This window comes from Ruoffia tabacinasalis, from assembly GCF_042652985.1.
In the GTDB taxonomy this organism is placed as follows: domain Bacteria; phylum Bacillota; class Bacilli; order Lactobacillales; family Aerococcaceae; genus Ruoffia; species Ruoffia tabacinasalis.
This window is the reverse complement of sequence record NZ_JBHSHQ010000004.1, coordinates 57672-115342: the sequence shown is the minus strand read 5'-3', so window position 1 is coordinate 115342 and position 57671 is coordinate 57672. Positions and strand designations below refer to the sequence as shown.

Genomic DNA, 57671 nt, shown 5'->3' with positions numbered 1-57671 from the left:
AGTGATAATTATCAACACCTCCAAGTGATGCTTGGAGGTGTTCTTTGTATTGGCTAATCAGTGGTTAAGTAGAAGAATTATTATTTATTCTTCCGGTTAAACCGATTAAATGGAAGAATATTTTATTATTGTTCTGGTTAAAGTGATTAAATGGAACAATTCTCGCCTATTCTTCCAGTTACCACCCGAATCTTTAAAAATCTGCAAAGAAAAAACACACAGCGGACTGTGTGTTTTTATTGTTAATGAAAACGGTCTGTTGCTATGTGGTTCTAGAATTGAACGACACCTAAGAGTGTTGCAGCTATTAATGTAATGATACTTGCTGCCCACATAATTGGTAAGTTTGCTTTAATATGCTCACCAATGGTTGTACCAGCCAATGATACCCCAACGTAGTTGGCAGCAACTGTTGGACTGATGTAAGTACCATAAGTACCTGTAATTAAGAATGTTGCAGCAACTGTCTCTGCTGAAATTCCGAATGGCTCTACAATTCCGATTACAATTGGAAGTAATGCGAAGTAGAACGCATCTGTACCAAGAACCATCATTAATGGTACTGAGAATAATGCTAAGAACCAGTGAGTATGTGGTGCGATAAATTCTGGTAATGCGTTAATAATTGTTGTAGCCATTGCTTCAACCATTCCAGAACCTTCGATAACACCAATAAAGATACCTACGGCGAATAATGTCATCGTCATAACGATAGCGTTATTACCATATTCTTGGATTTTCTTACCTTGTTCTTTAACTGATCTAAAGTTGCCTAAGATTGCGAATGCGTATGCAACCATGAAGATAAAGTGCATTGGTAAACCAGTATCAATGAATAATAAAGCTAACATAATTAATGTTACAACTAAGTTATAGATGTAAAGACCTTTGCTTGTTTTTGGTTCTGCTTCAGCATTATCTGCTAAATCAGCAATATTAATGTTTCCATCAACACCTGAACCTTCACGTTTACGACGTGAGTTAACAACAGCATTCACGATTGCTAATAAGAACATTACAACAACAGCTGGGAAGATAAATGAATACAGATCCGAAACCTCTACCCCTGCAACTGAAGCCGCTCGAATCGTTGGCCCACCCCACGGGATAATATTCATCGCTGACATTAGCCCAACAACTGTTCCTAAAAATACTACTGGACGAACGCCTAACTTATCCATAATTGGTTTGAATGCTGGAATTACAATTAAGTAAGTTGAAGCACCACTACCATCTAAGTGAGATACAACAGCAACTAGTAAAACCGCGATAAAGATTGCAGTGATTTTGTTACCAACTTTACTAATTACAAAATCCACTAACGGGTCGAATAACCCCTGTTCGGACATTAATGTAAAGAATGAGATCGAGAATAAGAACAGAACTGCAGTGTTTAAGATAGACGCCAATCCATCGTTAACGTATAAACTTATATCCGCAATACTTGCTCCAGAAATTACTGCTGCGATCAGTGGTAAAATGATGAAAGCCATCGGTGGAGACATTTTCTCTCCGATTAAGACAAACATCAATATGATTATGAGTATAAAACCTATTATTGCTAAATACATATTTTCCTCCTACATACATATATTATTTTGTGAAACATCCCCCAAACAACTATAAAGAAATCGTTTACAGTTATATTTTAATATAGTTATCCTATTAAAACAACATTTAAACTGTCTTTTAACTGTTCTTTGAATGTTCAACTGTTCACATAAAACCCAATAGAAAATCGCTTATCCTAAAAGGATATTCGCGATTGCTTCTTGTGATTCTTCAATTGAATGTTTACGAGAACGAGCACATTCTTTAGCTGGACGGTCGCAAATATAACATTGACGCTTTCCTATTCCAACCTCTTCACGCTTCAAACTGCTTAATTTTCCGTCTTCTAATTTAACGACATCTAAATCAAAGACACGGCCTTTTGAATGCATTTCTTCAAGTGCTACCATTCTTTTTTTCAATTCAATGCTATCAATATCCACAAAGAAATATGCTTCTGGCCCAGTTGGCAAGTTCAAATCTTCTGAAAACTGAATCGTCACATCGTCTAACTTTGCTTTTATTTCTGTCAGCATTTCTTCAAAGACACCTACTAGATAAAGTGATGTTTTAATATCACCAGGTATATTCAAAGTAACAGATAATAATGAACCCGGAGAATGTTGATTAATAATCTGGGTCTGTCTGAATGCACGTTTTTCACGCGCATCCAGCATCTCCATTAAACTCACTTCCGGGCCATTGAATACTTCATCCTTATACATTGCGAACAACGTCGATCATCGTACCATCACGGTATTGAATTAAAGCAACGTCTTTCTCTCCATATTCAATTGGTTGAGGTGTTCCTACTATTGCGTAAGCTTTCTCTTTTAATTCTTCAATTGTAAATTGTGGAACATCAACGTTCTTGAAGTGTTCTACTAAGTCTTGGCGTTCTGGGTTAATTGCGATACCGATTTCAGTAACAACCACGTCTACACTTGAACCTGGTGTAATTACAGTGTTTACTTGTTCAACCACTGTAGGTATTCTTCCTCGAACTAATGGTGAGATAACTAATGACATCTTACTTGATGATGCTGTATCAGGGTGACCACCGATTGCTCCACGGATCACGCCATCCGATCCAGTAACAACGTTAACGTTGAAGTCTGTATCGATTTCAAGTGCTGATAAGATACATACGTCAAGCTGGTTAATGGCAGCACCTTTAAATAATGGTGAAGCGTAGAAAATCGCGTCGATTTCAGTATGCTCAGGGTTACGTCCTAATGACTCTCCTGATGGTGCATCGAAGTCTTGAACGTCAATTAATTTATCTACTAAACCTTCTTCATGTAGCTCAACCATTGCGTTTGTAATACCACCTAAAGCAAAGCTAGCAGTGATATTTTCTTTAATCATATCTTCACGTAAGTAACGAGATACAGCTAATGATGCCCCACCTGTACCAGTTTGGAATGAAAATTTATCTTTAAAGTATGGTGAGTTTGTAATCACTTGGTTAGCGTATCTTGCGATAACTAATTCTTTAGGGTTTTGTGTGAAACGAGTTGCCCCTTTAGCAATCCCAGTAGGATCTCCAATCGCATCGACCTCAACAACGTAATCAACATCTGTTTGAGGAATGCTGATTGGTGTGTTTGGATAAGGCATTAATGAGTCTGTAATTGCTACTACTTGGTCTGCATATCTTGCATCGACTTTAGCGTAACCTAATGAACCACAGATTGCTTTACCTTTAGTACCATTTATATTTCCATACGCATCTGAACTTGGCGCACCTATGAAGGCAACGTCAATTTTGATTTCGCCTGATGCAATTGCTTGTGCACGTCCACCATGAGAACGTAGTACAACTGGGTTTTTCATAATTCCGTCAGAAACTGCTGCTCCGACTTTATCACGTAAACCACTTGATGTAATGTTTGTAACTACACCATTTTTAATGTGTTCGATTAAGGGCTCATGGACGTTAGCAATTGAACTTGGTGCAATCGTTAAATCTTTAATTCCCATTGCTGCAATCTCATCCATGACCATGTTTAGTACATAGTCACCTTCACGGAAGTGGTGGTGGAAAGAAATTGTCATACCGTCTTTAAGTCCTGTTTTTTCAATCGCTTCACGTAAGCTACCTACTAATTTGTCATCACCTAGTTTAATAGGGTTGATTTTACGGATAGTCTCTTCATATTGTGTGCTGTATTTAGATTCTTCTCCATAAGCACCGTATTGATCAACAATATGTTGTGGAATATCGCGACCGACTGTATTCTTAACCATAATTATAGTTCCTCCTCTGTAATGATATTCGCTGCTTTAGCTAAAGCAATAACACGCTCAGCACGTTCAACGATTGGCTTATCAACCATTTTTCCGTTAACAGAGATAACCCCTGAACCTTTTTCTTCAGCTTCTTGAATTGCCCAAATAATTTCTTTTGCATTGTCAATTTCTTTTTGAGTTGGTGCGTATTCATCATGAACAATTGGAATTTGACGAGGGTTGATAATTGATTTTCCATCGAAACCTAATTGTTTAATACGTTGTACTTCATTTCTGAAGCCTTCTTCGTTATCTACGTCTGAATAAACAGTATCTAAAGCTGCAATACCTGCATCTCTCGCTGCATGTAGAATGAAGCTACGTGCGAAGAATAATTCTTCTCCAGTGGCACTTCTTTCAGTCTTCATGTTTGTCACGTAGTCTTCTGCTCCTAGAGCGATACCGATTAAGCGGTCTGACGCGTGAGCAATCTCACGTACATTTAAAATACCTGTAGCTGATTCGATCGCAGCCATAATATTTGTTGTACCCACTTCGATGCCGTTTTCTCTCTCAACTCGTTCGATAACAGCTTCGACGTCTTTGATTTCTTGTGCATTTTCAGTTTTTGGTAAACGAATCACGTTCACGCCACCTAATACTGATGCTTCGATATCCTGATCTCCACCAGCTTTTAAATCGTTAATACGAACAACCGTTTCAACGTTACTATAGTCAATATTTTTTAATGCATTATGTACTAACATACGTGCAGTATCTTTCTCGTTCAATGATACAGCATCTTCTAAATCAAACATTACTGCATCTGAGCCGTATAAAGGTGCATCTCTAAGCATTGCTGCGTTCGCACCAGGCACAAACATCATCGTTCTTCTTAAACGCTCCATGTTGCAATCTCCTTCCAGTTAAATGTAGTTTCATCTGCAGCACGGTAAACAGCTGCAATTGTTCTTGCTTGAACTGTACAATCTAATGCACCTTGGTCAACAGCAGTTACTTTTGCGTTTTCCACTCCAAGTTTTTCTAAAGTTTCTTTGATAACTTTACGGATTTGTGCTCCGAATTGTTTCTCTACACTACTTTCTAGTTCAATCTCGATACCATTATCTGATTGAGCCACAGTGACCATAATGTCAGAAGACTCAACTGTCCCTGCGACACCATTTTGTTTAATTTCCATCTTTTTCACCTCAAATTTATTTTTTGTTTTGAATATAGTCGTACGTTGTACTTGGAACTAAATTCTTAATGCTTTCTGGATGACCTTCCGATAGTGCTTTACGTACTTTCGTTGCACTAATCACTTCACCTTCAATCTCTAATCGTGGAATAATTTCTAATTCCAGATCATCTTGAAAAACTTCACTCATACTTTCATTATAAATCTCTGTGACGCGTGAATAAGGCTCTTTACCGACGAAGCGGTGGTTGATATTAAGAATCGGAGCCACTCTTTCTTTAAATAAAGTCGCATCGACTTTCGCTTGAATTCGTGCGACACTTTCTTGAGCACGATCTCGCAAGAAGTATGATGGGAATGTTGCCGAAGAGACCATGTAATCATTTGTTGGTAAGACAATGACATTTGACATGTCAACGGTTGCACGTTTTACCAACATCATTCGCTCCTCATCATTAAATTCAGAACGATCTTCAGACAGAACGAATACATACACGTAATCACTTTGTTTGGCTGTTTCTTCAATTAAGTGAAGGTGTCCATTAGTAATCGGGTTGGCGTTCATAACGACTGCGCCATTGTTTCCTTCTTTTTTATGATTACTTAACATAGATAAGTAATCTTCAAAATTAGGATGACCAAATTCCATGAAGGTAACATTCGACGTCTCTACAATCTTATTAAAGCCTAGTGATTTAAAGTAAACACTATTCTTTGGACATGTATAGACGAAATAATGATTTGAGCCATTACTTCTTAGTTGATCCATTAGATGGACAACAATATCCGTCAGAAAGTTTTCTGATTGATAGTCTGAATGAACGGCTACACATTTAATAACGTTGCCAGCATATGAACCAGTAGCAACGAGATCATCACCTTTATAAATCCCGACTGTATAATCGGTCTGTTCCTGAGTGCTTAAGTTGGAAGCTTCTAATAAGTTTTCCCAATCTTTGCGTGCACTTTGGCTTCGATGAATCCATAAACGTTTCGTTGTATACACTATCATCATCCTTTTTTATTGACTAAAAGTTCTATTACTTGCCCCAAACCAATATTGTATGAAGAAAATCATTTATTTCTTCATTCCACTATTCATTATATATTAATTATATTAATCGTGTTGTTTTTCCCCTGTATTTTATAATTCTAATCCTTATTCTGTCTAACATGTTAACGTTATCAGGCGATTAGAATGTTATTCTGATGTAAATATTATGACAGAACAAACCTGTAAAACAGCTGCATTGAATTTACTTCTTCTATAATGAAGCCGTTTTAATTAGGCATTTATATAAGGTTTTTTAGAGGTATATTTAGTCTTGTTTTTATTTTATGCAAAAATTTATACGCAAAAAAACACCATTAGAACAGTATTTTCCCAAAAAAGAATTTCATTCTGAGGTGTTTTCGCTTACAATAAAGATAAATATAACTTATGAGAAAGGTTGATATATATATGGTTGAAGTACGTATTAATGAAACCGTCTTGAGAGATGCGCATCAAAGTTTGATGGCAACTCGCATGTCGACAGAAGATATGCTTCCAATTATTGAGAAAATGGACTCGGCGGGATATTACGCACTTGAATGTTGGGGGGGTGCAACTTATGACTCAGCGATTCGTTTTTTAGATGAAGATCCATGGGAACGACTACGCGAAATTCGTAAACGTACGCCGAATACGAAATTGATGATGTTACTTAGAGGTCAAAACTTAATCGGTTACCGTCACTATGCTGATGATGTTGTTGATAAGTTTATTCAAAAGGCTGTTGAGAACGGCATTGATATCTTCCGAATCTTCGATGCGTTAAACGATTCACGTAATGTTCGCGCTTCACTTGAAGCAGTTAAGAAATACGGTGCACATGCACAATTAGCAATTGCATATACAACAAGTGATGTTCATACCGTTGAGTATTACACAAAACTAGCAAAAGAATACAACGATATGGGTGCTGACTCAATCTGTATTAAAGACATGGCTGGTATCTTAACTCCGGCTGTTACTCGTGAATTAATTCCAGCGATTAAAGCTGTGATTGATGTTCCATTAAACTTACACACGCACGCAACAAGTGGTGTGTCACAAATGACTTACTTAGCTGCTGTTGAGAATGGCGTTGATATTATTGATACAGCGATTTCTCCATTAGCTGAAGGAACAAGTCAACCACCTACTGAATCAATGGCATTAACATTAGAAGAATTAAATATTAATACACACTTAAACATTGATACTTTAGAAGAAATTGCGGACTACTTTAAAGGCATTCGTGATAAATATTTAGCAGACGGAACATTAGACAGTAAAATGATGTTCGCTGATCCTAAAGCTTTAATTTACCAAGTTCCTGGTGGTATGTTATCGAACTTAAACTCACAACTCCGCCAAGCAGGTGCTTTAGATAAATACGATGCTGTACTTAACGAAGTTCCTTCTGTTCGTGAGGACATGGGCTTCCCACCACTTGTAACACCCTTGAGTCAAATGGTTGGAACACAAGCGGTATTCAACGTCTTAGCTGGAGAACGCTACAAGATGGTGCCTAACGAAATTAAGGACTACTTAAAAGGCTTATATGGTAAATCTCCTGCACCAGTGGATGAGGAATTCCGTCGCTCAATTATCGGTGACGCAGAAGTCATCGAAACGCGTCCAGCAGATCGTTTAGATCCAGAGTTCGAAAAACTTAAAGCTGAATTAGGCGACCTAGGTAAAAATGATGAAGACGTATTAACTTATGCTTTATTCCCACAAGTGGGTCAACAATACCTAGAAAGAAAATATCAACCTAAACCAGTAGCTGGAGAAACAATTAAGATTCAAGCACGCTACGGTCAATAAAGAGTCGATGAACGAAGGAGGAATTTAATTAGATGGAATCAATCAGTATTATGGACGGTTTGATGTTAACTATCGTTTCCATGCTTACAGTATTTTCAGTACTACTAGTTCTTTGGGGACTAACAGAAATGATTGCAAAGTTTGTTAACGGAAGTGATAAAGCCGAACCTGCACCTGCAGCAGCTAAACCTGCACCTGCAGTAAACACAAACAACTTAGCACCGAACAAAAAGCATCAACAAGTTGCTGAATTAGTCGCTTTAGCATTAGCGTCTGAAGATGAGCCAAACAAAAAGTTAGAAATCCAAGAATCAAAACGAATTAAATAATCGGAGGATATAAATCATGAAAAAATACGAAATCGAAATTAATAATGAAGTATACCGCGTATCGGTAAAAGAATTACCTGCTGATGCAGATATGTCAACGGGTCAAACAGCTGCTCCTGCTGCTCAAGAAACACAAAGTGCTCCAGCACCTGCTGCAGCATCAGGCGGAACAGAAATTAACGCACCAATGTCTGGAACTATCTTAAAAGTTGCTGTCACACCAGGTCAAACAGTTGCTCAAGGGGATACATTAATCGTCTTAGAAGCTATGAAGATGGAGAACGAAATTGTTGCACCAGCTGACGGTGTTGTTGGTGAAATTAGTGTCAGTCAAGGTGACAGTGTACAATCTGATCAATTACTACTGACTATATAGGAGGTATTCGTTTACATGTTAGACACAATTAATGAACTTATACAAACTTCCGGGTTTTTGAGTTTAACTATACAAGAAATCATCGTCATTATGTTGGCTTTGGTTTTAATCTTTTTAGCCGTTTCTAAAAACTATGAGCCTTATTTATTAATTCCAATTGGATTCGGTATGTTACTTGCTAACTTACCTCTGACGGGATTAATGGATCCTGCTACTGCAACAGAGAATGGTGGATTGCTTCATTACTTATATCAAGGGGTCGGGCTCGGAATATTCCCACCACTGATCTTCCTCTGTTTAGGAGCATCTACTGACTTTGGTCCGCTTATTGCGAATCCAAAAACATTATTATTAGGTGGAGCTGCTCAATTCGGTATCTTCGCTGCATTCTTCGGTGCTTTAGCCTTAGGTATGACGCCAAGTGAATCTGCTGCGATTGGTATTATTGGGGGAGCAGATGGCCCAACAGCTATCTATATTTCTTCTCAATTAGCTGAGCATATCTTACCAACAATTGCGATTGCTGCTTACTCATATATGGCGCTTGTTCCAATTATTCAACCGCCAATTATGCGCGCGTTAACAACTGAAAAAGAAAGAACAACTGTTATGAAGCAAGCACGTCCAGTATCACAAAAAGAAAAAATCATTTTCCCAATCGTTGTTACTTTATTCGTAAGCTTACTAATTCCTTCAGCTGCATCATTAGTTGGGATGTTAATGTTAGGAAACTTAATTCGTGAAAGTAAAGTTGTACCTTTAATCACAACAACTTTAGAGAACTCAATGATGTACATCATTACAATTCTTTTAGGTATTTCAGTAGGTGCTTCAGCAGATGCCGCTACATTACTATCATTTGATACAATCAAAATTATTTTCTTAGGTCTATTCGCCTTTGTTATTGGTACGACAAGTGGTGTCCTTATGGGTAAACTTATGTACAAACTAACAAATGGTAAAGTGAATCCCTTAATTGGTTCTGCAGGTGTTTCTGCTGTACCGATGGCTGCACGTGTTGCACAGTCTGAAGGGATTAAAGCAAACCCTAATAACTACTTATTAATGCACGCAATGGGACCAAACGTAGCTGGAGTTATCGGATCAGCTGTTGCAGCTGGTATCTTACTAAGCTTCTTTGGATAATCAATGTAACAAGTTAGTTAATAACGAAGGTATACTTTTAACGAAGTGTACCTTCGTTTTTTTGTTAGTCAATTGTATATATCTATGTTGAATTGAAGCTATTACCATAGCTTATTGAATTTCATCTCAAATAAGTATACAATTCAAGTGCATTGTTTAATGACACATTTTGTTCTTTAACAAGAATAATTAATTATTTAGGAGGTATACAATGGATTCTACAGTTGAAGCCGTAAAGGCAAATTTAGATATTAATTCCAATCAAACGTTAAAAGTTTCTGTCTATCACGCATTTAAGCGTACCATTATCTTAGGTGAAATTCCCGCAGGTGAGCGTATTAATGAATCCGTTTTCTCAGAAGAAATGAACATTAGTCGAACTCCTATTCGCTATGCGCTCGAACAACTCTTAAAAGAAGAACTGGTTGAACATGTTCCGGGTATCGGGATGATTGTTAGAGGGATTAGTATTAAAGATGCATACGAAATTTATGATATTCGTAAAGCACTCGACACACTTGCCTTTACGAAAGCTATGCACCTGATGACCGAGGAGGATTTCGATGAACTTGAGCGCCATTTACAAAGCGGGGATAGCATTCAAACAAAAGAATCTGATGACCGCATCGATAACCTAATTAATAATTTCTCTGGGTTTAATGCTTATGTTTATGAAAAGTCACAGATGCGTCGTCTACCGAAAATTATTGATGAGCTGCAGGCCTATCTCGTTTACTTTAGAGAATTATCCATTCGTTCAGAAGTTCGCAGTAAAATTGCACTAGAAGAGCACTTCTTAATCTTAAGAGGGATGCGCAATAAAGATGTTGAAACAATGACCATGCTTATTCATGAGCATCTCGATCATTCATTGAAGTTTATTATTGAAGATATGGAGAATCGTAATATTGGATAATGTACACTCAATCCATAATCGCATTCCCCGTATCGCAACGAAAGCGTTGATGTATGAGGTTTCTTTATCACCTAAACCAGGTTTAGTGGATCGTTTCAATAATGGTTCGCATCGAGATATGAACTATTACACGTTTATTGATAGCGTAATGTCTTTTGAACCTTTCTTTAAGCAGTATTATGACTTAGGAAGAAACTTACACCAAACAGAAGATTTAAGTGAATTATTTAACGGCTCAAGACGTATTGGGATTAATGCGGAAATCGCTATGTTTGAAGCAACGCATGGTATTAATACTCATAAAGGTGCTAACTTTTCATTCGCCCTTTTACTTGTAGCTGTAGGTTATATTATTGAGCGTAAGCAGTTATCGACTTGGTCAGCTACTCGCACAACCGAAGCGTTTCAATTGATTCGTTTAATGACCAAAGACATCTTACTGAATGATTTTGATGATGTGCATACAAGAGAAAAACTATCTCATGGCGAGAGATTGTATATTGAACATGGCATTACGGGGATTCGTGGCGAGGCAGTTAGTGGTTACCCTATCTTACAAGATGTGTTGATGCCTTATTTACGTAGTTTAGATGATCCAATACTAGAACATAATTTATTAAAAGCATTGCTACTCATCATGGGACACATTGAAGACGGCAATATTATTCACCGGGGTGGGTTCGAAGCTTGGGAAACCATTAAGATGGAAGCACTTACTTTGTTTAATGATCCTAATGAGCCGAGCGAATTTCTAGAAGCGCTGCACGAATATGACCAAGTGATGATTGAACGACATCTGAGTCCTGGTGGAGCGGCGGATGCTTTAGCTTTAGGTATCTTCTTGTCTCTATTAGAACAAGCGGAGTTTTAATACAGCGCCCTTTTTCTTTAGTGAGCTATATTTTCTAACAAAAATACAGTATAATGAAGATATAATTGGAAACAATTAAATAAAGGATAACAGAGTAAAAAATAAGCGTGAAGTGTTCTTAGATGGGATGTTGCTAAGAAACGAAACTTGGTTCACTGAACTAGGTGCGATTTATTTTTGCATTCGCTGCATATCACTGTGTGGCTCTCTGTGAAAGAGGAGAGTATTCATATGAACAAGAAGGTAGACGTCGAGCAGAACATTAGACCAAGGAAAGTTACAACGTCGCAGTTAACTTTAATGGCGGTTATGATCGCCGCAAGGATTGTCTTAAGTTTCATTCCGTCTTTAAATTTCGGTAACTTAGCTGAAATCGGCCTTGGCTTTGTCGGTACAGCTTTTAGTGGGATTTTATTTGGTCCACTTTTCGCTTTGCTCGTGTCAACAGTTACGGACTTAATCACTTTTTTCATTAGTGGGAGTGGATTCTTTTTCCCTGGCTTCACGTTAAGTGCCGCTTTAGGTGGATGGATTTACGGTTGGGTTCTATGGCGTAAGCCAATCAGTTGGAAACGTGTGTTTGTTGCGGTTTTACTCGTGACATTAATTATCAATTTAGGTTTGAATTCCGTGTGGATTCGCATGATGTATGGCCGAGCATGGGCTGCCTTTATGCCAATGAGAATTGTTAAAAACCTAATCTCATTACCAATTAACACGATTATATTAACGTTCCTATTCAAGTCACCAACCATCGAAAAACTCATTAAAAAATATCAATTTTAAAAACATTCAATAAATACCCTCTGTCTAGCGTGCGAGTCCAGTGATTACTGGCACGTTGGGCAGAGATTTTTTGTTTTTTTTACATAAAATTCCTTTATAATATAAGGAACAAGTAATCAGGAAAGGTGATAACATGGTTAAAAAAATTGCAATTATTGGTGGGGGTATTGTCGGTTCAACGGCGGCTTACTATTTAGCGCGGTCTGGTCACACAGTCACAGTCTTTGACCACGGAATTGGCCAAGCTACGCGCGCTTCTGCAGGTATTATCTGCCCTTGGTTCTCTTTACGTCGGAATAAGCCTTGGTACTTTCTAGTATCTAAAGGGGCTGAGTTTTATCATCAGTTTATGCAAGATTTGAAAGATGATGGTTATAATACAGACGCTATCTATCAAATCGATGGTGCGATCATGATTCGAAATACAGATAAACGCGTTCAAAAAGACCTTGATCAAGCAGAAGCGAAACAAGAAGCTTCACCTTCAATTGGAGAAGTTAAGAAACTTTCAACAGAAGATATCTCGGATTATTTACCTTTAATTGAATCGAATCATCCAGCGACGTGGGTTGAAGGTGGGGGTCGCGTTCATGGTGATGCCCTTATTGATACACTTCACCAAGCAATTCAAGACCTAGGTGGGAAAATCATTCGTGAAAAAGCCCAACTTAAGAAAGAAAGTGGGGATATCTACATTTCTACCCCTTCGGTGGCTAAGCATAATTTTGACCGCTTACTTCTTTCTCCTGGTCCTGGTTTAACAAATCTATTAGAACCACTAGGTTACCAGGTTGATATACGCGCCCAAAAGGGACAACTCTTTGTGCTTAAGAATACCAATTGGGTTGACCAACATTGGCCAGTGATTATGCCTCCAGGACAAAGCGATATAATTCCTTTCAATAATGGCGAAATTATCATTGGCGCGACACATGAAGATGACCAAGGTGAGAACTTAGATGTTGATGAAGCCGTTCTGAATGAATTACGCGATGAAGTTACAAAATGGATGCCAAGTATTGATGACTATGACATCGTTGAATCTAAAGTAGGTACACGAGCGCACACGTCAGATTTCTCTGTCTTAGTTGGTGCAGTGCCAAACTTAGACAATGTCTGGGCAGTTAGTGGCTTAGGATCATCTGGTCTAACAAGTGGCCCATTCTTAGGCTATCAGTGGGCACAACTTGTTGAAACAAATGCCTGGGATATTGATAAAGAAGCCTTTCCGATTGAAAAGTATATTCAAGAAAATGACGCTCAATAGTGAACTAACACTGATAGGATAAGTAAAGTTTATGATCACATTATTGGGATTTTAAATGTGAACATGGTATATTTAATTTATCATTTTATTTTATTATTATCCTTAAGGAGGATGTTTTTATGTGGAAAGAGTTTAAAGGCTTTATTGCGAACGACAGCATTATCACTATGGCAACTGGTATTATTATGGGTTCTGCATTTACTGCAATTGTTAATTCATTAGTTAACGATATTTTCATGCCGATTATTGTGGCAATCACTGGTCAAGCAGATGTATCAGGTGTTGCTATTTCAATTGGTAACACTGAATTAGCTGTTGGGTTATTCTTACAAGCTGTTATTAACTTTATCTTAGTGGCTTTATTCTTATACTTAACACTTAAAGCTTTAGAGAAAGTACAAGATAAAAAAATCGTTGCTCCAGACGAAGAACCTGCTGGACCAACTGAAACTGAATTATTAGAAGAAATTTTAGGCGAATTACGTAAAAAATAATTCTTTAGACATTAAAACTCAGACACCCTGTTAAATTAACAAGGTGCCTGAGTTTTTTGCTTTTATTCATTCTTTTGACTTCTGAAATTCACTACACCAGATAGGGCTGCAAAGATCATAGCTGCAATCGGCCAAATGAACCAACTGCGACCCCAATCCGCTGTGATAAAACTATAACCAAAGAAGATGGCAGTCACTATTGGCCAGTAAATACCGGCTATACGATCAACCACTTCACTTTCTTCATCAACTGGCTGACGGTGATTAAGTAATGTATTCAAACTGCCCCAATAAATTCCTGTAGAAATCAACATATAGATAGCCATAGAAACCACCGCGAGGAAAATCCCTACAACATAACCAATATGGTCTTCTGCAAAGCTAGGAAATAGTAGGTTAATGATAATGATTGGAAGCACACTCACTATAATTAAACCAACGCCAAAGGATAATTGTCGCGTATGCGTCGGGCGATAATTATCTATCTCTTTTTCGACAAATCCGCGAACACCGAACTCCAACTCAAAAGCTTCTTCTAAAAACTCAAACTTTTGCATACGCATATTCGCAAAGATCATCACGCCGATACCTAAGGCTACAAGTAAGAACAGTGCACTAATTCCAATCGCTTCACTGACATTCTCTGGAATTATTCGAAGCATCGATGGTGTTGTTAAAGTCACAATCGGAATGACACTACTTATTAGTAGCACAACCCCTATACCAATTCGATGAGCAAAATCTGACTTCTCTTCTAAATATTCTTTAGCTGTATTCAGTGACACAGACACAAAATCTGCTTTTGGTAATTCTGCTTCTTTTGCAACTTCCTCTTCTGTTTCTGTACTTTCGTCATCATTTAAGAGATAATCGGTTGTAACACCAAAAAGTTTTGAGAGTTTAAGGACTTTGTTTAAATCGGGTGTCGCTTGATTGCCTTCCCACTTTGAGACTGACTGACGACTGACATTCAACTTTTCAGCTAAATCCTCTTGCGTCATATTGTATTTCTTTCGCAAGTGAATTATTTTGTCTGCTAATATCATGAATAACACTCCTTATGTTTTGTATTCATCTCTCTTTTCCTACCTTTATTATCTCTCAAATGATGGTTGCAGACCATGTAGTGCACTGTATAATTGCGCAACTAGCGGTTGCAAATGGCTTTATATTAACATTTATCTTCTATTATCAATATATACTTAATTTAGTCTGTTTGATAATTTTAACGAAAGTCACAAGCTAAATCGTGGTCATTGATAATGCCAATCGCTTGAAGGTATGAGTAAATCGTGACACTTCCAATAAATTTAAACCCACGTTTCTTCATATCTTTTGTCACTGCATCACTTAAAGGGCTTTGCGTAGGACGTTCCTCATCTGATTGGCTCACAACTTGCTCGCCTGAAACAAAGCTCCAAATGTAAGCATCAAATGTGCCAAACTCTTCTTGGACTTTCATAAAGGCTTGAGCGTTCGTAATTGCGGCTTTTATCTTCCCTTTATGACGAATAATCCCTTCATCGTTCGCTAGGCGTTCAATGTCTTCCTCGCCGTATTCAGCCATTTTTTCATAGTCAAAGTGATCGAAGGCATTTAAAAAGTTATCTTTTTTAGATAAGACGAGTTGCCAAGACAAGCCGACATGAAAGCTTTCTAATATTAACCATTGAAATAACAATTGATCGTCATGTTCCGGCACTCCCCAGATGTGGTCATGGTATTCCACATAATAATCTGGTTTGCCAGCAATCCATTCACAGCGTTTGATTTCGGTCACTTTATCCACTCCTCTTAATATAAAATATCGAACAAACCAATCGCAATTAATAAGATGATAAAAGCGTAATTCAACTCTCTTGTAAGTAAAATATAGGCCACATATTCACGAATAATTGAAAACGGCCATAAATACGATGGTGTTCCTGCGCCTTGATAGTAAGCTTTAAAACGACTTTGGCGCGCAATATAGGTCGAACGCATCAAGTGAAAACGACTCGTAATAACTGCCACTTTCCCGGACAAGCGATGTTCTTTAATCAGCTCATTGGCAAATTTAAAGTTTTCATCCGTGTTTTTTGCTCGCGGTTCTAACAGAATATCTTCTGCCGGAATCCCTTTTTGAATTAAATAATTCTCCATCCCTTCAGCTTCTGAGTACGTTGATTGATGCTGAGGACCTCCGGTAACAATAATGGTAATCTTTGAATGAGTTCGACTCTTTTGTCTGTAATATACTTGAATTGCTTTATCTAATCGTCGTCTCAGGACATTCGTCACATTATCTATGTCATCTAACTGGCTTCCTAAGACAAGGAGAATCGTTGCTTGCTTTCCTCTCGACCACAAACTAATTGCAAAATTTAACGTGATATAGCAAAGAAACGTCCCAACAAAGTAAATCGATAAGTAAATATATATACCAATAATTTCTTGGATTTGAATATCATTCAGGCGCAACATCGCCCAAATCGTTGCTCCTACAAAGACTAACAAGGTAAAAGCTAAGACGAGATTGAAGATCGTCTTTGAAATCTTAGGCGAGGGTTGCCGGACGGTCTGATTAATTGCTAAGACCGCAATCAGTAATAAGACAAAGGGCACTGCCGCAATGAAAAAGCCACTAATTATATATAAAAAATATCGAAACATAAAGACAGGTGTCCAATTACTTTGTAAAACCAAGCCCATTAAGAAGCTATTTAAACCATACAAAGCGAAGGCAGACGGTTGGAGCCAAGAATAATTCGTCAAAAAAGAGAGGAGAAATAGCACCAAAAATACAATGGCAATTCCATACAATAGCACTTCTTTTCCCCCCTCTGAATATTTTAAGTTAAGTTATGATAATCATTATAAACAATTTGCTTTTTAACTTCACGAATTTTGGCTACTTCTTTAATCGCATCTTTCGCTTGAATTCCTTTTGTGGCCATCATTAATTCCACATGTTCTTTGTAAGGTAAACTCGATACCGCTTCGTCTGTCGCCAATTTGACAGATCCTCCTTCGATTAAAAGTACGCATTCCCCTTTAAGTTCACGGTCTTTAAGATGTTCACTCACTTCCGCTGCACTCGCGCGAATGTATTCTTCATAACGTTTTGTTAGTTCACGCGCGATGACAACCTGCGTGTCTTCACCTAAATGCGTCACAATTTGCGATACAGCTTGTTTAATCCGGTAGGGTGATTCATAAAAAATCGCCGTCTCATCTCTTTGCCCGACAATTTCTAAAGCCGCTTTTTGATCTGCTTTACCTCGTGGGAAAAAGCCGTAATAAGTAAACTGTTCACTTGGTAAACCTGAAGCAACTAGGGCAGTTAAAGCCGCATTCGCTCCTGGTAAAGCCACCACTGGCAAATCCTCTTCCAAACAAGCTTGAACTAGAGGTTGCCCAGGATCATTAATTAAAGGCATTCCGGCATCACTGACTAAGGCAATGGTCTTACCTTCATGTAATTCATTAACCCAAGCTGTGACTTCATGACTGCGTGAATGTTCATGAAAACTACGTAAATTCGCTTGAATATCAAAATGATTCAATAACTTAATCGTATTTCGTGTATCTTCAGCTAGGACAATATCAGCCTCTTTTAAGATATTGACGGCTCTAAACGTCATATCTTCCAAATTACCAATCGGTGTTGGCACTAAATATAATATTCCTGCTTCTTGTTGTTGGAAACTATGTTGTTGCACACTGATCCTACTCCTCTATTGGCTCTTCGTCTTTATTATCGGTAAATTTATTTACAAAGACAAGTTGTTGGCTTCTAACATCTGCTTGTCCATGCTCTTTTAAGTATTTTTCCTTTTGGGGGCGGGTTAATCGTTTAAATTTTGCTTCCGCACTCATTGCTAACGACTTGCTCTCCCAACGTTCCGCGTAGATCATGCGAACCGGAAGTCGTTTGCGAACTCGAGTATATTTCGCTCCCTTACCCGCATTATGCGTAGCCAAGCGGTTAGCTAAGTCAACGGTATAACCACCGTATAGCGTGCCGTCTTGACAGAATAAGACGTAGAAATAATATGATCGTTTATTCGCCATTATACATCGCCATCAATGTCGGTGTGTATTCATTGTTATCTTCATGAACCACAATCGCCGGTTCAATCTTCACACCGCGACGTCCTCCGCGATATATCGCTTCAATTAAGACACCATTCGCATTCATGTCTTTCTTCGGATGAATAAACTGAATACGGTGAATACTGAAATGGTGATTTAGCAATGTTTCGATTAAATCATCCAAACGGCTCGGACGGTGAACGATAAATAACTTACCTTTTTCTCGCATAATTTGACTTGCCTTTTTGACCCATTGTTCCATCGTCAGCATCAATTCATGACGCGCTAAAGCATGACTTGTCAGACGGTGGGTTGCATTACTACTTTCTGCTAGAAAGTACGGTGGATTACAACTAATAATGTCATATAATTGCCCTTGTGTATGTTTAAGATCATTAATATCTCCTTGAACAAAGGTAATTTGGTCCTCTTTACCATTCCACTTCGCACTGCGTCTTGCCATATCTACTAAAGGTTCCTGCAGTTCAATACCGTTTAATGGTGCCTCTGTTCGATGGGACAGAAGTAGCGGGATGACCCCATTGCCACTACAAAAATCCAAGTATTTAAATTTATTTCCTTTAGGTAATTTAATGAAGTTAGCTAGCAACAAAGCATCCACTGATAACGTAAAATACTCTGTACTTTGGATTATACCTAACTTTCCACCTAAAAATGAATCAACTCGTTCAGTTGAATGAACGAGTTGAGATTTATTTTGAACATCCATGAACAAGCCTCCTCAAAATGTATGTTATTAATGATTTTCTAAGCGTTCTAGAATTTCCTGGCAGAACAGACATTGCTCATTAGAAGATCGACGTGATCCAAAGAACTCATGACACACATGAATTCCTTCGTTATAAAAGCCTAGAAGACTCTCGCGCCCACTACTTGTCTGACTATCCTCTTCCCCTTCAGTCACTTCTTCTTGAGCGTCTGTTTGGAATTTAATTAACAGACTTTTCAAATCATTGTTACTCATACGTAGTTTATTATTTTCCTCAACTAAGTTGTCAATGACTTCTCTCAGCTGTGCCACTGTATCACTTAACTGAAGCAAATGTGTCTCTGCTTCATCAAACATTTCTAAGTAATTATTTTTGTCTCTCATTGTTTGGCACACCCTCTCTTCTTCGTATATATTATTGACTTGCTAAGATAGCAAGTCGTTCCGTAGCTAACTGAGGCGCAACATTTGCCTGTAATCGTTGTTTCGTCTCAAGAATCAAATCATTTAATTCTAAAATATGTGCTAGCGACGGTTGTTTCGTTTTAATCACTTCATTAATAAAATAAGCTTGGGTTAAATTCTCTATTTCAGTATTTGACAATATTCTTAACATGCTATGATTTAAGATTAATAAATAATCCATACCGTCTAAAGCCTGTTGAACACTCAAGGAGTTTTTTAGTTGGGTTTGAACTAAGATCACAGAATGAAGGTTCCCATGAGCCAGTGTTGAATAAAAATAATTCAACGATTTAAACCAATTCGTTACGTCTGCTTCTTCATAATCGCTCACAAGTCTTTGGGCAGTTTCCGAAGACATCTTTGCGAAAATACGGGCATGCGCCTCGGATACCCCAGTTTCAATATAGTAAGCTACTCGCTCACTTACATTCGCTCTTGGAAAGTGAACACCTTGAACTCGAGATTGAATTGTTGGTAGTAGGTTACTTTTATCCTGAGTATAAAGGACTAAGTAAACTCCTTCAACGGGCTCTTCTAAAAAGGTCAATAACGCATTCGCACTCGAAGGATTCATTGTTTCAGCACTTTCAATGATTGCTAACTTGAAGTTACTTTCAATCGGGCTCGTCGATAGCCATTCTTTCAGTTCACGAATCTGATTCACTCGAATGGATTGTCCATCCGGTTGAATTGAAACTACGTCAGCTAATTGATGATTTTGTGCCTTTTGGCAATGTTCACACACACCACAAGGTTGACCTTCCTCATCCTTATTCAAACAACCTAACGCTTTAATCAGTTCCGTTGAGACATGCTCCTTACCTTCATAATCATCACCTGTGAAGACATAACCATGAACGAGACGTTTTTGGTGAATTAATTCATAAAAATAATGACTTAATTGCCCCATATAGTCACCTCTAGACTAGAATCGGTAGAAGCTATCAATTGGTAATACGAATACAATCGCTCCACCTACTTCAACTTTCATCGGGAATGATGTTGCGACATCTAAGTTCATATCTAAGTTCGCCGGGTAAGCAACGACTTGATCTCTTTGTTCTGAACAATCGCGAATAATGTCTAAGACATTATCAACATTATCTTCTTCCACTCCAACTAAAAAGGTCGTATTTCCGTGTTTTAAAAATCCACCTGTACTACTTAACTTCGTAGCAGAAATATTGGCCTCACGAAACGCATTTCCTAATACAGCTTCATCTTGATCTTGTACAATTGCAATGACTAATTTCATGATGATCCTCCTCTTATTCTGTAAGTTCCTTGTCTTTTAATACTGTAATACATTCTTGTGCAACCTTTTCGACACTTTGGTTGCCGTTCACTAAAATAATTCGTTCGTTTTCTTTTTCAAAATTTAAGAAAGCTTCGCGCACCATTTGGTGGAAATCAATGCTCTCTTGATCTAAGCGGTCAAATTGGCGTTGCCCTCGGGCTTTATAAATACGCTCCAAACCAACTTCTGCTGGAACATCGATGAGCAATGTTAAATCAGGCATGTGGTCTTCAATTCCGAATTTGTTAATCGCCCAAATATCTTCCACTGGAATGCCTCGCGCAATTCCTTGATACGCAATTGAACTATCTACAAACCGGTCTGTAATGACGATTTGACCTTTTTCTAAGGCAGGTAAAATCGTCTCAATTAAATGTTGACGACGACTCGCAGCGAATAGTAAAGCTTCTGTTCTTGCGTCCATGGCGGTATTATCCACATCTAGAATAACTTCCCGGATGCGTTCTGCAATTGGGCTCCCACCAGGTTCTCTGGTCGTTAACACATCATATCCAGATGCCTCTAACATTTCTTTTAGTGCTCGTACTACACTTGTCTTCCCTGAGCCATCAGGTCCTTCAAGTGAAATAAATTTTCCTTTAGTCATCTCTACACTCCAACTCATTTATAACTCGCGTCTACCTTCAATGGCTCTAAATAAAGTCATTTCATCTGCGTATTCAATATCACTACCTACAGATAAGCCGTGAGCAAGGCGCGTTACTTTAATCCCGGCAGGTTTGATTAAGCGTGATAAGTACATAGCAGTTGCTTCACCTTCAGCGGTAGCATTTGTTGCTATAATCACTTCTTTAATTGTCTCATCCTCAAGTCGTTTAATTAAACTTGGGATATTTAAATCCTCTGGTCCTGTTCCTTCCATTGGTGACAAAACGCCACCTAATACGTGATACAGACCGCGGAATTCTTGCATTCGTTCCATTGACATGACATCTCTAGTATCTTCTACAACAAGTACTTGGCTACGGTCACGACTTTCATCCGTACATACAATACATGGATCAGAGTCTGTAATATTTCCACAAATACTGCAATGCGTTAAGTCACGCTTTGCGTTAATTAAATTTTGTGCAAATTCCAAAACATCTGCTTCGTTCATATCAAGCACATAGAAAGCATGTCTTGCGGCTGACTTTGCTCCAATCCCTGGTAATTTCGTAAAGGAATTAATCAGTTTCGCAATCGGCGCTGGATATTGCATACAGTCTCCTACTTTCTACTAAAACGGTAAGTTTAATCCTTGAGTGAATTTCCCTAAACGTTGTTCAGTTGCTTTATCAACTTGTGCTAAAGCATCGTTCACAGTCACAATGACTAAGTCTTGTAACATATCGATATCTTCTGGATCCACTAAATCTTCTTTGATTTCTAATTCAACGATACGTTTTGCTCCAGTTACTTTAACTGTTACTAAGTTATTTTTATCAGATGCTTCAAAAATTGACGTTTCAATCGCTTTTTGTTCTTTCTCCATATCTTTTTGCATCTTTTGCATTTTTTGCATCATACCTTGCATGTTTCCCATTTTCATAAATATATCTCCTTTTTGTGCTTTCTGGGCGAGCAATATTTTACTTAAATATTCGCTCACTCAGCCTCTCACTTTTAATTTTGTTCATTATATATACTAATATAATGTTTATCTCACTTATGTTAGTGCGGTAGAGCCAATGATTTCATCTGCTCGTCAAACGATTCATCTTATCTTTCTTTTTATGCATCATTCTGTCATTTTTGCACAAACAAAATAAGCTTAAATGCTTAGCTCTATTATAACATAATCTGATATTTTTCGGACTACCAACGGCATTTTTCATATAATAATCTATAAAGGCTTCCCTTATTCCTAGATTAACAATATTATTGCTATAATTTTCAAAATACCATACTAAAAAAACCATTTAGCTTATTTCTTGTCCGATATTGACAAGGCCTAAACTAAACGGGTTTTATTTAAAGGATTTTATTTAAAACGGTCAAAGACCGGCTTTATTGGCCAATATAGTAACGGGACTAGAATAGCTGTGACAACGCCAGTAAATAAAGAAGCTGGCAGTGCTGAAATCGCGCTAGCCACTGCGCCACCAAGGACTGAACCTAACATCAATTGTTGGATGATATATTTGAAAAATATCACCACAATCTTAGTTGCAGCTCCGACAATACCTAGTGCGATAATGTTTCGCATTCGGTTATCGTAATGAAACACGTAACGAAAGACGCATTCAACCACTAATAGAACGATAAAGTTCTCAAGTAAGGTTAAAAGTACGACCGGTAAATAGCCGGACGTAATATCAAAAATCGCTAAGCCAAGTAAAGCGGCAATGGTTCCCTTTTTAAAGCCCATAAATAATATAGCTAATATCACTAAGGCATTCCCTGGGTGAACAAACGTATTACTAATCGCTGATGGCATTGGTATTCGAATCATATAAATAGCCAAGACAATTAAGGCAGCATACGTAGCCATCTGAGTTAAATCTCGTGTATTAATCTTTTCATTATTCATATTCAATACCTGCTCTCATATCTTTAACGATCATAATAAATATTTACATTCTCTTCACCGAACAATTCGATGGCTTTGGCAACAATCTCAGGGGGACCTTCCTCTTCTTCAGGTTCATTATTATCTAATTCCATCACTCGGTGACTGGGCGAGCCTTCTTGCGAGAAGATGTCATCAATACTTCTCGTCGAATTCGGCAAAGACGCTTCAAGCGAATCCATCGAATGGTTTGGCTCTTGAGGTTCTTCTGCTGGCGCTTCCTGAGTTTCTTCTCTAACAGGCGCTTCTTGTGTCTTTTCAGACACTTCTTGAGCAGAAGATGCTTGCTCGTCAATAACTTCCTCTGTATCAGTTTGGTTATCTGACACTTCAGTTCCAGCTTTTGTCTCCACTTCAACTGTTTCTTCTACGTCGTCAGTTTCATCTTCTTCAATTGGAATCGGTGCACCGTTATTCTTTTTACGTAACATCGCATAGTTCTTACGAACATCCGCCCATTCACTTGCTAAGATGATAATGATTTTCATTGAAGTGCCCGTTTTTTGCTCGACAGTTTCTTCAATGAACTTCATTAGTTCATGGTCGTGTTGAACGTCTCCGGCATAGGCTGGATTTGGAAAGCTAATTAAGGCACTACCTTCACCGGCTGCTAAAGGTTCTGTTTCAAAGAATTTTGCCCGTTGCTGAGGTGACAGTTCACCTAAGACCGCTGGCCAATGCTCTTTCATCAAACGAATATGTTGATGCGTCGCATTATTCAGAACACGATAAACGTGATTCAATCTTAATTCATAGCGCGCTTGTTGGCGAACTGGACGCTTACGTGGAACTTTTGGCGCTTCTTCTGCCACTGGCTTCGCATCATCAGTTACTTCCCCGTTACCTTCTTGGTTAATCGGTTGGACACCTTGAGTTGTCGGCGGATTCTCTTGGAAAGCACGAATTAATTTATCCTGGCTTTGCACTTGTTGGGACAAGGCCGCAAGTTTTTCTTCCAACTGACGCACTGTATCCATTAAAGCGCCATTAACTGCTTCATTGGGTGCGCTAGCAGTATTAGCTTGTTGCCTACCGCTCACCAATTGTTTTTTATCCGTTTGGGCTAATTGAATCGTCATGACTTCAATATATAAGTTTGGTGAGGTACTAAAACGCATTTTTCCTTGTGTTTCATTCAATGTATCAATGAGTATATAATAGAAATTTGCGGGAACTTCTTCACGTAAAGGTTGAATTTCTTGCTCGCTAAGGAGTGTTTGGTTTTGCTTAATATGTAAAGTTAGCAACATATCACGACTGAATAAGATTAATTCATCAATAAAGCGTGCCGCTTGTTTCCCTTTTTGTAGTTGGTCATTAACGATTTCTAAGGCTTCTTCAATATTTTGACGGTAAACCGTTTGGATATAGTTTAATAAAGCCATTTGGTTTAAGCTTCCTGACACTTCAAGAGCAGTTTCAACAGTCACTTCTTCCGTATTAAAAGAAATCGCTTGGTCAAGTAAACTTACGGTGTCACGCATTCCACCATTAGCTGAACGCGCAATGATTGCTAAAGCTTCTTCGTCATAATCGATGTTGTCATGGTTAAGAATCTCTTCCATTCTTCCAATTAACTCTTGATCTGTATAAAGTTGGAAGTCAAATCGTTGCGTACGCGACAGGATTGTAGCTGGAATCTTATGGGCTTCGGTCGTCGCTAGGATAAATACCACTTGCTCAGGCGGTTCTTCCAATGTCTTCAACAGAGCATTAAAGGCTGCTGTCGTAAGCATATGAACCTCATCAATAATATATACTTTATAACGAGCTTGGCTAGCTGCATAGCGAACGTTCTCACGTAATTCACGGATTTCATCTACCCCATTATTTGACGCGGCATCAATTTCAACAACATCACCTAACTGACCTTCGGTAATTAAGCGACACATGTCACAGTTATTACATGGGTTTCCATCCGTTTGGTTCGGACAGTTAATCGCTTTTGCTAGAATCTTAGCAGCACTGGTCTTACCTGTTCCACGCGGTCCAGTGAATAAATAAGCGTGACTAATATGATTCGATTTGATGGCATTTTTTAGTGTTTCTTTAATAATGGGTTGTCCAACCATCTCGTCAAATGTTTGCGGGCGCCAAACCCGGTAAAGTGCTTGATAACTCATTTATTTTCCCCTTCCACATGTTCATAGTCTACTCATTATAAACAAAAATCCCCTTCATGACTATGAAATAAAATATATTTCACAGTCATAAGGGAAGTCATCTCTTACTAATATAATCTTACCATATTACAACGCGGTCTTCTGGTGCAAAATACATTTTGTCGCCTTCTTTAACATCAAATGTTTCATAAAACTCATCCATATTACGCACTTGGATGTTCGCACGTAATTCTGCTGGCGAGTGAACATCAATCGAAAGAAGTAGTTGTTGGTACTCAGGACGGGCTTTCAAGCTCCAAATACGCGCCCAGTTCATAAAGAATTCTGCTAAGTTCGCATCATCTTCTTGTTTTGTTGCTTCTAGCGCTGCAGTTAAGCCACCGCCATCGGCGATATTTTCGGAGACAGTCAATTTACCGTTTACTTTTCCACCCGCAAATTCAATGCCATCCCATTGCTTAATCATCGCTTGCGCTCTTTGATTAAAGGCTTCCAGATCTGCCTCTGTCCACCAATTATTCATATTTCCTTGTGCGTCAAATTTTGCTCCATTATTATCAAAGGCATGCGACACCTCATGAGCAATCACTGCCCCAATTCCTCCGTAATTTTCACTACGAGATTGATTCACACTATAGAACGGCGCTTGTAAAATCGCAGCTGGGAAGCAAATTAAATTATGGTTTGGATGGAAGTAAGCATTCACAGTTGCGGCACTCATCCCCCACTCACTGCGGTCAACATCTTTGTTCCAACGCGCAAAATCACGTTCATTAAACTGACGCGTAAATTCTGCTGTATTTGAGTAGAAGCTCACATCATCATTCACTTTTAATTGCGTAAAAATTTCTGGATACGTATCTGGGTATCCAACAAAAATATCTAACGCATCGAGTTTTTCAATCGCTAACTCAATCGTCTCTGGTGTTAACCACGTATTGGCTTTCAGACGGTTTTGGTAAACGTCAATCATTGCTTCGACCATCTCACGTACGTCTTGACGAGCTTTCTCTCCAAAGTATTTCTTACCGTAATAATCCCCAACTACTTGACTAAACGTATTAATTGCAAAGTAATAAGCATGCTTTTCGGGACTTTGTGTCTTAGGACTTCCCGACAAAGCCAATTGATATAAACTTCCCGCTTGGCGAATCTCTTCAGATAACATTGTAGTTTGGCTGTTGGCTAAATTCACAATCATCCACGCTCTTAGTAGTTCAATATTCTCATCATTTACAACTTTTTGAAAGGCTTCAAAAAATTTAGGCTGTGTGACAATGGCTTTATCAATCTCTTCGCCTAACAACTCTTTAAATAATGCCAAAAAATTAAATTCATTCGAATAAGCTTGAATTTCTTCCGGTGTACGTGGATTATACGTAATTGTATAGTCCGCTAACTCCTCGGAACTCTTCATATGTGGAATGAATAACGCATCGAATTCAATGGCTTGATTTACTAACTTTGTCGCCTCCGCCGCATCAAAATCCATTAACTCAAGTACTTTTTGGCTCATATCTTTGTAAACAGTTAACAAGCGCTCGCCCGCTTCATTTCCTTCTTGGTAATACGTCGTATCCGGTAATATTTTACCTGGAACAGATAAACCTAAGATATACGTCGTCGTATCTTTCATATCTGGTGCAATCCCTAAAGAGAAAGGTAATGGTAAATCATATAATGCCCACTCTGGTGCAATCGCTTGCAATTCTTTGATAGATTGTAATCCATTTAACTTTTCAAACAAGGGTTGTACAGGTTGCGCTCCTAAAGAGTCTCGCTCTTTGAAATTCATCGCTTGTTGGTAATACTTAATCATCTCAGCTTGTTCAGCATTGGTTAAATCAATCTTACCATCAACCATCGCATTGATATCTTCCATTAATAATTCCTCTACCCCATCACGTAGATTCATAAACCCACCCGTTGATGGTTTATCATCTGGAATAACCGCCTTCTCAAGCCACTCACCGTTTACTGCATGGTATAAATCATCTTTTATCAGTTGTTCGTTCACTGTCATAAGCCACACTCCTATTAATATATTAAATTCATTATAACACGGTTATATTAAGTGGAAATGAAGAAGAACCTACTCGCTATCCCAAATCTCCGGCAAATTATAAATCTCTCTAAGTAATTCATAATTACTTTGCACTTTATAACTATGCGATTTATTTCCTAAACTTAAACATAAATCATGGAGCCTAACAATTTTATCGATGTTGACATCCGTTGGAGCCTCAATGACATCTAATAACATCTTTGCCAACGCATAATAGAACTTATGAATCGTTAACCCCACCACAACCAAATAAGGTTGCATCATCTCTAATGTTGCGGTTGCTAGAACAACTTCTCCACGCTCAAGAAAAGCCATAAATGCTGTAAATAAAATCGCAATAATATGCGTGTTTCGCTCCGCAACCATATAATCTTGATTTTTTTTTGTGAAATTTTCTATCATCATCATAATCATTTGAGAATCGAAACTCTCTACTAAAATATCAAATAATAATGTCTCTTTATGCGACCACGTTTCTACGCTCGTCAAATGATTTTTCACGAGCTGATAAATGTCTGAATCAATTGGACGATTTTCATGCTTAGCTAATTGGACCTCAATCGAAATCGCTAGATTATTATATGTATCAAAGCGAAACTTTGATAAATGAGCGACCATCTTACCTAATCGTTTAAGCCCAACAAAATCCTCTTCCTTTAACAGTTCTAAATACTGTGCTTTGTATTTATCTACTACACGGGGATTGTGATCAAACTCTGAGATTTCATAAAAATCAGCTTCCAAATTCTTTAATACATCAATAAAAACGTCCGCTGCCACCATCGTCTTACCTCGTGAAAACCGTGAATAATTTGACTCCGATAATATACCTTGTGACAATTTAGCTACAGGTATTTGACGCTGTTTACGTAATTTCTCTATCTTTCCCCCTAGATCCATCTATATGACCTCCTTCATGCGTCTAAGTTCAGGCAGATCCATATGATGGCTCGCAGCTTCATAGATTGTACAAAACTCATCAATTCTGTAAGTCATATGGAGTAAGTCCCAATAATCAATCGCATCATTAATAAGTTTAATGTCATCAAATTTGTTTAAAAGAATAACATTGGCTAGCCCTTCATAATACATCGCGTATGTCTGTTTCCCAAGATCATATTGACTTATATATAATCGGTTTAAATTCGAGTATATCTCTTTCGCATCCTTATTTAACCCTTCCATTAAACACCTTGAGAATACTCTCCCCAAAACATAGAAGACTTCTTCATGCACTAAGGTACCATCAATGTTATCAATATTTTTTAAAATTTTCTTTGCATACTTAATCGCTGTTTGTGTATCGAATAAATGCATTGACGCTTTAAATGACTTCAAATTATAATCGGTCCAATAATTCAATTCATCATAAACCTTCCTCAGCTCATCTAAGGGAATCGCTGTAGCTAACTCACCATTCAAATCAGCCAAGGTTATCTTTATGGTTTTTATAAATAACTCTTCCGGAATACTTAAGTGTCCAATTTTTAACTCCCACTTCTTTAATAAATTACTCAGACGGTATGTTTGCTTTAATTCCAGGCAATGATTCAATATGGTATAGTCATACTTTAAATCAAAATAATCTGTATGTAACTGCAAGAACATCGCAAAAGTTGTATGCAATTGATTAAGTAAATATAATAAGGTATCTGCACTAACCATTGATTTATTATTAACAAATCGCGAATATGTTGACTTAGAAATTCGCTCTCCTATCAAATCTTTCACAGATATATTCTTCTCAATTCGAAGTTGTTCAACTGCCTCTCCTAGCATCATGATATCACTCCTCTTAGTAAGTTACTGACTGCCTAACATGATAATATCGGCCGTGTTGCATTTTGCTCGGTTGTTCCGAAAATGCACGGTTTTTGAAAGTATGCAACACCTATTATATTTATCTATAACTATATTATAATGATTTCATGAATGTTTTGCACCCATTTTTATCTAAAATGCAAATTCATTTATCTAATTTAAAATACTGTCATATTTTTCATACTCTTTTAGATTTTTAATCCATAAAGAGTCGTCTTTTTTGTCAAATAAATTAAAATAATATGAAAATGAGGTCGATACAATTGAAACTACTTCGTAAAGTTAAAGGACTTTGGATAGCCGTTGCATTAACCGGTGTCGTGAGCACTGCTGCCCTACCCGTGGTTACTTATGCACAAGTGAGTGATTCACAGATTGCTTTTGTTCTGTCGACAGAATTAGGTTCGAACTTTGAAGGTAAAAGTGACTTAATTAATGATAATATTATTAAAGAAGAAGTTAAAAAAGCGTTAGAAAACGCATCATTAATCTGGCAAGAAAATACTGTTGAAGATATTGTTGAAGAAGTAAAGCGTCAAGAAGAAGCTGGTCTGAAAGCTTATGTTGTTCAATGGGGAGATACCCTTTCAAACATTGCGGAAGCGGTTGATAAAGATGTGGACAAGTTAATTGAACTCAACTTGATTGAAAACCCAGACCTAATTCTTACTGGAGACATCTTAGACGGTGTATTGAATGTTGAAAGTGTGACTCAATCTACCTCTAATAATACGCCACCTAGCTATGTCAACAATCCAGTCCAAGAAGCTGAACCTTCTGCACCAATTCCTGGCGACCCAAATGTAGATGAACCACCTGCTTTTGAAGAAGCTCCAGAAGGTGAAACACCGGACGAAGACTTAGAATCTCCTGTGCCTGAAACTCCAGATGAGCCAGGGATTGTTGAACCAGATGTACCGGAAACACCGGAAGAACCAGGAACAGACGAACCTGATGTACCTGAACAGCCAGAAGAACCCGGAACGGACGAACCTGATGTACCTGAACAGCCAGAAGAACCCGGAACGGACGAACCTGATGTACCTGAACAGCCAGAAGTGCCAGAAACACCAGAAGTGCCTGAGCAACCAGAGACACCGGGAGAGGAAATTCCAAGTGAGATTCCAGTAGAAACACCTGAGGTACCGGGGAACGAAGCACCAACGGAAGAGGAAGTACCGGCTGAATCAGAGGGTATTGGTGAAGAGGTCATTGAGGAAGAGGGCGAGAGCTGGCAAGAGGAAGTACCCGGTGAGGGTGGCGGTCTTGTAAATGAGGAGACAAATACAGAGGAACAATTAATTCCAGGCGATCCAACACCGGGTGAAGATATTACACAATCTACGACAACAACAAAACGTTTTTATGTAGAGCCATTCAAGACAATCATTAACTATGATGGGACAGTCCTTTCAGGCGATGATATTGTTGAGCAAGAGGGTATTAACGGAGAGTATGTAGAGATTACAACGGTTATTACTGAAGATGGTGTTGTAGTTAATGAGAGTACAGATACTCAAGTTATTTCTAACATGGTACCGCGCATTATCCGTCGAGGAACAAAAACACAACAAACAGTACGCACAGTTCAAGAGACATATGTGATTAACCATGGTGTTGATTATGTAGAAGACGATGGTGTACCAACGGGTGAGGAAGAGGTAGTCCAAGAGGGTGTTAACGGACAACGAGTGGTAACAATCGAGGAAGTATTAGATGCTAATGGAACGATTGTTAGTCGAACAGTTATTTCTGAGGACGTTACCGAGGCAATTAATAAGGTTATCAAAGTCGGAACACAAGTAACAGAAGTGCGTCATTATGATATTGATGAGTCGATTGACTTTACGACAGATTACGTAGAGGATGATACACTACCAGTAGGTGAAACTGAAGTCGTTCAAACCGGACAAAAAGGTACAGCGGTACGTACATTCGAGGTAACTTATGTTAACGGTGACGAGACAAATCGAGTGGAAACAGGTTATGTAGTAACATCAAACCCAGTTAACGAAGTGATTGCACGTGGAACACAAACAACGGAAGTTAAACAAGTAACTGAGGATAAAACAATTGAGTTCGACACAGAATACCGCAAGAATCCAAACTTACCTAAAGGTGAGGAACGAGAAGTTCAAGCAGGTGTAAACGGAACAGAGCGTACAACATATAATGTAACGTATGTAAATGGCGATGAGGTTGACCGTGAGGTTGCAGGAACTGAAGTTGTTAAAGCACCCGTAAACCGTATTGTTGAGGTCGGATCACAAGTGACTGAAACAAAAACTGAAACTAAAACAGAATCAGTAGAATTTAAAACAGTTTACCGTGAGAATCCTAACTTACCTAAAGGTGAGGAACGAGAAGTTCAAGCGGGTGTAAATGGTGAGGCAACACGTACCTTTGAGGTAACACTTGTTAACGGTGACGAGGCATCGCGTAAAGAGGTTGGTTACGAGGTAACTAAAGATCCGGTTGACCGTATTATTGAGGTCGGAGAACAAGTAACGGAAACGAAGACTGAGACTAAGACAGAATTAGTAGAATTCGACACAGTTTACCGTGGAAATCCAAACTTACCTAAAGGTGAGGAACGAGAAGTTCAAGCGGGTGTAGATGGAACACGTACGATTAAATATGAGGTAACACTTGTTAACGGTGAAGTGACATCACGTAAAGAGGTATCAAGTTCTGTAACAAAAGCACCAGTAAACCGTATTGTTGAGGTCGGAGAACAAGTAACGGAAACGAAGACTGAGACTAAGACAGAATTAGTAGAATTTAAAACAGAATACCGCAAGAATCCTAACTTAGCAAAAGGTGAGGAAAAAGAGGTTCAAAAAGGTGTAAATGGAGAGGCAACACGTACCTTTGAGGTAACACTTGTTAACGGTGACGAGGCATCGCGTAAAGAGGTTGGTTACGAGGTAACTAAAGATCCGGTTAATCGTATTATTGAGGTCGGAGCACCAGTAAACGAAACAAAGACTGAAACTAAAACAGAATCAGTAGGATTTGATACAGAACACCGCCCGAATCCTAACTTAGCACAAGGTGAGGAACGAGAAGTTCAAGCAGGTAAAAACGGAGTACGTACGATTAAATATGAGGTAACGTATGTTAACGGTGAAGAGTCATCACGTAAAGAGGTATCTAGTTCAGTAACGACTCAACCAGTAAACCGTATTGTTGAGGTAGGAACACAAGTAACGGAAACGAAGACTGAGACTAAGACAGAATTAGTAGAATTCGAAACAGTTTACCGCCCAAATCCTAACTTACCTAAAGGTGAGGAAAAACTTGTTCAAGCAGGTGTGGATGGAACACGTACGATTAAATATGAGGTAACGTATGTTAATGATAAAGTGACATCACGTAAAGAGGTATCAAATACTGTAACAAAAGCACCAGTAAACCGTATTGTTGAGGTAGGGACTAAAGAGAACCAAGTGAGTGACGATTTAATTATCGAATACAAAAAAGGTGATAAGATTGGTGAATACACATTAACAAAAGAGGTATCGTTTAATGTAAGTGATATTGTTAACGCGGATGATGCGTATAAACACAAACAAGCACAAACAGGTGGAAACTTACATACGACATCAGGTCAAGATGAAAGTGGACAAAACTGGAGAATTGGGATCCGTATGTCAGAGGAAGTAGTGGATGCCTTTAACGATGGAACAATCTTTAATCATAGTATCTTTAACGATCATATGTTAAAGTTAGTGAATGATTTACGTCAAAGTGTAGGAAAGCATACACTAGAACATGCTGAGGTAGACTTACAAGGCGCGGCAGATATTCGAGCACAAGAGATGGCAGATTATGGCTCATTACGATTTGAGAATCAGCCACATACACGACCAGATGGAACAAAATGGCATACAGTATTACCAGAGGATCGTAACTATGGTGCAGGTGAAAACATTGCCGGACGTTCGCACCATACAAACTTCTATGAGACATTGTCAGAGACAGCTTTAGCGGAGGCATTCTTTAATCAATGGAAAGCTTCAGACGGACACTATGCTAATATGATTGGTACAGGTTATACAGGGTTTGCTACAGCGGTACGTATTGGTACAGGAGTAACACCTGCACAAGGGGATTCCGTATTCAATAACTTGATTGCAGTACAAATCTTAAAAGGTAGATAAACATAAAGTAACGAATCGAGAGGTTTAGGGTAGAGATGCCTTAAATCTCTTTTTTGTATATAAATAGATATGGGTAATAAAGGGATACAATGGGCTAAAGAGTTAAAGTCAGCCTATACAAGGTATCTAAGATTAAGCAGGTATAAAAAAATATCGATTAGACTTACCAGTTTTAGTTGAATGTGACTAAAATCTAGCATCTCGTTCAACCTTCTGAGCACTATTCTGTTAAAAATCTCCACAAAAAAAGGCACATAGCTTTAACGCAAATAAATAATGTAACATCACTCAATATAAGATACTTGTAACAACAACATTTAAGGTAAGTACATAGATAAGCAAATATAATGGGGCATAACTTAACTGCTACCTTTCGTGCTACCTTTTTGAAAATTAACTTACAAAAGATCATACATGTTTTAGTTTAGTTAATTGATAATAAAATAGTGACTGTCTTCAGACAGTCTTTTTTGCTTTACATTACATACACTTCGAAAAAATATATTGATTATCTTCAACTGTAAAAATAAAATAATGATTTTTGAAATCCGTTGATTTGAAAGCTGGCAACTTAAAATAATTGAAACCACTACTAGCCATCGTTCTTTCGATACTACCGATAACGGCATACAATGGTTCTAATCCAGTGTAAAGCTTATCAAAAATATCACTAAACTCTTTAAACTCTGAACCCATCATCTCAATTTCCATCTTAACCACCTCAGGTTAATTATGCGAACAAATGTTCTGCTTGTAAATAAATGATTGCATAAAAAAGCCCCCTACTCCGATTAAGGAATAGGGGGTTAAATGTTTGTGTTTAAATTTTCTAATATTATTATTTTTTGGGATGTGGTATTATTCTATTAAGGCTCTTCATCCGACGCTAAAAGGAGGTGGGGGGTCTGGAAAAACTGGCTATCTTATTAATTGTGTTGCAGGTTGCTGAGGTGACTTTGTCCATTTTAGAAAAGATGAATAAGTAACATTGTGTAACTTGGTATAAAAACACTGATCAAAAAGTAGTGAGTGATGAAGATGTATTAGGCATACAACCGCGCCTTATAGTGTTTTTCGAGGGTGAAAACCCTCGTTTTTTTGTATTTAAAAAACCCCTCAAAAGAGGGGCAGAACGGTAGACAACAAGCAGAACAAGAGCTAGGCGGTCTCTTAATATAATGTTGTCTGGGTGAGGGCTTGGCTAGCTCCTCTTATTAATTGTGTAAACTTAGTATACAGTGAAAAGTTAATTATGTCAAACTACCTCGAATTACCTTGTGACCGACATCAGTGTCAGTCACAAGGTATCTATTTAGTTTCTTTCAACTCGACATCATACACTGTACCATCAATTTCAACTTGACCCTTACCGACTTTCGGTGTGTCGCCACCAACAGGTTGGTCGTCTGATACCTTCTCTTGCAATGCTAGGTATTCGGTGTAAGTTTCCCCACCGTGAGAAATTGTTCCGTCTTTCAAATCTACGAACTTGCGTTTGCCGTCCAATGTTTGAAGCGTGGTATATCTGCGTTTACCATCTGCTGAACTTATCCAGCCACCCCACAGGTAACCTTCACTTTCCACCGTCACATCAATATTCTTTACATAATCTCTCTTGATATTTTCCACTAACTTAGATGTAGCTGTTGGTTCTTGGAAAGCTCGTAAATTATCAATGGTCACAACGAAGTGTTTTGATACTTTATTCTCGTTCTTAGCTGTCGCTTCAGGTGTTACTTTGGTCGTTCCATACTTCGGACGTGCATATCCTTGAATGCTTTGAGCGTTCCAAGCGTAAGTGTTGCGCCCTACTTGTGACACGCCGCCTTTAAAGGTATTGCCTTCAATGGTTGTGATGGTGTTTCCTGATACAGATTCCACAAAGCCGATATGATTCGCAAACCCGTTTCGATTCCCATCCCATCGCCAAATAACTATGTCACCCGCTTGTGGCTTTACTAATCCTAACCAAATGTTTTTTTGTTTGAATATGGACTTGTGTCGTTCAACCCCGCACTCACGACCGATTAAACTTGTTGCGCCTGCTCTGTCTGCCACTACCGTGACAAAAGCATCGCACCAATCATCATCATACTTGACTGCATAACTTACTGGTCTAGGTGTTACTTTGTTATAATCATTAATCAACTTCTTATGTGTTGCACCGTACTTGGTTGCACCAATTAAACCCCTAGCAACATCCAGAACCTGCTTTGCTGTTACTGTCACTGTTTTACTCACTCCTTTAATTAACCCTTTTGCGTTGTCTAATTTGTCTAGTGCGCCATTATTCGCACGGTTAATTGCTTGTCTCCTTGCTTTCATCCCTTTTGAATAGTGGTCAAAACCACTTGCAGCATAATCATACTTTGCACCACCAACTTTAAACATACCTTTTACAGCTTCGTCAAAGGTTGCGCTGTCCGCTACTTTGTAAATACCGCCGCGACGAATTAAATAAGTCCAATCAGTCAAAAACTCATCAACGGACTTATAGCGCATGTAGTGCCCACCTTCATTTTTAGGGCGTGCGCTACCTTTTGAAACAACGATACCACTAGGTCGGTTAGGGTCGCCTGTCCACGTCATTCCCGACCAGTTATTATTTTCTCTTGCGACTTCCGATTTCCCCCAAATGCCTTCAAAATGTAGCTTAGTAATTAGATAGCTCGGTGGTACATTTAGGCTTTTGGCTACCTTTACAAGGTAACCAATCATATCACTCGGTAACGTAACCCCGTTATAATTTAGTTCCAAATTTATCGCTCCCTATTTTTGTGATGTCATATAGCCCGCTTGCACTTAATCCAGCTACAAATCCAGCTAGTAAATACTCCGATAGTGATTGACCAAAACCGACACCAATTAATAACAACATAATAATACCCACCAGTACGCTTATAGGTGCGTAAAGGCGGGTATCTGATACAAATGGCTTAATCATGTTTACAACGGCTTGTATCCACGGGATAAAGATTGTTGCGATTATGATTGTATTTTCAAGTAATTCGTCCATTAGGTTATTTCCCCTTTCAACTTCGCTACTTCTTTTTCAAGATTTTCAATTCGTGTAGCATATTCCTTGTTGATTTGCTTCTCTTTTGCTAGCTCTATTTCAGTTTGGTGCTTGTCTTTTAGCGCTGTTTGGTAATTTTCTAAGATGATGTTATATTTTTTCTCGATACTATTTATCTGGTCTTTTTGTCTCTGTATTTCTTCGTACAATGACGCTTTAATAACAATAAAATCATCCCGATCATCATCACGTTTATTGGCTCGATTATCCCCGTGGTTTTTTAGAAGCGCACCAACGCCACCAGCACCAAGCACTGCCACGACAAAGCTAATGATTGTTTCAATGTTCATTTTCATCTCGGTAGTCCCCCCTGTACAATTGAACAAAGGTCAGTAGCGTATAGCCTAACGCCAGCCCCCAACCACCGTTTTTTACAGGATGGACGAAATAGAACCACGCGACAAAAGCCCATGACATGGCAATTAGAACCAATAGCCAGCCTAGATATCGCCTTTTGAATGTCGCTAGTGATAACTGCGCCAGTAAGGGAGACACCAACAAACAAGCAATTAAAACGTACCGTAACGGAGGCTCCAATATGCGAATGCAGTGATTTCCAATCGCCATATTTAACCCGTATAGGACGGTGATAGCGTTGATTATTGTAATGATTTTATTATCGCTCATGACTTTAATCGATTTGTTTTGTTTGAGTTTATTCCAAAGCAAAATTATGCTTTTCAAATTTAGCACCTACTTCCATATGACTTCGACCCCTTTCTAAAAAAGAAAAGAGCAGCCGTTAAGCTACTCTAGTCCCATGTTTGATACTTCTAATAATTCAACTACTTTTGTGTGGTATGGTTCTGGAATATCTTCCACTTTTAACCACCCAAGATTAACTTGCATTACGAATAAATTGATCATCACGCTGTCCACCTCCTTTCGATTGAATAAATATTTGATTAAAGTTTTTAGTATTAGCATGCTTATTCACCTGCGTTTGCAAAAATGAATTCAGTTAGTGCCACTGCGGTTGTTTGTATTAGCGCTTCAGTTTGTTCTTGCTTCTTCTTCATTTCTAGCGCTGTTCCTGGCAACACTTTGTTATTTAAGACGTACTCGCTCACCGTTTCCCACTCTGATTCTGGATAGTTTTTCACCTCTTCCAATCGCGCCAGTATGTCGGGTTCATGTTCTACGTCTTGAAAAGATAGATTAGTGATATGTCCCATTTCTTCGTAGGGTTTTAATCGCTGTTCATTTTCAATGTATTGCTCTTTTTCAACGTCGTTATGCGTATATGTTGCAAGCACCGACATCAGTCTGTATTCACTATTTTCTCTATATAACAATTTAACTCCTCCTCGTTTATCTTTAATACTCCGTTTTCAATCGATATAAAAGGCCGTTTATTTGCAATCCCTTGCATGAAGTTCCTTGAACTTGCGTGTTCCGCATGGCCTTGCCAACTGCCTAACATTTCATTGGCTTTGTTAATTGACATTCTTCCTTGTCCAATTAGCCACGGCATTGCTTTTATCTTACGCTTTATTTTCTTTTTGCTTTCGTTGCGCAACAACCTGTGAGTTTTATATATTTTGTATCCATATGCGTTTACGCCTTGTTTGATTGGAAATATTTGCGTTTTCTTAGGGTTTGGCTTTAGGTTTAAGTGGTTGATCAAAAAGTTTTCAAACTCCGTTTTAGCCCTTTTAGCCGTTCCTTTTTTTGGTAATATCACAACTACGTCGTCAGCATACCGAACGTAATATTTATACTGCAAACACCTTTTGGCATACTGGTCGAATTCATTTAAATATATATTGGCACATAACTGCGACAATGAATTACCTAACGGCAACCCTTTTTCACTGATTAAATCACCGCTATCAACAATTAAGTCCATTACCCACAAAACATTTTCATCTTTAATCTTTTTCCGATATATCTTTTTGAGAATTTCTCTGTCAATCGAATAAAAGAACTTACTGACGTCGCCTTTAAGTATATAGGCGTCCGAACCATAATTTCGATACGCACCACGTAGGTTATTCTGAACTTGATTAACAGCTGCGTGGGTTCCTTTATCGACCATACAAGCATAACTTTCTTTGATGAACGACTTTTCAAATATCGGATTCAACCTCTCGATCAAAGCCAGTTGGATAATTTTGTCTTTGTAGTAAGGCGCATTAATGACGCGTTCTTTAGGTTCGTAAACCGTGAACTCTTTATATCCACCGAAACGATAAGTTTTATTATGGATTGATTCCCTTAAAGCTTTTAAATTAACAGCTTCATTGCGTTGGAATCTCAATGATTCATTCTTGTATTTACCGCCTCCTTTCAATGATTTTTGATATGCTGCTTTTAGATTTTCCATACTGAATATTTCATTAAATAAATTTGGCAAAAGTGCGCTCCTTTCAGTAGTCGGACGATTACCTGTTCATATTTTTACGTCATGGACGAGAGAACAAAACTCCTTTGCAAGTTCTGCAATCGTGTTATCAAAGCCTTGACCGTGATAATCTACTTCGTCTTGCGAAGCGGGGCGCCAAGCGTAATTCGAATTCGCATTCCAAGCGTTATTGTGATTCCCGTAAGAAGCGCCGTTGTTGCCACGAATGACGCGCGCCGTTACAGTCTTGTCCTCATGTATTTAAGCGGAACGAATGAAACCAGATAACATTTTGTTTACCTCGGTCAAGTCCTCACTTACGGTTTCGTAAAACCCTTTACTTATATATTTTCTGTTTTTGGATAATCTCATCAAAATCTTTACCGTCTGCAAATGGCCGTCTGCTTCTTGTGCGTAAACTTTTCGTTTTGATTTAACTGAATTCGCCATTTCAATAAACTTAATCAAATCATAAAAGTTTTGTTTAATTTCGGCGCACAATGAAAACTTCTCCGATTTCGGAAAGTTTTTCAATACTGGATAGACCTTGTTTAATAATGCTTCTGATTTCCTAGAAACCAGTAAACCTTGTGAATTTTTATGCTCCATTTTTCAACTCCTGCCTTCGCCTTCGCTACGGCCTAAGAGAGCAGAACCAAAGCGGGGCGCCAAGCGTAATTCGAATTCGCATACCAAGCGTTATTGTGATTCCCGTAAGAATCGCCGTTGTAGCCACGAATGACGCGCGCCGTAGGAGTAACGTCTGATTGCTCAATACACCATGCATAAGAGCCTTGGCCTGCCGAACTATGTGTGACTAAATCTTCGTCACTTAAGCCAATGCCCCAATCTTCTGTTGTCCCTGCGTGCGCTGGGTAAGCCCAATCTTGTAAACGCGCTTTCTCGTGAAGCGGAAGAATCAAGTTGTTCCATTCGCTCAATTCACCAGGCATACCACGGTCAGCGTCGTTATAACTATCCAGTGGGTCAGAACCGGCACCACGCATTAAACGCACGCTATAACGGTGACCTCCAATTGTTACAATCGTTTCTTGTTTGGTCGTAACGGCCGATGCTCCACTTGATAAGGTCGGCACCACGCGCCCATTTGTTCCATCACCGTAAACAAGTCCAGCTTCATAAATATCTATGTAACTGACCGAACTCCGTAGCGGTTTAACAGGGACGAAAATTACTTCTCCCATTGAACTAAACTTCGCCCAAGTCGTATTTTCATTAATTGGGGTTCCTGCAGCCAAACCACACGCAAGCGCTAGATTTGAAGCGGTCATTTCTCGTTGCCCTTCTGGGTTACCTTCGATTAAACCGAATTCTTGCGGTAGCACAAAGCTGTATAGCCCTGCTTTTTTATCGCCTTTTTGAATTCCTGTAGCACCAGGTGAACCAGAACTGTCCGTAACAAATGTTTTCCCTGCTAATTCTTCCAGCGCTTTAGCAATTCTTTCTTGGTTTTCCGCATTTGGTAAATTTAAATTAGTTGCCATTTTATTCCTCCGTTCTTAAAACTGGTTGACCGTTGACTACCGCAAACGAAATAGTTTTATCTGTTCCGTTGTCGTCAACGATCGTATACCGTTTGAAATCTTCTTTTTCTTTTGCTGTCAAAGCATTTTGCTTGTTGTTCCAAGTGTTTTTGTTCGCTTGCGTAACATGGACTGCACTGTCATTAATGTGATTATCATACTTCTGAAAGTCCATATTACTCATTGCTTTTTCTAATTCGCTAATGATTGCATTGGCTTCTGAAATTAATACCGACACGCTTTCGACATCTTCTAATCTTGGTGGACGCTCGTCCATTAAATGGCGATTGACATCAAAACTAATAAGCCCACTTGTATACGATTCGTTATCATTTTTAAAAACTACTTGTGCAACCCAGTTTCCAAAATGTGCAATAACTTCTGGTGTCATTTCGAATTCTGCAACACCTTCAACAGCAGTTACATCAACGCTTACTAAACTGTTATCATCACGGTTTAGCAGTGCGATCGTTGCAGTCGTGAAATTGAAATCAACATCATAAGGCTTAAAATTAAGAAAAGCTTCTGTATCACTCGTATAAAAAGAAGCGTTTTCCGTTTGCACATAGGAGCTTTGTTCACTTAAGATATTTACTTCAAAAGTTTTATTTTTCCTCACTTTATATCATCTCCTTTATTAAAGTGTTTTCCAAGGTAACCAGAAATTCGCATACTTATGGCGATATGATATTGGCATATGATTTGGAAAATCTTCGGTGGCAGCACTTGCATACATAAACCACTGGATTGTTACAGTGTTTGACACCTTAATGACGTATAGCGCAATATTATTCTTTTGGAAGCTAGATGGAGCATTTACTATCGTACCTTGCGAATTATTATTTATGGTATATATCCCTGATTCTGTGAAATTATTTAAATCCGCACCATTATATATGCCGTTTTCTTGAACGTACATCACGCTCTCGTCACCAACTCGAATTGGTCCAGATGACCTTAAACCTTTTTCCCCGACTTGCAAACTGCTTGCATATTCAGGTTCGTAAAGCTTACCAATAGCCATTCCGACGTCTTTGTAAGCGTCCAATAGAACGCTTGTTGTTCCGATGGTCACTATTGAAACTTGCGACGAAGTCAATTTATCTTTCAATTCAATTTTAATTTCATAACTCAAAGCTTCGCTGTAACCACTAAATGATTGATTTGATATGCTAACCGAACCATTAGTGCTGGTGTTGCTTACTACCTGATGTGTATCGTCCCAAACTGTGTCCGTTGCCGGTCTTATGTGGGCGCTTAGCGTCAGCGTGTTTTCGTTACCTAAATGACTACCAACACCCTTTGCACCGATAACAATATCTGTCGGTGAATCAGGGTCTCGGTGCGCTGTAACATCGCTTAGTATAGGTGCGTTGTACGCTACGACTTCAATCGTTTTTGGATCTGATGTTGTTCGTAATCCACGACTATCAACTACTTCTAAGGCAATATTGAATGTCCCAGCAGTAGTAAAACGCATAATTTGACTAAGTGTTTCAAATTCGGTGTTTAAATCGGCGGACGCGCGTTGTTGATTCGGTCCGGGGTTCATGATGATTGCTCCTGAAACTATCTTGGCCCCATATCTACCTAATGAACCACCGATAATATTAACTCTTGATTGTCCTTGTACCCAAACATCACCAATATTGGAAGAAATCAAAGAATTTCTTTCTTCTAGCGTCGGCGGATTAACATGCGGTTTAAATGCCGTTGAATTTGTATCGATAGACAATGTCAACCGAACTGTGTTTGTTCCAAGTTCATTACTACCATTAAATGTTGTGACTTCAATATCCACTGTGCCACTTAATGAATCTGGAAAGGTTTCTGCCAAGCTGTTCGGTGGTGTCCAATCATGGTAACTTCCAACGTTATTGGCTACCAGTCCTTCTTTTGTTCCAATTCTATACACCATTGTATGTGTGTAGCTTGTGTTTTGTCGATTGGTATATATGCGAACATCATTACCAAATGTAATTGAAGTTGTATGCAATGACGGAATAGATTCTCTTGCGATTTCAGATAATGATAGTGATTTGTTTATGGTAGCGGTAACTCCATCGCTTTCTCCTAAATAGCCTACATCACTCGCTTCTGCAACAATCGGAACAGTGCTTTCGTATGTATCGCGATTGATGGTAGTTGTCCACGTCCCTAAAGATCGTATTCCACCATTACTCAAGCTATAAGTTATGCCAGATAAATCGGCGACCGTCGTATTTCCGACTTTTATCGTTACTGTTTGCGGATAACCGTTATAACCAGCGGTTCCTCTGTCAGCTTTAAATTCAGCAACAATTTGAATTTCTGACGTGTTGTTTTCAATATTAGTGCTTAATTCAGTAGCCGTTACCACAAAAGATATTTTGTCATAATTCGCTTTCCATTCCGCCATTATTAGTTACCCCCCTTTAACGTAAGATAATATGAAGTGGTCTGGATTAGAAGCTAATGGTTCAAATTTATGATTCCCCATCTGTGCGCTTTTCGTAAAGATACCTCTGTCGATTTGTAAATATTGATTGGTGATAGCCGCTACTCGTGTTCCACCTGAATAGAATCCTAGTGCTTCATCATCTATTATCATTTGCGTGTTTTTACTTTCACTTGCTATGCTAATAGTGTTCGTCTCACCATCAAACTGAATATACCCTTCTTGAGTCACCCATTTCTGGGCTTGGTCATTAAGCTCGGTCTGAATATCGACTTGTGCACTATCAACCTTTTCTGCAAGGTCGTTAGCTTTCTTAGCGTCGCCTTCGACATCTTGGAGCCATTGGTTGTATTCTTCTTGCTGTTTTAAATATGCCTCCATGTTCTCTTGCATTTGTCTTTGAGATTTAGACAATGCTCCCACTTCATTAGAAACACCAGTTAAGGCACTGTTTGATGCTTTGTTGTCAATTTCACCTTGTAATTGTTCGGGCGACTTAATAAATTTCTCCAAACCGACTGCACCTTTGACTAAAGTCGCCCATTCAATGGTCGCTTGCCCTGCGGTTGAGCTATCTGGTTGATAAATACGGAATATCCTACGGTAATCAGCAGTCGGAGCGACAGCAGTAAAGGTTAGTTGATATAGATTGTCACCAAGTGATGTTAAGCTTCCAAGTCCGTTCGAACCGCCGTTTTGCCATAGTCCAAAGTTTTGAGTTGATTTCTTAGTTCCTCTTAAAGTAAACGTGTATTCTTCTCCTGCTTTAATATCTTCGGTTGTAGTGTATTGCGCCACTTGATACGACGTTGTACTAAAGCTGTTATCACCATTAAGAAGAAGATTAATACCGCTTGCACTTTCTCCGTCTTCCCCTTTTTCTCCTTCATTACCTTTTGGCCCTTGAACTTTCTGCCAATCATAAGCGCGCCAATCTTCTGGGTCCGCTCTTGATTCTGTAACTGTTGTACCAAGCCAAGTTTTCCCTTCTTCATGAGCTGTTGTAAAACCAGTTCCTTTATCGTCATCTGCCCATGCAGTGTGAATGAAGTTGTTTTCTCCTGGAGGTCCAGGTTGACCTACGCTTGTTTCACCCTTTAGTGATTCAAGCCATTCTTCTTCGGTACCTTCAAACCCACTTTCAATAGCTAATTCATAAGCAGACTTACCTCTTACTGTTTTCGAAACTGTTGTGCTTATAGTTCCAATTAATCTATTCGCATCATCATATACCCGACATAAGAAAGTACTTGCTATTCCTTCTAAATCCCGTGCTTTAACATTAATAACACTTGATGTTTCCGCATCATAAATGACATCATTAAAGTATGAATCACTTACAGTATCTTCTGACACTCTAGACCATCTAAAGTTACTAAATTGTTCTGTAACCTCAATATTCCCCTGAAATACTTTACAAATTAATAGCACTTCAGTATTCTCATCAGTTAGTGTTGTACTATCCAATGCAATGATTTCTAATCTTGGTGGTTCCCCTTTAACCCATTGGTCATATATCCCATCTCTAACACGACTTAATTCTCCTTGCAAAGCAATAGTAGAATCTTTTTCCATGGGTTCTAATTCGACAACATTCCCAATGGTCACTTTATTCAAACTTGAATTCGTTCTACTTGTTGAAATAGACAGTACTCTGGCTTGTATGTATAACGGCGGTGTAAATTCATGATCAATAAATATCCCTGTATCACCAATAGATAAATTTTGAGGAACTTCAAATAAACTCACGGTATATTGTGCTGAAGGCTCTCTGTGTTGATCCATGTATTTTGCTGCTTCTTCAATTAGCATAATATCTAATTTTCGATTTGAATCTTCGTAAAAACCTTCAATCCAATTTGCCCCAAATTCATTGCTATCTTGTGTATTCCATCTTTCATTCGCTTCATGATTATAAATATGAAAGTCACCCATTGGCGACGATAGACCTTTAACCCCAATATCACGGTCAAAATGTACTTTATTACCGTCCATATCGAAGGCATCAAAACTTATCATTCCATCAGGCGTCAATTCAATTGTTGCTATATTTGTATAAGCCGTAAGCGTATCTACTGCAGTCTCTTCTGAAAAATCAGCTGTAGCAGATTCATAAATGGCTTGAGCAATAAATTCAGCGTGACGACGATATCCTTCCGCATTCATATGAATATATTCGCCATTGGAACCATCTGAGTAATACCACGCTTCACGCATAGATAAGGCATATGTTTGCCAATCAACAAAATAAGCATTGCTTAATGACGTTGATAATTTGTTATAAACCCTAGATACCTCATTTGCATGACCTACTTGAGATGCCGTATTTACAAAAAGAACTTTCCGGCTATTTCCAGCGATTGATGCAAAATTATTCACTTCTTGTTCAGTCACACCGCGGTTAGTACCTAGAATAACAACAACATAATCATGCAATGTTCCATTGCTCTTCATTTTTGTCAGTGCCCTGGTTCCATCTAAGGATTCAATGCTATGCGTTATTTGCCTACTCCCCACAACATCATAATTTGAATTTGGAATAAGTTGTTTTAAGTACGGTTCAGTACCTACCCCTAAACTGTCCCCAATGACTGAAACTTTAAGACTTTGTACAAATGAGCGCCCGGCAGTGCTTAATTCAGCACCTGTCTTCTTAGGTTTTGGTTGCATATCTGGTTGATTCAATGAGGGTGTAGTAGGCGAGGTCGTTTGACCTGTTAGTGCCTCCTTATCCCATTCATCCAATTTATTATTTTCAATAATGTTAATAAGCTTTGTAGCATAACCAGGGTCTGTTGCATAAGGTGCTGGAGCATTTTGTAGTGCCCATGCAGCCTTTTTATAATCACGTTCACCAATGACATCTTTATAATTCTGTTCTCTCCAAGGCGTATTAGTAAAAAAGGCCGCATGATCTCTCACGCTATCTGCGATTGAGTCATACGCCCTAAAATCTGCCTGAACTGTAATATATCCTGAATTAGTCCATTCTTTGGTTGGCATTGTGACGATTCTTCCAGTCCAATCATCACTTGCCTTAATTCCAAAGTTATTGTTGTATGGGGATTGTGCCAAAGAAGATGTTCCCCATCCAGACTCTAATGCTGCTTGAGCACCGGTTATAGAAGGTAAAACTTGATGCGTTCGCCATCCTTCAATTGCACCTGATTTAATGCTATTTAAATACTGACTCGTTGTCATATTTACCTCCTTTATTGAATAACTCGAATATAACCGACAATTGACATACTATTAGCTCTTTGGACAATACCTACCGGATCACCTGCATGAATAACCGAATTAGGCGCACTCAAAGAATCACCTAGGTAAATACCTACGTGATTCGCATCGCCTGGCCAAGTATAACCAGTGTCATACATGATAAGGTCTCCAGGAACCAATTCACTTTGTGAAATACGTTTGAATGGTCCTTGTTGATTCCACATTGTTTGTGTTGTAGGACGTCCAGGAATACTAACCCCTGCTGCTCTCCATGCAGCAACAACGAATCCCGAACAATCATAACCATTAGGTCCATTCCCTCCCCATGTGTAAGGTAATCTTCGTTTACCTGTTTCATGAGCCCATTGAATCGCTTTATTATTCTTAGTATTAACTTCAGGTCGAGGTTCTGGTTTAACTGGTTCTGGAGTGTTCGGCTTATCTGAACTTCCTTCTGATACTGACTGTTGTTGAGCTCCACGTACTTTTAACTTCGTAATGACGTTATATAAGTCAACATTTCTTTCAATACCTAAAAGTAAGTCGTCGCTTGATACTCTGAATCCTTTAAAGTCCTCTACACGCTCTTTTAGAAAGTTTATGTGCATCCTTGGTGGTGAACCTGCCTCAAAATCGACCTCAAAGGATACTTCTACACCGAATTCTTTAGCTATCTGAAGTATCCTTTCAAGTCGTCTTTGTTGTTGCCCAAACTCAAGTTTTAATGTTTCTTCACTTTGTACTAGTCCTAAGTTCCAGCCAGTATTTTCAATGATATGGTTAACATAATAACTAATTGCTTCATTTGTTTTTGGAGGTTCAATTGCATCTACATATCCGTTCAGCATATTTATTGAAGCATCTTCACAAAACACTGTCTTATCGTTTGTATTCTCTTTTATGCTCGTTATAACCTGTAATGTTTGTTTACCTTCAGGTGTAAATTCTTCAATCAAATTACCTACTGCAATAATGCTATTTCTTGTATTCGTTTTTGGTATTTTGAATTCGAATGTATATAATGCTGAATCAATACTAGTGGTTAAAACATCATCATAGTACATAATTCCTTTCTCGGTATCATTACTAATGCTACCAATTCGTTCATACTTATTATTATAGACATGAATCAATTTAACCACCTACTTTCATATTCAATACTAGCGAACGGCATACTAGCCCATGAGCTTGTCTCAAGAGCAACTTCTGTTGGACCACCATCCAATTTGAAAAACTTACTATCGACATCAACGAGGCCAGCAAATTCAGTGCCATTTAATAGTATCTCGCCAGTTTCATTGTCAATTTCTAACTTATCACCTTTCATAAAGATATTTTCTATATCTCTATACAGTGATGAGTAACGACGTTGGACCTTAATGCTATTAATAATGTTATGGCTGTAAATCGGACGGTTCTTCCATCCTCCTGAAGCAACAAAAACCTTGCTTGCTTTCATTTGTCCTGCTGCACTGTTATATGCATAGTGTCTTATTGACTTTGGTGGGCTTCCGATACTCACGACTCTATTCGTTGTTAGATCCTCTTCATTCATCCAATAAATCGGAAATCCACCATACATGATTTCGAATTGTTTCTTACCTTGAAATGTTCGTACTCCGCGAATTGTATTTGGTCGTCCACGTGTAAAGCCTTGAACTGAATACCTAGTTCCATTGTGATGCCATCCATACCGAGCACTATCTTTGATATATACGGTATCACTTGTTGAGATAGCTGGTTGCGCCTTACCTTGAGATCCATTGTGATTCACAACAAAGGATAATAAATTACCTCTTTTCTCTAAGGTGACACTTCCATTCAATCTAGATAAAGAATCTGTATGAATTGTTCGACTAAATCCCGGTTGTGAACCTTGAGTAAAGAATTTTACAATTAAATCGTTCTTATCCCCAGAATTATCATATATATTAGCACCCATCACAATTCGATTGTCTTCTGTTAACACAGCTAATATTATTGAGTTAAGTCCTGAGTTTGTTCCATTCGCATCATAAATATCCATTCTACTTTCTAATAGAAAATCATCCGCAGTTTGATCATACTCTCCTGCATCAAAGATACGTTCATAAGCATACCCTTGCCAATTTTCTGATGTATCTCTTCCGTTTGGATTGATTGATGCACCCCACTCGTTTGTTGTAGCTCGGTTAGTTACTTTGAAATTACCCATATAAGGATAACCACTAGGGTTAGTCAGATATTTAAAGTTTCTTAGATCCGTCATCTCCTCATTCATTGCGTATTCCGATGGGGGTAATATAACTGTATCAACCTCTTGGGGATTCCCAATTGCTAGGTATCCATTTGGTGCTACAAGGGCTAGATAACCACAATCATCATTGAAGTCCACTTCAAACTTAGGCGTTGTTCGTGCAGTTCCTTTATTATCAACGACCACTCTACCTTGACTGTTGAAATACTTTCTTACAGAACCTTTAACATCTCTCCAAAAAGTATCTTCACTGACAAAATTTAATTTGAAAACTCCATAACGAAATCGACTAGACGATAAAGAACCGCCATCCAATTTACAATTAAGATAGCGGTCTGGTTTATCACTTATGATTAAAGGTTTCACTTCGTCTTGATATAGAATCTTCGCAAGTTGTTCTATATGATGGCTGATATTATCCTCAATACCAATCTCAATTGTCAGACGAATAGGATTAAGTTTGCTACTTTTAAGTTTGCTTAATTCATTTGTCGGATGATTCATGAAGGTATTGGATACTTCTGGCATTATGCTCGGGTAGACGTTTAAAATCTTGCAATGTTTTGTTAATTCATAGCCATTGTATGTAGCTTTTAATCGCACAATTAGTAGTCTCCCTTCATTCTGTTTTTACGTGTCGTTAAAACAGTTTCGTATTGTTTTTGATATGGATGTAATCCTTTAGTTAAGTTCATTCCATCTAAGTAAGTGTCCGATGGTTTATTTTGAATACTTTCTAACATCTCCGCAATCACGGCAAGCAAATTAATCATTTGACTATTGTCTATTGTTCCAATATTTAAAGCCGTTTCGGTGCTCTGTCCTGAGTTGCTACTCTCAACAAATTGCTTCGATGTCCGATTCATTGATTTCATTAAATTTGAAATGTTTGCCCCTAATCCGAATTCAAAATTTGATGGAATATCTTTTAATGCACTCATCATACTTTGAGTTAAATTACCAATAGCTCTTACCGGTTTATTTGCATCTCTATCAATGGAATCAGCAATGGTTCCTCCGAAATTAAGTCTATGAATATCTCTTAATGCTCCTTCTTTAGCTGGCGAGAAAGGCAAATAATTACGGATGGTTTGAGTCACATTACCAATTGCAGATTTGACTTTCCCAACCCCTGCACTAATACCATCTGCAATCATCGATACAATATTAGACCCTGCATCTTTGAAGTTATTCCACCACCCTGTGATAGTGTCATAGACTCCAGACATTACAGAATCAGCAGCAGATTTTGCACTTGATACTTTATCTCTTATCGCATTAACTACACTCGTCCAGATTTCTTTAACTTTTGCTAAAATACTATTTAATCTTCCTGATACTGCCGTTACCATATTAGAGAACCAAGTTTGCACACTTGAATAAGCGCCTGATACACTAGTAGTTACTGAAGTCCAAATGTTAGAAAAAGCAGTACTGACTGAACTCCACATTCCACTAGCACTTTCACTTACGGTAGCCCACATAGAACTAAACCAACTAATTACACTCATACCTAAATTACTAATCCAAGCTATACCTGTTTGAACAAAGGTCGCTATTACTATTCCTACATCGGAAAACATTGTCCCCCACTCAGTGACTGCTGTCGAGATCGCCTCGCTTAGCCAAGCCATAATTTCATCCCAGTTTTGCATAGCGATAATCACACCAGCAATAACTGCAGAAATACCCAAAATTGCAGCTGTTAAAGGAAGCATTGCTATGTTTAATGCCGAAAATGCCCCAACTAATCCCATAACTGCTACAGCAATTGGGGCGACTACCGCTCCAATACCTGAGAGCAACAGAATAAACTCAGCAAAAGCTTTTCCTGCTGGGCTTAATTCATTGAATTGAGTTATTAAATCTTCGATAAAACCAATAACTATAGGTAAAATATCGTTTGCTAGTTCGAGTAAAGCTTCACCTAAAGGTAATAAAGCTTCCTCCAATTTCCTTAAGTTTGAACTGAATTTTTCTTGTTGAGTTCTTTGAGAAAATATTTGAGCAGCTTCGTCCGCATTTTGATAAGCAGACTCAACACCATTCACAGCACCACTTGCACCAATCATTGCTTCAATAACCTTTGTACCTGCATCTTCACCCATAGAACCGAAAATCTCTGAAATTGCTGCAGCCTTTTCTTGTTCTGATCCTAGTGACATAATTTCTTCACCTAATAATTGAAAGGCTTCTTTAGCTGTTAAATTACCATCTTCAATTTCTTGGTAAACTTCTTCAAACCCACCACCTAGATTTTCAACGGCCGTAGCAATCGAACCATCATTCAGTCTTACTCCAAACTCTTTTACGAGGTCGTTAACCTTATCTAAATTGTAAGCCCCTCCATCAAGACCGGCTTCTAAGATAGCAAACATCTCTTCAGCGCTATATCCAGACTCTTCAAATAGGGTCGCGTACTCTGCAAGGTTATCCCCTAGTTCATCTGTCTTATCTAATCCTCTTTGAGTTCCTACAGTCATCACATTCAGTGCTTCATCCGCTGATACTCCGAATGTTGTCATAAGTGCATTTACACCACGCAATGATTCAGGTATATCAGCATCAAAACGCTTAGCGAAGATAGCGACGTTTCTTGAAACTTTTTGCAACTCAATATCATCTAGATCTTTTAATTGAGTTCCTGTTTGTACTAGAATATCTCCGGCTTCTTCATAACTATCAACAATGCCTGATTTGTATAAATTATTTATTTTTTCAGCAGTTGACTCGGCTTCATCACCGACTAGACCAAAGGCAGCGTTATACTTCACAACTGCATTATCGATTTCTCCGCTACTTTCAATTGCGGCTGTTCCGATGTCGATAATCTTATCGGTAACACCGCCTAGTTGATCAGCAGCATCCATCAAGTTACCAGCATCTAACTTGTCACCCATGTTCTCTAAAGCATCGCCTGCTTCATTAGCTGACGTTTCTAGCCTTTGTAATCCATTTCTTACATCTTCTATCGATGAGCCATCATCAATTGAATCTAGTTCGTTTTTAAGCTTTGATATATCAGCTTCCGAACCTAATGCAGTACGACCGATTTGATTTAGAGCTGTCTCTAATTGCTGAGAATTAGCTCGGCCATCTCTTATTGCATTCGTTAGTTTCGTTCCAATAACGTCTGAGAAATCATCAACCGATGTTCCAGTTGCTTCAAAGTAAGTTTCTAACCTTTGAGTATTTCTCGCAAGGTCCTCTTGTTCTTGTTGGGAATTCTTCAAAGCAGTTTGATAGTGATTTAATTTACTTTCTGTCTCAACTAATTCTCGTTGAAATGCACGGTATTGTTCCGCATTGATATCTCCAGATTGGAATTGTCTATCAACTTCTGCTTGAGCGTCTCTCAACTGTTTTAACTTTTGAGAGGTGTTATCTATCTGATTCGCTAATAGCTCTTGTTGTTGTGCTACCAACTCAGCATTGCCCGGGTTGAATTTTAATGAACTATTCACACTACGCAATTCTTTATTAGTATTACGCGCACTCTTTTCAACATCTTTTAATACTTTGTCAAGACCGGTTGATTTACCTTCAAGTTCTATTGTGATTCCTTTAATTTTAGATGACATTTACTCACCTCTCCTTCGTTAAAATGCATCAAAATGAGCTTGGCTAGCTTGAATTACCTTTGGCTCACTCGGATTATTATTTTCTTCTTGTGCTTTAATGTATTCTCCAGCGAAGTCAATTAAAGAACCGATTGTTAAATAATCTAATTCTTCAATAGATAAACCTAACTTTTTTGCAATAAAAAGAAACGAATCGACAGTGATAATTTCATCATCATCGTTCGTTTCTATTTCTTCGTTTTCTGTTTTTTTTTCATCAAACCAGTTAACATATCTGTAATTTCAGGAATAATATCCTCTAACGGGAACTCGTCAAACCCCTCCAACCATTCAGCTAGTGGCGGTATCGATTTATCAGCCATCTTCGCAAATAACCAAACTAATCTATAGACAATTTCTAACTCTAGATTGTCAATTTGCTCGTAACTAAGGTCATCCAGACCATCTTCACTACCCATGTTCTCTACACTCTTTGAAAGCTTTAGAACATCCGAGAAGAAATCAGTTTGAAAGAATTGTTTATATCGAATCGGAACACCCGCATGGGATTTTAAAATGATTAACTGATCATCAATCTCAATGATTTTTTCCAATATTACACGCCTCCAACTTCTGTTGGTTCATGAACTTTATCAAACCAGCTATTATACACTTCTGGTGTCGTATTTTCATTTGTATTTGTTTTAACCCAGTCATCAGTTGGACGCGCTTGAGCTTCAATTTGCATCTCTTGTGTGCCTGGTTCGATTGTGCTTCCTTTTGTTTGTCCAGCAACAGTAGGTCGTCCAGCTGTGTTGTAATACGAAACATATCTTACACCATGCTTATCACCTTCAAATTGCCACATTAAAGCAAATGGTGTTGATAAAGCATTACCTTTCTCTAAAACAACGCCATCAATTTCTTCAAATCCTAAACAATCAATTTTGAACTCATCAGTAATAATGGCCATCGTCAATGTTCCCGAATACCCATTATTAACAAAAGTACTAAAGTAATTTGTATTATCTGCATCAAAACGCATGTTTTCTTGTTGCGGATCCATCGTAAATGTCACTGCACCCGGAATTCTTTTCGGTGTATCGTATTCAATAGCACCATCTGTTTCATTGATTACTTTAGCGTAACGAACATTCGATAAACCATATTGGATTTTATTTTTTTCTGCCATAATTTTTTTCTCTCCTTTAAAGTGTACTTAAATAGAAAAAGTTTCCAAACATATTTTGAGATTCAATATATGTTTCAGACTTTGTCCAAGGTATTTTATTAATTTTGAATAAATCTTTTACTTTTCTTTCTAAATCACTATCTTTTTTATCTGTATAAACTTCAACAATATAATCTTGTTGTTCAACATAACTTTCATCATCAGCATTAAAAGGGTTTTCTTCATCAATATAGTAAATGATAAAAGGAGGTTTAATTTCCTCACCTTTCCCAAATGAATGGTATGCAACAGGTAACCCTATTGTTTCTAACATATTTTTCATTTCAGATGATTCCATTTCTACCCCCTTATTGCCTTCTCAGCTTTTTCTATATAATCTTTTATCATGATCTCTTCTACAGGCCTTATATGCTCCCGACCTTCAACACGCCCGCCATTTCTTGTAGCATGGCCTTTTTCTAGTAAGTGCGTCAGTTGATAATTTGTCTTGTTATGTACGATATGTTTTTTACCTACAGCCTTAGACCTCCAACCTTTTGCATAGTCACCAGATTTTTTAGGACTTGATTGTTTAAGTCGTTTAGCTCCTTCTTTCGCTATCTCTTTAGCTGCTTCGTCAATATCTTCGATGACATCATCCGTGTACTCACGTAAAGCCTTCGCGATTTCACTGGCGATATCAATCATCAAAATCACCAATTTTAGAAGAACATTTGATTTCTAGATGTTCACTGTCAATAAGATATGTACTATATATATTCAGTCTCCGACCTTCGAACCATACAAACTGTTCATTGTTGTATTCATAGGGCTTAATCTCAAATATCTCTTCTATTTCAATACCACTTTGGCGCGCTTCATAGAATTCGTTTCTTGGGGTTTGTTTCCGATTGGCCATGACCCGTGTTCTAGACTCTTTTGGAACTCGATTACCATCTTTATCGCTTTTCCATCCGGTTTGTCCAATAAGTTCTATGTCATATTCCCAATTATCATTCATCTAATCCACCCGCTCTTTCACCTTGAGTCATTAAATTATGTAATCTGAACTGAATGTCTCTTGGCATTGATTTATTTTCCACATTTCTATAGCGATATTCAGCAAAATCAACAATGAAAAATATATGCTCTGGATCTAGTTCATCTAATGATATTCCATATGTTCGTTTAACTTCTTGCTCCACACCTTTAATCAATGCAATAAGATAGGGATCACGCTTGTCACTCGTAATCCCAATCTTTGTCTTCAGTAAAGTTAAAGCTCGTTGAATCATTATTCATCACCTTGTTCTTCAAGTGGAACAATCAAAGATCTTCCTAACTTGTTGTTATCTCCTTCTAACTCAGCAATACGCGCTTCAGAAACTTTCCTTTTGGTCGCTGGAAACGTATCATCAATTTGATAAATACGACCTCCAGGATGTGCTTTAGTAACATCCTGTAAGTCTTTGAAGGGGTAAATTACTTTATGAGCCATATATTAAGCCCCCTCAACAGCGCGTGTGTAAGTGAAGTAGAATCCTGCTGATGTATCAGTTGTTTTAACTTGGAAGCGAGAGAACATTGCTAAAATTTGTCCATAAATATGGTGGTCAACCCAACGTACAGATGCTTTCTTACGGTCAAATAATGTTACTGCTGCTTTTGAGTTTCCATAGAAACCTACTAGATCCCCATCATTTGAACCGATGACATCATCATCTAGAATCTCAACTGGTTTACCAAATAAGGATTTACCAGATTCAGCTTTAATATCTGGCTGTAACAAGTAGCATCCTTCGTTATCTTTTAATGTATCTAACTCATTAAACATTGATGCAGAAACAATCCAGCGTGCATTTTTGTTGTACACTTGTTTCATATCAACGTTTTTCATTTTCTTAAGTCCATCAGACCCCACAACCGAAGAAGCTGGTAGTGTTTTTAATGCTGCAGAAATTTGATCGTTCTTAGTATTCAATTCTTGTAATTCAATACTATCTGCGATTAAACCTACTACATCGTAATCCGCATCATCAATCATTTCTTGAGAAATTGGAATTTCGCCACGGTAAGTCACAATCTTATAATCAACATCATTGAATGATGGAACGTTTAATTCAGGGTTTTCCGCCAACTCTTCAACGCTAGTCATCTTTCCAGTTGCGCGTTTAATTACTGGCATAGATCCAGCACCACTATTCACTTTTACTACATTGACGAATGGTACTAAATTTAATTCCTCATATGGTTCTTCTAACTGTGGTTTCATCAACTCATCCGGTACTAAAGCACCACCTTCAACAGTTGTAAATTTATCACGTGTTTGTCCTTTACTACGGATGTAGGCATCTAAGCCATTACGTACCTCTACTAAGTCTTTTTTGTTCATGCTACGTTCCCCTTTGTCATTTTCTTTTTTATCATCTTCAGGACTTGGTTTTTTGTTATTAGCTTCCTCAAGTTCGGATTCAAGCTCATCTAATTCTTTCTGAAGATTTGTTTTTTGGCTTTCTTTATCATCAATATCCAATTGAACGCTATCAACTTCTTCTTCAATCGTATTAATATCTTCTTCGGTTTCTGCATCATCAATAGCTCCTAAGAATTCATCACGTCGAGCAACTAATAGATTTAATTCCTCCGTTAATTTTTCCATTGAACTACGTTTCTTTCCTAATCGTGCTGCAATAATTACTGGATTTGCCATAATTTTAACTTCTCCTTTAATGTGTTTTTTCTTTTATTCAGTACTTCTTTTTTGAATCTATTAATATCTTTTTTTCGAGCAGATGCTTCTGTTGAGGGATAAGCTGGGAACGTCACAATAGATACTTCAATCAGATTCATATCTTTAATCGTAGTTTTAAAAGTTCCATCACCTCTATCTTCGAATTCTTCCTCAATCGGTTGAAAACCAAAACTACACGCCGTAATATCACCACGCTTTACGCGTGAGTAAATATTTATTGCTTCTGCATCGTTCTCATTAATTTCAACTGTCCCGAACAATCCAGTACTATCCGAATTCAACTCAAGGGTATTATTGCTAGTCCTTCCTAAGACAACACCATCAATATGGTTAAATAGACAAACGATATCATTATTTCTTAAACTGTTTACAACTGCTTCCGGAGCGACTTCCTCAAAGAATCCTGGCCACAATTCTGTTTCCTCGTTATATTTAATAAAGTATGCATCTAAATACTTCTGAGATTCTTCTTCTTTGGCTCTTATTTCAACCTTTAAAAAGCTAGTTCGTTTCTCTTCCACTTTTTTACTCACCCCCTTTCAATTTTTCTTGATCACCTAACTGTTCTACTGGAATATAGTTTTCAAGGACAATTAACTCTTCCATCTCTTCATCTGGATCCAATCCAACCCAATCCCTTAATTCATTACGTCTCATAGCATTCATTTGAACCATTGCACCACCTGCACTAACTAGGTCAGTGATGTTGTATGCATATAGACTTCGCGGATTCAATCTGAAGTACCAATCTTGACTTAATACCAAATCTCTCGTGAGTGTTTGAGCGATTGTTTGAGCAATACTCATGACTCTTGTATTAATGAAGTTGTTATATTCATCTTTGTTAAAATTACCAACTCCAAGAAAAAAAGCCGGAACTTGTAAAAGCCCAGCGATTGTTTTCTTATCTAGTTCTACTGATTCATTAATTGCGATATCCTTTAAGGATAATGGCTTAATCTGTTCTACTTCTAGTAAATCAGCCGGAATAACCCATGGCTCACCCGCTTTATCACTATCCAAGTATTTATCTTTAACACGGTCTCGCCCTTCCTTAGAGGCTAATTCTTCGTTTAATGCATCTACTTTAACAATAAGGTTTGGTAAGTAATTACTCCGCATAAACTCATTCTTTGTTTTGTTTGCTTGGTTTAAGTTTTTAACTATATCACCTAACTCAATTCTAAATCCTCGCCCCTTCCATGGTTGTGATGGATCTGGATTAGTTACAAAATGAATCAGTTCATCCATATGATAATCGTCATCTTTATACTTTATATACATCTCACCTTTTTTGTGTTTATACTCGACATAATCCATATCAAAGGGAGTTAAATCTTTAATCAATAACGTTTCAGGATCGATACTAATATGGACGATTGAATTACCATCACCATTCAAAAGTAAATTCGTAACAATATTGTAAATCCATGTTTTTCTCGTCATACCTTTACATGGATTGATATCAATCTTTCTTGATAATCCATTGTGAATGCGTCTATCTCCACCATCTGTATTCTCCATCAGATGAATCGTCATATTACTTACAAGGTCCGCTAATTTATACGCAGCCATCTTTACGTCCGGATTGTCTGATAACTTTACAAACCCTGGATAATCGTCAAAATAGCCCGCTTTATTCAAAGCCCAAAAGCGACTAGCATTTGAGGAATCATTATTAATACTTCTTCTGAACATATTACTTATTCTCTTCATAAAACTCATTTATTCACCGCCCTTCTTTTAATCTCTATTGAGCCAACTTGATACACTTTCTTGGCTCGTTAAAGCTTCAAGCATTCTTACTGAAGCAAATACCCCCGCATCAAATAAATCGATACGTGACTTATCTTCAACTTTTTCATATTGAATCATATCGTCGGTTTTTTCGATTGCATGTACATTCTGCACACTATATTCAAATGCTTGATTATGTAGGTAGTATAATTCACCGTTCTTAGCTTTATTCTCAATTCTTCTAAATCCTTCAGACTTT

At 38.2% G+C, this 57671-nt stretch carries 59 protein-coding genes and 1 riboswitch (1 of these 60 only partly in view); of the genes, 10 read left to right on the top strand and 49 right to left on the bottom strand.

Annotation, left to right across the window (positions count from 1 at the left end; genetic code table 11):
* Positions 1-272: 272 nt before the first annotated feature.
* The 6 genes from ACFO5Y_RS00725 to citC all read right to left on the bottom strand — a co-directional run bounded on the left by ACFO5Y_RS00725 (position 273) and on the right by citC (position 5999).
* Positions 273-1571: an SLC13 family permease gene (locus tag ACFO5Y_RS00725; protein WP_197103035.1), complete on the bottom strand. Its 1299-nt coding sequence runs from the start codon at positions 1569-1571 to the stop codon at positions 273-275.
* A gap of 171 nt (positions 1572-1742) precedes the next feature.
* The gene (gene citX, locus ACFO5Y_RS00720; protein WP_197103037.1) at positions 1743-2276 is read right to left on the bottom strand and encodes a citrate lyase holo-[acyl-carrier protein] synthase; all 534 of its coding nucleotides are present in this window, start codon (positions 2274-2276) and stop codon (positions 1743-1745) included.
* Positions 2269-3801, bottom strand: a complete 1533-nt coding sequence (citF, locus tag ACFO5Y_RS00715; protein ID WP_197103039.1) for a citrate lyase subunit alpha — start codon at positions 3799-3801, stop codon at positions 2269-2271. Before citF ends, citX begins: the two co-directional genes overlap by 8 nt.
* 2 nt (positions 3802-3803) lie before the next feature.
* Positions 3804-4691: a citrate (pro-3S)-lyase subunit beta gene (citE, locus tag ACFO5Y_RS00710; RefSeq protein ID WP_138403877.1), complete on the bottom strand. Its 888-nt coding sequence runs from the start codon at positions 4689-4691 to the stop codon at positions 3804-3806.
* Entirely contained in the window at positions 4679-4984 is a 306-nt protein-coding gene (gene citD / locus ACFO5Y_RS00705) for a citrate lyase acyl carrier protein (protein WP_138403878.1), read from the bottom strand. Before citD ends, citE begins: the two co-directional genes overlap by 13 nt.
* A 16-nt stretch (positions 4985-5000) precedes the next feature.
* Entirely contained in the window at positions 5001-5999 is a 999-nt protein-coding gene (citC, locus tag ACFO5Y_RS00700; protein ID WP_197103042.1) for a [citrate (pro-3S)-lyase] ligase, read from the bottom strand.
* A 447-nt stretch (positions 6000-6446) separates the two neighbouring features.
* Here citC and ACFO5Y_RS00695 point away from each other — a divergent pair, with 447 nt between their 5' ends.
* The 9 genes from ACFO5Y_RS00695 (at position 6447) to mscL (ending at position 14023) form a co-directional block, all read left to right on the top strand.
* Positions 6447-7838: an oxaloacetate decarboxylase subunit alpha gene (locus ACFO5Y_RS00695; RefSeq protein WP_197103043.1), complete on the top strand. Its 1392-nt coding sequence runs from the start codon at positions 6447-6449 to the stop codon at positions 7836-7838.
* 32 nt (positions 7839-7870) lie between these two features.
* Positions 7871-8167 (top strand): OadG family protein, encoded by a 297-nt coding sequence (locus tag ACFO5Y_RS00690; protein ID WP_138403881.1) that lies wholly within the window; start codon positions 7871-7873, stop codon positions 8165-8167.
* 16 nt (positions 8168-8183) lie between these two features.
* The gene (locus tag ACFO5Y_RS00685) at positions 8184-8543 is read left to right on the top strand and encodes a biotin/lipoyl-containing protein (protein ID WP_197103046.1); all 360 of its coding nucleotides are present in this window, start codon (positions 8184-8186) and stop codon (positions 8541-8543) included.
* Between the two features lie 15 nt (positions 8544-8558).
* The gene (locus ACFO5Y_RS00680; RefSeq protein ID WP_197103047.1) at positions 8559-9689 is read left to right on the top strand and encodes a sodium ion-translocating decarboxylase subunit beta; all 1131 of its coding nucleotides are present in this window, start codon (positions 8559-8561) and stop codon (positions 9687-9689) included.
* Positions 9690-9900: 211 nt separating this feature from the next.
* Positions 9901-10605, top strand: a complete 705-nt coding sequence (locus ACFO5Y_RS00675; protein ID WP_138403884.1) for a GntR family transcriptional regulator — start codon at positions 9901-9903, stop codon at positions 10603-10605.
* Positions 10598-11476, top strand: a complete 879-nt coding sequence (gene citG / locus ACFO5Y_RS00670) for a triphosphoribosyl-dephospho-CoA synthase CitG (RefSeq protein WP_231606787.1) — start codon at positions 10598-10600, stop codon at positions 11474-11476. The genes ACFO5Y_RS00675 and citG overlap by 8 nt, the downstream gene beginning before the upstream one ends.
* 88 nt (positions 11477-11564) lie before the next feature.
* Positions 11565-11667, top strand: a riboswitch (THF riboswitch).
* A 40-nt stretch (positions 11668-11707) separates the two neighbouring features.
* Positions 11708-12262, top strand: coding sequence for a folate family ECF transporter S component (locus ACFO5Y_RS00665; protein ID WP_197103048.1), 555 nt, complete (start codon positions 11708-11710; stop codon positions 12260-12262).
* A 133-nt stretch (positions 12263-12395) separates the two neighbouring features.
* On the top strand, positions 12396-13529 hold the full coding sequence (locus tag ACFO5Y_RS00660) for an NAD(P)/FAD-dependent oxidoreductase (RefSeq protein ID WP_197103049.1): 1134 nt from the start codon (positions 12396-12398) through the stop codon (positions 13527-13529).
* A gap of 119 nt (positions 13530-13648) precedes the next feature.
* On the top strand, positions 13649-14023 hold the full coding sequence (mscL, locus tag ACFO5Y_RS00655) for a large conductance mechanosensitive channel protein MscL (protein WP_197103050.1): 375 nt from the start codon (positions 13649-13651) through the stop codon (positions 14021-14023).
* A gap of 62 nt (positions 14024-14085) precedes the next feature.
* On the opposite strand, the gene ACFO5Y_RS00650 is transcribed toward mscL, so the two are convergent.
* The 17 genes from ACFO5Y_RS00650 to ACFO5Y_RS00570 all read right to left on the bottom strand — a co-directional run bounded on the left by ACFO5Y_RS00650 (position 14086) and on the right by ACFO5Y_RS00570 (position 29131).
* Positions 14086-15069: a helix-turn-helix domain-containing protein gene (locus tag ACFO5Y_RS00650; RefSeq protein ID WP_197103051.1), complete on the bottom strand. Its 984-nt coding sequence runs from the start codon at positions 15067-15069 to the stop codon at positions 14086-14088.
* Between the two features lie 179 nt (positions 15070-15248).
* Complete coding sequence (locus ACFO5Y_RS00645; RefSeq protein WP_331459492.1) at positions 15249-15803, bottom strand: DNA-3-methyladenine glycosylase I; 555 nt, start codon at positions 15801-15803, stop codon at positions 15249-15251.
* Between the two features lie 14 nt (positions 15804-15817).
* A complete protein-coding gene (locus ACFO5Y_RS00640) occupies positions 15818-16675 on the bottom strand; it encodes a YdcF family protein (protein ID WP_197103053.1) in 858 nt (285 codons plus the stop codon).
* A gap of 179 nt (positions 16676-16854) precedes the next feature.
* Positions 16855-17724 (bottom strand): 16S rRNA (cytidine(1402)-2'-O)-methyltransferase, encoded by an 870-nt coding sequence (gene rsmI / locus ACFO5Y_RS00635; protein ID WP_380706314.1) that lies wholly within the window; start codon positions 17722-17724, stop codon positions 16855-16857.
* A 7-nt stretch (positions 17725-17731) separates the two neighbouring features.
* On the bottom strand, positions 17732-18076 hold the full coding sequence (locus ACFO5Y_RS00630) for a GIY-YIG nuclease family protein (protein WP_197103054.1): 345 nt from the start codon (positions 18074-18076) through the stop codon (positions 17732-17734).
* Complete coding sequence (locus ACFO5Y_RS00625) at positions 18066-18827, bottom strand: tRNA1(Val) (adenine(37)-N6)-methyltransferase (protein WP_197103055.1); 762 nt, start codon at positions 18825-18827, stop codon at positions 18066-18068. Before ACFO5Y_RS00625 ends, ACFO5Y_RS00630 begins: the two co-directional genes overlap by 11 nt.
* A 27-nt stretch (positions 18828-18854) precedes the next feature.
* Positions 18855-19211, bottom strand: a complete 357-nt coding sequence (locus ACFO5Y_RS00620) for an initiation control protein YabA (RefSeq protein ID WP_197103056.1) — start codon at positions 19209-19211, stop codon at positions 18855-18857.
* Between the two features lie 31 nt (positions 19212-19242).
* On the bottom strand, positions 19243-20202 hold the full coding sequence (locus tag ACFO5Y_RS00615) for a hypothetical protein (RefSeq protein WP_197103057.1): 960 nt from the start codon (positions 20200-20202) through the stop codon (positions 19243-19245).
* Positions 20203-20217: 15 nt separating this feature from the next.
* Complete coding sequence (locus tag ACFO5Y_RS00610) at positions 20218-20547, bottom strand: cyclic-di-AMP receptor (RefSeq protein WP_197103058.1); 330 nt, start codon at positions 20545-20547, stop codon at positions 20218-20220.
* A gap of 13 nt (positions 20548-20560) precedes the next feature.
* Positions 20561-21196 carry a dTMP kinase gene (gene tmk / locus ACFO5Y_RS00605; RefSeq protein WP_197103059.1) on the bottom strand — a complete coding sequence of 212 codons (636 nt, stop codon included), beginning with the start codon at positions 21194-21196 and terminating at the stop codon, positions 20561-20563.
* Positions 21197-21214: 18 nt separating this feature from the next.
* A complete protein-coding gene (gene recR / locus ACFO5Y_RS00600; protein WP_138403897.1) occupies positions 21215-21811 on the bottom strand; it encodes a recombination mediator RecR in 597 nt (198 codons plus the stop codon).
* A gap of 18 nt (positions 21812-21829) precedes the next feature.
* A complete protein-coding gene (locus tag ACFO5Y_RS00595; protein WP_455362886.1) occupies positions 21830-22147 on the bottom strand; it encodes a YbaB/EbfC family nucleoid-associated protein in 318 nt (105 codons plus the stop codon).
* 426 nt (positions 22148-22573) lie between these two features.
* Positions 22574-23122, bottom strand: a complete 549-nt coding sequence (locus tag ACFO5Y_RS00590; RefSeq protein ID WP_197103060.1) for an ECF transporter S component — start codon at positions 23120-23122, stop codon at positions 22574-22576.
* Positions 23123-23145: 23 nt separating this feature from the next.
* Complete coding sequence (dnaX, locus tag ACFO5Y_RS00585) at positions 23146-25284, bottom strand: DNA polymerase III subunit gamma/tau (RefSeq protein WP_197103061.1); 2139 nt, start codon at positions 25282-25284, stop codon at positions 23146-23148.
* Positions 25285-25402: 118 nt separating this feature from the next.
* Positions 25403-27307: a M13 family metallopeptidase gene (locus ACFO5Y_RS00580; RefSeq protein ID WP_197103062.1), complete on the bottom strand. Its 1905-nt coding sequence runs from the start codon at positions 27305-27307 to the stop codon at positions 25403-25405.
* 69 nt (positions 27308-27376) lie between these two features.
* The gene (locus ACFO5Y_RS00575; RefSeq protein WP_197103063.1) at positions 27377-28249 is read right to left on the bottom strand and encodes an Rgg family transcriptional regulator; all 873 of its coding nucleotides are present in this window, start codon (positions 28247-28249) and stop codon (positions 27377-27379) included.
* On the bottom strand, positions 28250-29131 hold the full coding sequence (locus ACFO5Y_RS00570; RefSeq protein ID WP_197103064.1) for a helix-turn-helix domain-containing protein: 882 nt from the start codon (positions 29129-29131) through the stop codon (positions 28250-28252).
* A 302-nt stretch (positions 29132-29433) separates the two neighbouring features.
* Between ACFO5Y_RS00570 and ACFO5Y_RS00565 the strand changes: the two genes are divergently transcribed.
* Positions 29434-33333 carry a G5 domain-containing protein gene (locus ACFO5Y_RS00565; protein ID WP_197103065.1) on the top strand — a complete coding sequence of 1300 codons (3900 nt, stop codon included), beginning with the start codon at positions 29434-29436 and terminating at the stop codon, positions 33331-33333.
* Positions 33334-33813: 480 nt separating this feature from the next.
* On the opposite strand, the gene ACFO5Y_RS00560 is transcribed toward ACFO5Y_RS00565, so the two are convergent.
* The 26 genes from ACFO5Y_RS00560 to ACFO5Y_RS00435 form a co-directional block, all read right to left on the bottom strand.
* Positions 33814-34044, bottom strand: coding sequence for a DUF5960 family protein (locus tag ACFO5Y_RS00560; protein ID WP_197103066.1), 231 nt, complete (start codon positions 34042-34044; stop codon positions 33814-33816).
* Between the two features lie 597 nt (positions 34045-34641).
* Positions 34642-36090 (bottom strand): CHAP domain-containing protein, encoded by a 1449-nt coding sequence (locus ACFO5Y_RS00555; RefSeq protein WP_197103067.1) that lies wholly within the window; start codon positions 36088-36090, stop codon positions 34642-34644.
* The gene (locus ACFO5Y_RS00550; protein ID WP_197103068.1) at positions 36074-36349 is read right to left on the bottom strand and encodes a hypothetical protein; all 276 of its coding nucleotides are present in this window, start codon (positions 36347-36349) and stop codon (positions 36074-36076) included. The genes ACFO5Y_RS00555 and ACFO5Y_RS00550 overlap by 17 nt, the downstream gene beginning before the upstream one ends.
* The gene (locus ACFO5Y_RS00545; protein WP_197103069.1) at positions 36349-36705 is read right to left on the bottom strand and encodes a hypothetical protein; all 357 of its coding nucleotides are present in this window, start codon (positions 36703-36705) and stop codon (positions 36349-36351) included. Before ACFO5Y_RS00545 ends, ACFO5Y_RS00550 begins: the two co-directional genes overlap by 1 nt.
* A gap of 451 nt (positions 36706-37156) precedes the next feature.
* Positions 37157-37279, bottom strand: coding sequence for a hypothetical protein (locus ACFO5Y_RS00540; protein WP_269434903.1), 123 nt, complete (start codon positions 37277-37279; stop codon positions 37157-37159).
* 59 nt (positions 37280-37338) lie between these two features.
* Positions 37339-37671 carry a hypothetical protein gene (locus ACFO5Y_RS00535; RefSeq protein WP_209494284.1) on the bottom strand — a complete coding sequence of 111 codons (333 nt, stop codon included), beginning with the start codon at positions 37669-37671 and terminating at the stop codon, positions 37339-37341.
* Positions 37671-38765, bottom strand: a complete 1095-nt coding sequence (locus ACFO5Y_RS00530) for a reverse transcriptase/maturase family protein (RefSeq protein ID WP_197103072.1) — start codon at positions 38763-38765, stop codon at positions 37671-37673. The genes ACFO5Y_RS00535 and ACFO5Y_RS00530 overlap by 1 nt, the downstream gene beginning before the upstream one ends.
* Before the next feature lie 249 nt (positions 38766-39014).
* On the bottom strand, positions 39015-39362 hold the full coding sequence (locus ACFO5Y_RS00525; RefSeq protein WP_197103073.1) for a four helix bundle protein: 348 nt from the start codon (positions 39360-39362) through the stop codon (positions 39015-39017).
* Between the two features lie 32 nt (positions 39363-39394).
* Complete coding sequence (locus ACFO5Y_RS00520) at positions 39395-40258, bottom strand: hypothetical protein (RefSeq protein ID WP_197103075.1); 864 nt, start codon at positions 40256-40258, stop codon at positions 39395-39397.
* A gap of 1 nt (position 40259) precedes the next feature.
* The gene (locus ACFO5Y_RS00515) at positions 40260-40916 is read right to left on the bottom strand and encodes a BppU family phage baseplate upper protein (RefSeq protein WP_197103077.1); all 657 of its coding nucleotides are present in this window, start codon (positions 40914-40916) and stop codon (positions 40260-40262) included.
* An 18-nt stretch (positions 40917-40934) separates the two neighbouring features.
* Positions 40935-42695 carry a DUF859 family phage minor structural protein gene (locus tag ACFO5Y_RS00510; RefSeq protein ID WP_197103079.1) on the bottom strand — a complete coding sequence of 587 codons (1761 nt, stop codon included), beginning with the start codon at positions 42693-42695 and terminating at the stop codon, positions 40935-40937.
* Positions 42696-42701: 6 nt separating this feature from the next.
* A complete protein-coding gene (locus tag ACFO5Y_RS00505) occupies positions 42702-45935 on the bottom strand; it encodes a glucosaminidase domain-containing protein (protein WP_197103081.1) in 3234 nt (1077 codons plus the stop codon).
* Positions 45936-45946: 11 nt separating this feature from the next.
* On the bottom strand, positions 45947-47089 hold the full coding sequence (locus ACFO5Y_RS00500; RefSeq protein ID WP_197103083.1) for an NlpC/P60 family protein: 1143 nt from the start codon (positions 47087-47089) through the stop codon (positions 45947-45949).
* The gene (locus tag ACFO5Y_RS00495) at positions 47086-48795 is read right to left on the bottom strand and encodes a distal tail protein Dit (RefSeq protein WP_197103085.1); all 1710 of its coding nucleotides are present in this window, start codon (positions 48793-48795) and stop codon (positions 47086-47088) included. Before ACFO5Y_RS00495 ends, ACFO5Y_RS00500 begins: the two co-directional genes overlap by 4 nt.
* 2 nt (positions 48796-48797) lie before the next feature.
* Entirely contained in the window at positions 48798-51773 is a 2976-nt protein-coding gene (locus ACFO5Y_RS00490) for a phage tail tape measure protein (protein WP_197103087.1), read from the bottom strand.
* Between the two features lie 227 nt (positions 51774-52000).
* On the bottom strand, positions 52001-52366 hold the full coding sequence (locus ACFO5Y_RS00485; protein ID WP_197103089.1) for a hypothetical protein: 366 nt from the start codon (positions 52364-52366) through the stop codon (positions 52001-52003).
* Positions 52367-52368: 2 nt separating this feature from the next.
* Positions 52369-52944, bottom strand: coding sequence for a major tail protein (locus tag ACFO5Y_RS00480; protein ID WP_197103091.1), 576 nt, complete (start codon positions 52942-52944; stop codon positions 52369-52371).
* 16 nt (positions 52945-52960) lie between these two features.
* Positions 52961-53281 carry a hypothetical protein gene (locus ACFO5Y_RS00475; RefSeq protein ID WP_197103093.1) on the bottom strand — a complete coding sequence of 107 codons (321 nt, stop codon included), beginning with the start codon at positions 53279-53281 and terminating at the stop codon, positions 52961-52963.
* A gap of 2 nt (positions 53282-53283) precedes the next feature.
* Positions 53284-53631, bottom strand: a complete 348-nt coding sequence (locus tag ACFO5Y_RS00470) for an HK97 gp10 family phage protein (protein WP_197103095.1) — start codon at positions 53629-53631, stop codon at positions 53284-53286.
* A complete protein-coding gene (locus ACFO5Y_RS00465) occupies positions 53624-53944 on the bottom strand; it encodes a phage head closure protein (RefSeq protein ID WP_197103097.1) in 321 nt (106 codons plus the stop codon). The genes ACFO5Y_RS00470 and ACFO5Y_RS00465 overlap by 8 nt, the downstream gene beginning before the upstream one ends.
* Positions 53937-54218, bottom strand: a complete 282-nt coding sequence (locus ACFO5Y_RS00460) for a phage head-tail connector protein (protein ID WP_197103099.1) — start codon at positions 54216-54218, stop codon at positions 53937-53939. Before ACFO5Y_RS00460 ends, ACFO5Y_RS00465 begins: the two co-directional genes overlap by 8 nt.
* The gene (locus ACFO5Y_RS00455; RefSeq protein WP_197103101.1) at positions 54218-54421 is read right to left on the bottom strand and encodes a hypothetical protein; all 204 of its coding nucleotides are present in this window, start codon (positions 54419-54421) and stop codon (positions 54218-54220) included. Before ACFO5Y_RS00455 ends, ACFO5Y_RS00460 begins: the two co-directional genes overlap by 1 nt.
* 3 nt (positions 54422-54424) lie before the next feature.
* The gene (locus tag ACFO5Y_RS00450; protein ID WP_197103103.1) at positions 54425-55633 is read right to left on the bottom strand and encodes a phage major capsid protein; all 1209 of its coding nucleotides are present in this window, start codon (positions 55631-55633) and stop codon (positions 54425-54427) included.
* Positions 55618-56196: an HK97 family phage prohead protease gene (locus ACFO5Y_RS00445; RefSeq protein WP_197103105.1), complete on the bottom strand. Its 579-nt coding sequence runs from the start codon at positions 56194-56196 to the stop codon at positions 55618-55620. Before ACFO5Y_RS00445 ends, ACFO5Y_RS00450 begins: the two co-directional genes overlap by 16 nt.
* Before the next feature lie 4 nt (positions 56197-56200).
* Positions 56201-57400 carry a phage portal protein gene (locus ACFO5Y_RS00440; RefSeq protein WP_231606788.1) on the bottom strand — a complete coding sequence of 400 codons (1200 nt, stop codon included), beginning with the start codon at positions 57398-57400 and terminating at the stop codon, positions 56201-56203.
* Positions 57401-57418: 18 nt separating this feature from the next.
* Positions 57419-57671 carry the end of a terminase large subunit gene (locus ACFO5Y_RS00435; RefSeq protein WP_197103239.1) on the bottom strand. 1460 nt of this gene lie beyond the right edge of the window, so 253 of the gene's 1713 nt are visible here — the last part of the coding sequence; the start codon falls outside the window, past its right edge — the gene reads right to left on this strand; it ends in the stop codon at positions 57419-57421.

What these genes read in the sequence shown, in the direction of transcription:
- ACFO5Y_RS00525 (WP_197103073.1), bottom strand. Translation starts at nt 39,362, where the DNA reads ATGGAGCATAAAAATTCACAAGGTTTACTGGTTTCTAGGAAATCAGAA.
- ACFO5Y_RS00460 (WP_197103099.1), bottom strand. Translation starts at nt 54,218, where the DNA reads ATGATTCAACGAGCTTTAACTTTACTGAAGACAAAGATTGGGATTACG.
- mscL (WP_197103050.1), top strand. Translation starts at nt 13,649, where the DNA reads ATGTGGAAAGAGTTTAAAGGCTTTATTGCGAACGACAGCATTATCACT.
- ACFO5Y_RS00675 (WP_138403884.1), top strand. Translation starts at nt 9,901, where the DNA reads ATGGATTCTACAGTTGAAGCCGTAAAGGCAAATTTAGATATTAATTCC.
- ACFO5Y_RS00690 (WP_138403881.1), top strand. Translation starts at nt 7,871, where the DNA reads ATGGAATCAATCAGTATTATGGACGGTTTGATGTTAACTATCGTTTCC.
- ACFO5Y_RS00450 (WP_197103103.1), bottom strand. Translation starts at nt 55,633, where the DNA reads ATGGCAAATCCAGTAATTATTGCAGCACGATTAGGAAAGAAACGTAGT.
- ACFO5Y_RS00570 (WP_197103064.1), bottom strand. Translation starts at nt 29,131, where the DNA reads ATGATGCTAGGAGAGGCAGTTGAACAACTTCGAATTGAGAAGAATATA.
- ACFO5Y_RS00625 (WP_197103055.1), bottom strand. Translation starts at nt 18,827, where the DNA reads ATGGATGTTCAAAATAAATCTCAACTCGTTCATTCAACTGAACGAGTT.
- ACFO5Y_RS00505 (WP_197103081.1), bottom strand. Translation starts at nt 45,935, where the DNA reads ATGACAACGAGTCAGTATTTAAATAGCATTAAATCAGGTGCAATTGAA.
- ACFO5Y_RS00680 (WP_197103047.1), top strand. Translation starts at nt 8,559, where the DNA reads ATGTTAGACACAATTAATGAACTTATACAAACTTCCGGGTTTTTGAGT.
- ACFO5Y_RS00480 (WP_197103091.1), bottom strand. Translation starts at nt 52,944, where the DNA reads ATGGCAGAAAAAAATAAAATCCAATATGGTTTATCGAATGTTCGTTAC.
- ACFO5Y_RS00465 (WP_197103097.1), bottom strand. Translation starts at nt 53,944, where the DNA reads ATGAATGATAATTGGGAATATGACATAGAACTTATTGGACAAACCGGA.
- ACFO5Y_RS00560 (WP_197103066.1), bottom strand. Translation starts at nt 34,044, where the DNA reads ATGGAAATTGAGATGATGGGTTCAGAGTTTAAAGAGTTTAGTGATATT.
- ACFO5Y_RS00470 (WP_197103095.1), bottom strand. Translation starts at nt 53,631, where the DNA reads ATGATTGATATCGCCAGTGAAATCGCGAAGGCTTTACGTGAGTACACG.
- ACFO5Y_RS00490 (WP_197103087.1), bottom strand. Translation starts at nt 51,773, where the DNA reads ATGTCATCTAAAATTAAAGGAATCACAATAGAACTTGAAGGTAAATCA.
- ACFO5Y_RS00725 (WP_197103035.1), bottom strand. Translation starts at nt 1,571, where the DNA reads ATGTATTTAGCAATAATAGGTTTTATACTCATAATCATATTGATGTTT.
- ACFO5Y_RS00545 (WP_197103069.1), bottom strand. Translation starts at nt 36,705, where the DNA reads ATGAAAATGAACATTGAAACAATCATTAGCTTTGTCGTGGCAGTGCTT.
- ACFO5Y_RS00550 (WP_197103068.1), bottom strand. Translation starts at nt 36,349, where the DNA reads ATGGACGAATTACTTGAAAATACAATCATAATCGCAACAATCTTTATC.
- citC (WP_197103042.1), bottom strand. Translation starts at nt 5,999, where the DNA reads ATGATGATAGTGTATACAACGAAACGTTTATGGATTCATCGAAGCCAA.
- citE (WP_138403877.1), bottom strand. Translation starts at nt 4,691, where the DNA reads ATGGAGCGTTTAAGAAGAACGATGATGTTTGTGCCTGGTGCGAACGCA.
- ACFO5Y_RS00510 (WP_197103079.1), bottom strand. Translation starts at nt 42,695, where the DNA reads ATGGCGGAATGGAAAGCGAATTATGACAAAATATCTTTTGTGGTAACG.
- citF (WP_197103039.1), bottom strand. Translation starts at nt 3,801, where the DNA reads ATGGTTAAGAATACAGTCGGTCGCGATATTCCACAACATATTGTTGAT.
- ACFO5Y_RS00695 (WP_197103043.1), top strand. Translation starts at nt 6,447, where the DNA reads ATGGTTGAAGTACGTATTAATGAAACCGTCTTGAGAGATGCGCATCAA.
- citX (WP_197103037.1), bottom strand. Translation starts at nt 2,276, where the DNA reads ATGTATAAGGATGAAGTATTCAATGGCCCGGAAGTGAGTTTAATGGAG.
- ACFO5Y_RS00640 (WP_197103053.1), bottom strand. Translation starts at nt 16,675, where the DNA reads ATGTTTCGATATTTTTTATATATAATTAGTGGCTTTTTCATTGCGGCA.
- ACFO5Y_RS00580 (WP_197103062.1), bottom strand. Translation starts at nt 27,307, where the DNA reads ATGACAGTGAACGAACAACTGATAAAAGATGATTTATACCATGCAGTA.
- ACFO5Y_RS00440 (WP_231606788.1), bottom strand. Translation starts at nt 57,400, where the DNA reads ATGAGTTTTATGAAGAGAATAAGTAATATGTTCAGAAGAAGTATTAAT.
- ACFO5Y_RS00455 (WP_197103101.1), bottom strand. Translation starts at nt 54,421, where the DNA reads ATGGCTCATAAAGTAATTTACCCCTTCAAAGACTTACAGGATGTTACT.
- citD (WP_138403878.1), bottom strand. Translation starts at nt 4,984, where the DNA reads ATGGAAATTAAACAAAATGGTGTCGCAGGGACAGTTGAGTCTTCTGAC.
- dnaX (WP_197103061.1), bottom strand. Translation starts at nt 25,284, where the DNA reads ATGAGTTATCAAGCACTTTACCGGGTTTGGCGCCCGCAAACATTTGAC.
- ACFO5Y_RS00575 (WP_197103063.1), bottom strand. Translation starts at nt 28,249, where the DNA reads ATGGATCTAGGGGGAAAGATAGAGAAATTACGTAAACAGCGTCAAATA.
- ACFO5Y_RS00475 (WP_197103093.1), bottom strand. Translation starts at nt 53,281, where the DNA reads ATGGAATCATCTGAAATGAAAAATATGTTAGAAACAATAGGGTTACCT.
- ACFO5Y_RS00685 (WP_197103046.1), top strand. Translation starts at nt 8,184, where the DNA reads ATGAAAAAATACGAAATCGAAATTAATAATGAAGTATACCGCGTATCG.
- ACFO5Y_RS00520 (WP_197103075.1), bottom strand. Translation starts at nt 40,258, where the DNA reads ATGGCAACTAATTTAAATTTACCAAATGCGGAAAACCAAGAAAGAATT.
- ACFO5Y_RS00630 (WP_197103054.1), bottom strand. Translation starts at nt 18,076, where the DNA reads ATGGCGAATAAACGATCATATTATTTCTACGTCTTATTCTGTCAAGAC.
- ACFO5Y_RS00620 (WP_197103056.1), bottom strand. Translation starts at nt 19,211, where the DNA reads ATGAGAGACAAAAATAATTACTTAGAAATGTTTGATGAAGCAGAGACA.
- ACFO5Y_RS00650 (WP_197103051.1), bottom strand. Translation starts at nt 15,069, where the DNA reads ATGATATTAGCAGACAAAATAATTCACTTGCGAAAGAAATACAATATG.
- ACFO5Y_RS00660 (WP_197103049.1), top strand. Translation starts at nt 12,396, where the DNA reads ATGGTTAAAAAAATTGCAATTATTGGTGGGGGTATTGTCGGTTCAACG.
- recR (WP_138403897.1), bottom strand. Translation starts at nt 21,811, where the DNA reads ATGCAATATCCAGCGCCGATTGCGAAACTGATTAATTCCTTTACGAAA.
- ACFO5Y_RS00615 (WP_197103057.1), bottom strand. Translation starts at nt 20,202, where the DNA reads ATGGGGCAATTAAGTCATTATTTTTATGAATTAATTCACCAAAAACGT.
- ACFO5Y_RS00610 (WP_197103058.1), bottom strand. Translation starts at nt 20,547, where the DNA reads ATGAAATTAGTCATTGCAATTGTACAAGATCAAGATGAAGCTGTATTA.
- tmk (WP_197103059.1), bottom strand. Translation starts at nt 21,196, where the DNA reads ATGACTAAAGGAAAATTTATTTCACTTGAAGGACCTGATGGCTCAGGG.
- ACFO5Y_RS00535 (WP_209494284.1), bottom strand. Translation starts at nt 37,671, where the DNA reads ATGTCGGTGCTTGCAACATATACGCATAACGACGTTGAAAAAGAGCAA.
- ACFO5Y_RS00590 (WP_197103060.1), bottom strand. Translation starts at nt 23,122, where the DNA reads ATGAATAATGAAAAGATTAATACACGAGATTTAACTCAGATGGCTACG.
- ACFO5Y_RS00665 (WP_197103048.1), top strand. Translation starts at nt 11,708, where the DNA reads ATGAACAAGAAGGTAGACGTCGAGCAGAACATTAGACCAAGGAAAGTT.